Below are 52,772 nucleotides of genomic sequence, written 5' to 3'. Positions count from 1 at the left end.
TTTACCGGACATTAGTGACGCTCTGCGTGGGAACGGTCACACCCCCTGTAACCAAGTACTCCCGCTGCCCCAGCGCCGCCTGATCGGCTCGGCGGCGGACCGGCATTATTTCCCAGGTGTCAACGTCAACCGCTGCTTGCCGTACACCTTCTCGAAATTCGCAGGCTGCATCGGCATCGACATGTAAAGCCCCTTCATCCAAGGGTCGATACCATCGGCGAAATGCGGGCTCGCCGGGTTACCCGACTGTCCCGCCGCATTCTGCGCCATCATCGGCTCCTGCTGCGCGAAGTCGACGATCATGCGCATCGCTGGAATCACCGCTGCATTGAAATCCTGTCCCCAGTGGAAGCCCGACGCATTGAGCGTCGTATGATCGCCTCCTGCCGCCATCGGCCCTTTGACCACACTCGCGCTGCTGCCTCCGGTCGCAGCCGTCAATCGAGCACTCTGCGACGTCCACGTGTACTGGTGCAATTTGCCCCATTGCCAGGCCTTATGATCGCCACCCAATTGGCTCTCCCCGGCACTGATGGCCGCTGCAAGGCTGCGGGCCAGAATCGTCGGCTTGTCCTCTTTCTGCGGGGTTTTCACGTCGTCCCAATACGGACTGTCGTCCCGCCCAAGCAGGTGATCGGCCTGCGGCGAGTAGGAAAGGGCGGCACTGCGTACCAGTGCTTTCCAGCCAGGGCTGCTTTCCGGACCCAATTCGTCGAGGAAGATCTGCTTGGCACTTTCTTGCAGGAACAGCTCATAAATCGCCGCGTCGGTCGACGTAGGCGACAGGCGACCGTCGAAGGCCATCAAGCGGCTCAGTGCCTCGCGTGCCTTGTCTTTGTCTGCCGGCGCCAACGCGTCGATGGCCTGCTTCAGCGGTTTGGCCATGCCAGGGGCATCAAACATCTTCTTCAGCTTGGCAGCGAACGTGGTGGTCTGGTCATATTGCATGGCAATCGTGCTGCGCGTGTCCTGCTTGCCGGCATTGGCCAGTTCGGCGATGCGCTCGGCCCTCTCCGGGTAGCCCCACGAGTTGGACAGCTGCATCCCGTAGCCCTTGGGCACGGTGCGCTGGTTGGCCGTGCCGATCCAGCCTTGCTGCGGGTCTTGATCGTAAGGGTGAAGCATCGCGTCGGCGTAGCCGTCCCAATCGAATCGACCGTCCCAGCCCGGCGATGGAATCAGGCCCAGACCTTCCCGACGATTCGGATAGCGCCCGGTGACCTGCCAGCCGGTATTCGAGGCGTCGGCGAAGACCATGTTCAGGGTAATCGCGCGAATTTCCCGGGTTGTGTCGAACGCCCGCTGGACATTCTGCGCACGGGTCAGGTCGAACAGCGCATCAAGGGACTTGTCGTCCTTGACGCTCGGCGTCTGCAATGCGATCCCCACACCGTTACTCAACTGCGCTGAGCTGCCGTTGAGCAACGGGCCATGGCGGGTTTCGTAGGCGCGCTCGCGCACCGGGCTTTGGCCTTTGACGAAATAGGTTTCTTCATGGGCCCCGGCGGCGATCCATTTGCCATCGGCCATGACCATCAGGCGATTGTTTTCGCGCTTGAGCTTTTCCAGAAACAGGTCCTGATTGTCGCCCATCGCCGGGCCCATGCCCCAGGCCAGCGTGCCGTTGAAACCGGAGAGCACCAGCGGCAGACCGGCAACAGTGGCGCCCGCAGCCTGATACTTCGGTGAGCGGATCTGCACGAAATTCCACAGCGACGGCAGCGTCGCAGGCAGTTGGCTGTCGGTGGCCAGCAGGCTTTTGCCCGCCCGGGCGCGTTGCGCAGCGATGACCCAGTTGTTGGACGCCGACACCCCCAGCAGATTGAGATCGGAGAGCTGCAGCGCCGCCTTGTCCAGATCACTCAGGCCGGGCATCTGACTGCCCAGGTTCAGGCCCGTGAGCTTGTCCGCTTCGGCGAACGGCAATTCCTCGTCAGGGTAGGTCGGCAGGAGCCAGGCGAGTTTATCGGCCCCGACCTTCTGCGCCAGCACCAACGATGCAAGCTCTTCTTGCAGATTCACCGACAGGCTGAAGTTCAGCAGACTGAAGATCAATGCTGAATCTTCGGGCTTCCAGTATTCAGGCTTGTAGCCTGCGTCCGCCAGATCGGACGGCAACTTGTCGCGATAGCGGAACAGGTAGGCGTTGACGCCTCGGGAATAGACCTCGAAGAAGCGCTTCAGGCGCGGCGATGAGGCGTTGTATAAGTCGCCCGCAGTTTGCTTGAGATTGGCGGCGCGCATCATGCGGTCCAGGTCCAGTGCGCCGGGACCTGCAATTTCCGACAGGCGGCCCTGGGCCAGGAGGCGCATTTGCACCATCTGCGATATGCGATCGCTGGCATGGACGTAACCGAGGGTGAACAGCGCGTCGTGAAAGGTGCTGCTTTCAATCAACGGCATGCCGAGGTTATTGCGGCGTACTGACACGTTCTGCGCCAGCCCCTTGATGGCGTAGACGCCACTGGTGGGCGGGAGGTTGTCACGGTCTTCGCCGCCCAGCTGGCAGCCGGCGAGGCTCAATAGCCCCAATATGGCAGCGGTTGCGCTGAGTCGAGTCTTAAGGGGTGAGAGGGCTGGCGAGGCCATGATGTAGCTCCTGCGAGGGTAGGCGTTGCAAATGCGCTACGTTAGAGAGCAGGCAGTCGCTAAGCAAGCGGCGCAGAGGGGTTTATTCAAGGATTTTTCGGCCGGTGAATGTTGAAAATATTCTAAAGGTGTGACCGCGTGTTTGCGCGAATCGACTCAACGGCAGGGCTGGCCGACGATAGCGATATTAAGGTCGCTACCCAAGGCAAGCCATGCTGTTAAAAGAGGTGTCGACGTGTCAGGTCGGTCATCAAGCGCCGTGGCACTTTTTGAATTTCTTCTCGCTGCCGCACGGGCAGGGATCGTTGCGACCTACGTCTTTGAGTGCATTGCGCACCGGTTCCTGAGGCTCGTGGTTGCAGTGCGGGCCGTGGACATGGCCGTGGTGATGATGATGGTCGTGGTGGTCGTGATCGTGGTCGCAATCAGGGCCATGCACATGGGCTTGCTGGTTCATAGGCTACTCCGGGATCAAATTGCCGGGAATTATGTCGCCATCGCGGCCAATACGCACGCTGTGTCCGAATAAAAATCCGGTCTTGAGCTTGCCTTCCAGGCGGTAGTGAACAGGCTGATCCGATTTTCCGAGCATGCGTGTGACGTCCTTGAGGTGTTCCCAGAGGTTTGTGCGGACAGGCACCGAGAAATTCCGGTGGCTGTTGGCCTTGACCACGAACCAGTCGCTGTAGTCGCCATCTGCGATGAGGATGTCATCGAGCAACACCTTATAGCGCAGGCCCCGCACCAACACGCTGGAGTCGTTGGGGTTGTCCACCCGAAAGCGCAGCTTCAAGTCCTGTTTGAGCAGTCTGGCCTTGACTACATCGACCTTGAGCAGCTTCACCTCGGGATCCTCGGCGCCGCCTGTGAGCAGCGACGAACAACCGGATAATGCCAGCACCATTAATAGGCCTACGGCTCTGATTACGCTTGCCTGAAACACTGTGAGTTCACTCCCTGTCTTGCGTGAGTCTAGCAAGCGCCCGACGCGCGGCAATTCGCTGTTCCAGGGAGCCTGCGCCATACTCACGCGATGTGTCGAAGGAGTATTGACCCGTGAAGCGGTACGAAATTGTTTTTTCTGGCCAATTAATACCTGGTGCGCAACTCGACCGGGTCAAAGCCAACCTGGCAAAGTTGTTTCAAGCCGACGCCCCACGTCTCGCGTTGCTGTTCTCGGGACGACGACTGGTATTGAAGAATAACCTCGATCAGTCCGGTGCCGAGAAGTACCGCTCGACTCTGGAGCGCGCCGGTGCGCAGGTCGAAGTCGTGGCAATGCCGGGCGCCGTCGAAACCGAGCCAGCACCGCAAGAGGTCGAAATCGAAGAAGTCGAACTGGCGCCGCCGCCGGATGAACCGAGCTGGACACGCAGGCCGCCCCCTGCGCCGAAACCGGTTCAGGACGGCGGCGTGCGGGCTGGGCAAAGGTCGAAGCTTGAACCACGGGATGTCTACGTGGCCGCGTTCGTCGACGTCCAGGCGCCGGATTTTACGCTGTCTGACCCGGGCAGCGACGTGCAGGACCCAAAAGCGGAGCCGGTCGCGCCGATGCTGGACCTTTCGGGCCTGAGCCTGGCGCCGGAAGGCAGCGACATGGGGCAGGCCCGCGCGGTCGAGCATGTGCTGGTCCCGGACATCTCGCACCTCAAACTGGCTTGATGACGATCCTCACAGAAGCTTGGGAAGTCAGGGACCCGCTGTGCCAGTCCGTCCTGTCCGCGGCGGCTCGAAAGAAGCCGCCTCTGGCCAGTCATATGGCATTAGGTTCAGGGCTCAGGCCATGTAGGCCGAGCAGCATTTCTTGAACTTCTGCTCGCTGCCGCACGGGCAGGCGTCGTTACGTCCGGCCTTGAGTTGCACGGTGGGGTCGATGAAGTACCATCGGTCATTGTGCTGGACGAACGCCGAGCGCTCCCTGTGGCTGTGCTCTCCGGTCGTATCGTGCCAACGCGCAGTGAAGGTGACGAAGGCGTGTTCCGGCTTGCCGCCTAGCAGCTCGGCATTCTCCACTTCAAGCCCCAGCCAGGTGCTTTGCGCACTCCATTGGCTGATCGATTCGCGATCCAGGCTGTGCTTCTGCACCGGTAACGTGGTGTCGAGCAGATAATCCACCAGGCCCAATACATAGGCACTGTAACGCGAGCGCATTAACGCCTCTGCGCACGGTGCGGGCAGGCCTGCGTGATAACGACCACAGCAGCGGTCCAAAAGGTTGCCGCTGCCACAGGGACAAATTGCACTGCTCATGAGGCGGGTCTCACCACCAGTATTTGCCGAAATTCTCCGGGTTGGCCCAGAACTTCGCGTTCAGCCAATCCGGCACCTGTTTGTATTCGCGCAAGTCGTAAGTGAATAAGGTCAGCACCTGTTCGTTCCTTGCGAAGCGCTCACTGGCCTGCAACGCCAGTGAATAAAAATCCGTGGTCTGCCAGCCGCAGGCTTTTATGTCCGCGAGAACGGCAATACGGCTGGCGTTGAGGTTGCGAATACCGCCGAGCAATTCCAATCCCGCGCGTTTGGGGATGTGTTCCAGACAATCGACCACCAGCGCCATATCGAAACGCTGCGCAGCAATTTCGGCAGGCAGTGCACCGGGGGCTGCTTGCGCCAGCTCGGTATCCGGGTGGGCATCCTGAAAAGCTTGCAGGGCCGGAAAGCTGTCCGCGCCAATCAACAGTAGACGCTTGGGCGCATATCGCTCGAGCAGCGCCGCCAGTGCCTGTTGCGGCGTGCGGGTGGAAAAACTGTCGATCATCGAAATTCCTCAATAGGGCCGGCAAGGTTAACTTGCTCTATCCGGGCGGCATAGGGGGGCTTCCGCCACGCGGGTCCGTTTCTGTGATGGTGTTTCTCGACTCTGATTGGGAATAACAAAAGCGTATCGTTTCGCGCCCCATGCCTGTCTTCGCAGGAACGCGGCTCGCGTTGCGGACGCCCTGGCGCGCAACTGCGTCAGGCTTGAACTTTCAATCGGTCGCCATGACAAAGCGTACGGAGTGAAGGCAAAAGGCTATTCCTAAGCACTCGCCCGTCTGCGCACCCAAAATCCATCAACCGCCGCAATTAGGGTGGCAAGGGGCTCCAGCGCCGTCTTTACTCCATCTCAGTCGGTTTTAGCCGATACCAAAGGAGAAGAACTGTATGAGCATGATTCGGACAGCGTTACCTCTGATTTTGGTTACCAGTGTATTGACCGGTTGTGCCGGCTTGCAAAAGACCGACTGGCCTCTGTGCGCCGCGGGTGGTGTGCTGAGCGGGGCGGCGATTGGCGCGTTCCAGTCGGCTTCCGTCGCCGCTGGCTTGGGTGGCGCAGTTGGTGTCATGGCAGGCGCTTATTGCTGGGCTCATGGTGATGGCGACGACGACGGCGATGGTGTGCTGAACAGCGTCGACAAGTGCCCGAATACTCCGAAAGGCACACCGGTCGATGCGACGGGTTGCCCGATCGTAGCGCCTGCTCCTGAGCCGGTGGCTGCGGCTCCGGTTGCGCTACCCAAGGAAGAGGTGATCACCATCCGTGATGTGCATTTCGAGTTCAACAAGGCGACGCTGACGCCGGGTGACAAGCAGCAGCTGGATCTGGTGGCGAACAAGCTGAAAACCGAAGCGCCTAATGTTCAGTTGCACGTGAGTGGGCATACGGACAGCGTAGGCAGCGATGCTTATAACCAGAAGCTGTCGGCCAAGCGTGCGCATTCGGTGACTGATTATCTGGTTAGCGCGGGCATTGCGCGCAGTGCGTTTGTGTCGGTCGAAGGTGACGGTGAAAGCCGTCCGGTGGCGGATAACAAGACGGCCGAGGGGCGTGCGTTGAACCGTCGGGTCGAGATCAAAATCAATCGCTGATTGAGTTCCGTGCAGTCAGGAAACCCCCGGCCTTCGTGTCGGGGTTTTTCTTTTCAGTCGCTGGCAAAGCGGTTTCTGCAAATCCTGTTCGCTGCGTAGATGGAACCGAGCGCGTGTCCCCATCAAACCAGCGGTATTTGAAATCATCCTCTGGCATAGTCGCCTCCGTCGCCGTACTGTGCGCAAAGCATTTTTTGCAGCATGGAAATAAAAAAACAGCAGGGGCGTGTCATGAAGGTGGTTTGGGGGTTGGGAAAAGTGTTGACGTTAGGGTTCTGGGCAGTGGTGCTGGTCAACCAGGTGGCCGTCCTGCCGATTCCTTTCGATATGTTGATCACGCTGGCCGGCAGTCTGTTGCTGCTGACCCATCTAATGGAGTTGTTTCTCTTCAATGGCAGCCTGCGGGGGCGTCCACATCCTTGGCTTGACCGCGTACAGATTCTGATTTTCGGCATTTTCCACCTGCAGTCCTTCGGTCGCCACCAGGCGGAGGTTCACCATGCGTAATGCGTTATTGATGACGGCAGGCCTACTGTCGGCCCTGAGCAGTTCTATGGTGATCGCCCAAAGCATCTCGGTGCAAACCCATTCGTTGATGCGCCTGCCGAACAACGCCAGTGTCGTGCAACTGGACCGTCTGGAAGTGGCCGATTACGGTACCCTGCTGATCCCGCGCGGGTTGACTGAGGTGCGGGTCGGGCAGTTGGTCATGGGCCATGAATCGCGCATCGCTATCGTGCCAAGCGTCGACTCGTTCACGCTGCAGGTCAAACAGGGTGACCTGAGCAGTGGTGCCGAAATTACCGCTCGCGGCGCGCCCGGGACGTTCGAGAAAGCGCCGTCGCCAGGCCGTAATCTGAATCTGAGGATCGAGGCATTGAATGCCGACGAACTGTCCATTGATGCACGCGGCGGCGCAGGGTCGCCGGGTTATGCAGGCCTGGACGGCGGCAACGGTCAGGAGCCGGGCTGTACCTGGGGCGCGGCGAGCCGTGGTTTCGACGGCGACAACGGCGGCAATGGCCATGACGGTGCGCCCGGTGCAGTGGTGCGCCTGGAACTGCCCCAGGCTTTTGCGGATGAACGCGTGAAAGTCAACGTGCAGGGCGGGGCGGGCGGAATCGGTGGGGAGGGCGGTCGCGGCGGCAAGGGCGGTGCGTCCAAGGGCTGTCTGGTGTATCACACCGACGGCGCTAAATCCGGCAGGAACGGCGACAAAGGTCAATCTGGTGCCGTCGGGCCTGCGGGATCTGTAAATGTGCGCAAATTGTAACGCCACCTTCCTCGTAACAGGACCATTGCCCCACTGACAGCATGGCTTACCGGCGGTAGCGATTTCATCAAAGCCGCCGCCGACAAGCCGCGCAGGTACTGTATGGGGGCCTTGGTTTCAATCAAAACCCTGGGCGTGCCGCCGCGATCGCAATCACCACAATCCCCACCAGCAGGTTGATGCCAACCAGGCGCCGTATTCCCCCCAGCGCCACTGCACCCTCGGCCCACTGCCCGGCATCCACGGCCTTGCGCAGTTGCGGCAGGTTCAACGTCGAAATCCTCAGAAACAACGCCACCATCACCACATACAGCCCGATCATCACCTGTACGTAACGCGGTGCAGTCTGAAAGCCGCTGAAATTAATGCTGATCATGCCGATCCCGGTCACCGGCAGCATGATGATCGCGCACCATACCCAGACGAAAAAACGCGCGAACACCTGCACCCACAGTTTCAGCCGCGCCGGGCCCTCCAGTGCGGCGATGACCGCTGGTCGCAGAATCATCCAGGCGAAAAACATCCCGCCTACCCACAAAACAGCGGCTAGCACATGCAGGACGTAGACAAAGGCTACAAGTGGCATCGAGAACTCCGATCTGCGCAGAAAGAATTAGCGCGGTATGATAGCCGCCCGCTGCCACCACTGATAATTTATCCAGCGGTTTTTCTACCTGCAAATCCTGTAACGCCGAGCCAACGACCCTGCCCATGATCAGTACCGAACTCAAATCCCAGATTCAGGGCGCGTATTCGCGTTTCCTCGAAGCCAAGAGCCTCAAGCCTCGCTACGGCCAGCGCTTGATGATTGCCGAGGTGGCCAAGGTGCTGGGAGATATAGACACCGACGAGGAAGGCCGTCGTTCGGGCGACCCGGCGGTGGTCGCGGTGGAGGCGGGGACCGGCACCGGCAAGACCGTGGCTTACGCGATCGCCGCGATTCCCACGGCAAAGGCTGCGGGAAAGCGCCTGGTCATTGCCACGGCAACCGTCGCGCTGCAGGAGCAGATCGTCCACAAAGACCTGCCTGACCTGATGCGCAACAGCGGCTTGAGTTTCACCTTTTCTCTGGCCAAAGGGCGCGGCCGTTACATGTGCCTGTCCAAGCTCGACATGCTGCTGCAGGAAGGCAACGCACAGACTGCCACCGCTCAGCTTTTCGAGGAAGAAGGCTTCAAGATCGAGGTCGACGAGGCCAGCCAGAAGCTCTTCACCACCATGATCGAGAAACTCGCCGGTAACAAATGGGACGGCGACCGCGACAGTTGGCCTCAGGAGCTGGCCGACCAGGACTGGGCGCGGCTGACCACCGATCACAGCCAGTGCACCAACCGACATTGTCCGAATTTCCAGCAGTGCGCGTTTTATAAGGCTCGCGAAGGTATGGGGAAGGTCGACGTAATTGTCACCAACCACGATATGGTCCTCGCCGACCTGGCGCTGGGCGGTGGGGCGGTGCTGCCGGACCCTCGGGAGACGCTGTATGTGTTCGACGAAGGCCACCACCTGCCAGACAAGGCCATCGGCCACTTCGCGCATTTCAGTCGCCTGCGTTCGACCGCCGATTGGTTGGAGCAGACCGCCAAGAATCTCACCAAGTTACTGGCCCAGCACCCGCTGCCCGGTGATCTGGGCAAGCTGATCGAGCAGGTGCCGGAGCTGGCCCGCGAGATCAAGACCCAGCAGCAGTTCATGTTTACCGCGTGCGAGCAACTGGCCGATTTCAAGGCCGGCGAGGACATGGAGGGCCGTGAGCGCCCGCGTCATCGCTTTGTCGGGGGCGTGGTGCCCGAGCACATGCGCGAGATGGGCATCGAGCTGAAAAAGGGTTTTGCCCGGCTTGACGACCTGTTCACCCGGCTCACCGAACTGCTCAAGGAAGGCATGGATGGCGAGGTCAATATCGGCATCGCCAGCCATCAGGCCGAAGAGTGGTATCCGCTGTTCGGCAGCCTGCTGGCCCGAGCCCATGGCAACTGGGAACTGTGGACCGCGTTCACCGCTGAGGACCCGGAAAACAGCCCGCCCATGGCGCGCTGGCTGACCCTGGCCGACAGCGGTTCGCTGTTTGACATTGAAGTCAACGCCAGCCCGATCCTTGCGGCCGAGATGCTGCGCCGCAACCTGTGGAACGTGGCCTACGGCGCGTTGGTCACCTCCGCAACGCTCACCGCCCTTGGCAAGTTCGACCGTTTTCGCATGCGCGCCGGTCTGCCCAAGGACGCTGTGACTGCTGTGGTGCCAAGCCCCTTTCATCACGCCGACGCCGGTGTACTGCGGGTACCGGACCTCAAGGCCGATCCGCGCAATGCTGCCGAACACACGGCAGCGATCATTCGCGAACTGCCGGATCTGGTGGAAGGCTCCAAGGGCACGCTGGTGCTGTTTTCCTCACGCAAACAGATGCAGGAAGTGTTCGACGGACTGGAGCGTGACTGGCGCAAGCGGGTGTTCATTCAGGGCAACCTGTCCAAGCAGGAAACCCTCAACAAACACAAGGCGCGGGTCGATGGCGGTGATGAAAGCGTGCTGTTCGGTCTGGCCAGCTTCGCCGAAGGCGTCGACTTGCCAGGCGCGTACTGCGAGCACGTGGTCATCGCCAAGATTCCGTTTGCGGTGCCGGACGACCCGGTTGAAGCCGCACTGGCCGAATGGATCGAAGCTCGCGGCGGCAATCCGTTTATGGAAATCGCCGTGCCCGACGCGTCTTTGCGCCTGATCCAGGCCTGCGGTCGGCTGCTGCGGACCGAGCAGGACCGCGGCATCATCACCTTGCTGGATCGGCGCGTGGTTACCCAGCGTTACGGCAAGGCCATCCTTAATGCATTGCCGCCATTCCGCCGGGAAATTTCCTGAGCGTTGTCCGGGATAAAAGGCGCCCGAGCGGGTCTTATCCCGGTCTGCCCGATTGTCAGGGTGTCACCTGACGCGGCGGTTTCCGAGATCAAGGAGCACCCGATCACATGATTCGCCGTTCGTTGTCTGCCGTCCTCGCTTTTGCCTGCGCAGGCCCTGTATATGCCGCATCCGGCGGCCAGCAGACGCTGTTCAATTTCGTTCGTCCCGCCGATGTGGTGCAGGTCACGACCCAGGATGCAAGCCTGCCCCAGGCCAACGCCGAACAAACGGCGGAGGGCGAAGTGTTGCGGCGAGTGACGTTCAACCCGGTGGCCAAACCCAGCCTGCGCCTGGCACCGCAGGTGGGTGTTTGGGATTGGAGTGGCGACAGCGCCATGACGCTGCGCGTGCAAAGCGCGATGGATTGGGCGCTGACTCTGTATGTGCAAATCCAGAGCAGCGATGGCAAAACGCTTAACAGCCGCATTGACCTGCCCGCCGGCCCGGCGCAAACCCTGATCGTGCCGCTCAAAGCCAGCGCTGCACTGAGCCAGGGCATGCGCGCCGGACCACCAATGCCATGGAACTACCAGGGCCAGCGCGTGCTGCTGGCCAATACCGATGGGGAGTTGAATGCCAGCCAGGTGACATCGGTTTCGGTTTACATGTCGCAACCCAACGTCGCGCAGAGCGTCTTGATCGAGAAGTTTGGCGTCCAGGAGGACGACACGATTCAAAAGGCTGCCTACAGCAATCTGCTCGACGGTTATGGCCAGTACACGCGTGACAAATGGCCGGAAAAAATCAGCAACGACGATCAGCTAAAGAGTCTGGCCAGCAAGGAACAACAGCAACTCAAGGCTTGGCTCAAGGATCGTCCGGCACACGACAAATACGGCGGTTTGCTCAAGGGGCCGACATTCGAAGCCAAGGGGTTCTTCCGCACCGAAAAGCGCAACGAGCGGTGGTACCTGGTGACTCCCGAAGGCCATCCTTTTTATTCGCTGGGGGTCAATGCCATTACCCCAGACGACAGCCAGACCTATGTCGAAGGCCGTGAGTCGATGTTCGCCAGCCTGCCGGGGCACGACGATCCACTGTCCGCGTTCTACGGCACAGGTGACGACAATCGCAGTACGGGCGCCAACAAGGATCGGCAGTTCGACCAGGGTCGCTGGTTCGATTTCTACGGTGCCAACCTGCAGCGAACCTACGGCGTGCCCAAGTGCGTCGAGGTTGTCAGACCCGCACCCGCGGTCGATGAGGAGGACGAGACGGACTCATCGGCGAAGGATGCGCCTGACAATGAGCACCCCGCCCCCTCGGCCGAGAAGCCCGCGGCACCGCCGCCTGTGGTGGATTGCAAGCCGGTGAATGTGGACCGCAAGCGCTGGGTCGACCATACCCTGCAACGCATTCAGGCATGGGGCTTCAATACCGTCGGCAACTGGAGTGAACCCGCTCTGGAAAACAAGGACCGTGTGCCCTACACGCTGCCGCTGTCCATTGTCGGCGACTACGTCAGCATCAGCACAGGTCATGACTGGTGGGGCGGGATGCCCGATCCGTTTGACCCGCGCTTTGCCATGGCGACCGAGCGGGCGGTTGCCATCGCCGCCCGCGATCACCGTGACGACCCTTATCTGATTGGCTATTTCGCCGACAACGAGCTGGCGTGGGCGGCCCCTGGTGATGATCCCAAGGATCGCTATGCACTGGCCTACGGCACCTTGAAGCTGACCACTGATGTACCGGCCAAGCGTGCGTTTCTCAAGCAACTGCGCGACAAGTACCGCAATCAGGAAGGCTTGTCGAAAGCGTGGGGCATCGACCTGCCGGCGTGGGAATTGATGGAGGATCCAGGCTTCGAGCCGCCTTTGCCGAGCCCGCAGCATCCGGAAATCGAAAACGACCTCAAGTACTTCCAGCGCGTATTTGCCGAGACCTACTTCAAGACCATTTCCGATGCCTTGAAATGGCATGCGCCTAACCATCTGCTGCTGGGCGGACGCTTCAGCGTCAGCACGCCGGAAGCGGTTGAGGCCTGCGCCAGATATTGCGATGTCCTGAGTTTCAACCTCTATACGCTCAAGCCCCAGGACGGCATGGACTTCGCCAAGCTGCGTGTGCTTGACAAGCCGGTGCTGGTCAGTGAATTCCACTTCGGCTCCCGCGACCGCGGGCCATTCTGGGGAGGCGCCATAGAAGTGCCTCGGGAGGAAGATCGCGGTCCGGCTTACGCCAGGTTCCTGAAAAACGCCTTGTCCGAGCCCTCCATCGTTGGCGTGCATTGGTTCCAGTACCTGGATCAGCCCGTGACCGGGCGCAAGCTCGATGGCGAAAATGGCCATCTGGGTTTGGTCGGGATTACCGATGTGCCATGGCAGGGCTTCGTCGAGACCGTGCGCAAGGCCAATGGGTCGGTGGCAGATGCGTTTGGCAAGTTCGCCGTGGACGCTCCCTGATCAAACTCACTTGCTTGTAGGAACGCTTGCCCGCGATTGCGTCCGGTTGCCAAGACAGTGGCGTCCGGCACACCACAATCGCTGGCAAGCACGCTCCTACAGCATCTATGGCTGCGCGGGCGGTTCCCAAATTCGACAATCGCTGGAACAATGCACGGCATTTTGTGCAGCCCGAACCGGAGAGCCGAACGTGCAGATTCAAGGTCATTTCGAACTTCAATTCGAAGCGGTGCGCGAGGCATTCGCTGCGCTGTTCGACGATCCGCAAGAGCGTGGCGCGGCCTTGTGCGTGCAGGTCGGCGGACAGACCGTGGTGGATCTGTGGGCGGGCACTGCCGACAAGGACGGTGCAGAGGTTTGGCAGAGCGACACCATCGCCAACCTGTTCTCCTGTACCAAGACATTCACTGCCGTCACCGCTCTGCAAATGGTCGGCGAGGGCAAGCTGAAGCTGGATGAGCCGGTCTCACGGCTGTGGCCCGAATTCGCGGTCGCTGGCAAACAATCGATCACCTTGCGCCAATTGCTGTGTCATCAGGCTGGCTTGCCGGCGATTCGCGGCTTGCTGCCCGCAGAGGCGCTTTACGATTGGCAGGTCATGACCAACGCGCTGGCCGCCGAGGAGCCTTGGTGGACGCCGGGCCAAGGCCATGGATACGCCGCCATTACCTACGGCTGGCTGGTCGGTGAGGTTATTCGTCGTGCGGACGGGCGCGCGCCTGGTGAGTCCATTGCCGCGCGCATCTCGCGCCCGCTGGGCCTGGATTTCCATGTGGGCCTGGCCGACGAGGAATTTCACCGCGTCGCCCATATCGCCCGCAGCAAAGGCAATGTCGGTGATGAAGCTGCCCAGCGCCTGCTGCAGGCGACAATGCGCGAACCTGCCTCCATGACCGCACGAGCGTTCACCAATCCGCCGTCGATCATGACCAGCACTAACAAGCCGCAGTGGCGGCGGATGCAGCAACCCGCTGCCAATGGTCATGGCAATGCCCGCAGCCTTGCGGGGTTCTACAGTGCGCTGCTTGATGGCAGTCTGCTGGACGCCGAGCTGATGAACGAGCTGACCCGCGAACACAGCCTTGGTCAGGACAAGACCTTGCTGACCAAAACCCGTTTTGGCCTGGGCTGCATGCTTGACCAGCCGACGGTGCCGAACGCGACATTCGGTCTGGGCAAAAAAGCCTTCGGCCATCCGGGCGCCGGCGGTTCGGTAGGCTTTGCCGACCCCGAGCGTGATGTGGCATTTGGTTTTGTAACCAACACGCTGGGTCCGTATGTGTTGATGGATCCTCGAGCGCAGGGTCTGGTCCGCACGCTTGGTGAGTGTTTGCAGTAACTTTCGCTGATAAGTGCTTGTTCTACCGACTGTCAGTTAAATCGCCCAGATCGGAACCGTAGGGCGGTTTCTTTTTCCAAAACGGCGTTTATGCGTGTTATATGGGCGCTGCTTCGTTCATTTTCTGATCAATTATTCGTGTGAGTCACCCATGTCTGCCAATAAAAGCCTCGCATTTGCTCTCTGCCTCGCCGTCACCGGCTGCGCTCAGACCCCTCAAAACTCATCTGCAAGCAACGACCATTGGTGGTCGTTCGGTGCTGGCAAGAGCACTGATGCTGCGCCTGCAGCAGCGCCGGTAAAGCCTGCCAGCCCTGCTGCCGCGGAAGTTGCCAAGTCCGAAGCCGAGAGCGGTACGCACTGGTACTGGCCATTCGGCTCCGATCATGGTGGTACCGATAAAAAGCCTGAGCTGGCAGCTACCCAGCCAGCCGCTAAGCCAGAGGTCGCTACGGCCGAGGACGGCAATAAGTGGTGGTGGCCGTTCGGTAACAGCCAGGCCCGCAAAGACGCATCCCCTGCTGTACCCAAGGTTGACCCGAAACTCACGCAGGCGTGGCTCGATCAGTACGAGCCAAGAGTGCGAGAGGCGGTCAAGGACAGCAAATTCCAGTTCGAGCGTCGCGAAGACGTTCTGGTCGTGACGGCGCCGGTCGACAGTACTTTCAACCCAGACCGCCCGGAGATGCTCCTGCCGATCAATCTCGGCCCCATCACTCGCATGGCCAAGGTCGTGGAAGGCGATCAAAAAACAGCAATTCTGATTCTGGGCCACAGCGATGTAGCCAGCGATACCAATCTTAAGATCAGTCAACAACGCGCCCAGTCGGTGGCGGCTATCTTCCGTTTGAGCGGTCTGGAGCGCAATCGCCTGAACCTGCGTGGCATGGGTGCAGTCATGCCGCGCGCGGCTGACGACAGCGCGGCGGGTCGTGCTCTGAACCGTCGTGTGGAAATCATCATGACGCCGCAGGACACCATGGTTGCGCTGATGGCCAAGTACAACTTGCCGCCTTCGCCGACGTTGGTCGCCGTGCAGGAGGCCAAGCCCACTGTCGCGCCGACCGCTGCCGCGCCTGCCAAGTCTGCAGCGCCAGCGAAGAAAGCTGCTGCCGCCAAGGCGCCGGCTGCCAAGAAGGCTGCGGCGAAAAAAGCAGCACCCGCCAAGGCCAAGGTCGCTCCCGCCAAGGCTGCGGCCAAGAAACCGGCTGCCAACGCCCAAGCGAGCGCCAACTGAGGGTAATATCGGTTTCCCGTTCACGGATACCGATTAAGGAAGGCAGTGATGAGCCAGCGTCTGGCTGATATGCGTCGTAACTACGCTCGCGAAGGGTTGACTGAATCGCAGGCGCCGCAAGCACCGTTTGCGCTGTTCCACCAGTGGTTCGACGAGGCGGTGAAAACCGAGCAGGCGCCGGTCGAGGCCAATGCCATGACGCTGGCGACCGTTGATGATGATGGTCGCCCTCACTGCCGAGTCCTGTTGCTCAAAGGTCTCGACGCCCAGGGCTTTACCTTCTTCAGCAATTACCAGAGCGCCAAGGGGCAGCAGTTGAATGCCCGTCCGTTCGCAGCCATGACCTTCTTCTGGCCCACCCTGGAGCGTCAGGTGCGTATTGAAGGTAAGGTCGTCAAAGTTTCCCACCAGGAATCCGACGCCTACTTTCAGGTTCGTCCGCTGGGCAGCCGCCTGGGCGCTTGGGCATCGCCGCAAAGCCGCGTAATCGCCAATCGTGAAGAGCTCGAAGCGTTGCTCAAGGTCACCGAAGAGCGTTTCAGTGACACCCAGCCTGACTGCCCGGATCATTGGGGTGGCTATCGCCTGGTGCCGGACCGGATCGAGTTTTGGCAAGGGCGCCCAAGTCGTCTTCATGACCGGCTGAACTACCGCCTCATCGACGGACAGTGGACTCGCGAGCGTCTTGCGCCGTAACGATTCGGCAGTGTGAGCGGCGCTTTCTTTGAATCAATCTGTCAATCCGTCGTCCATACTTCTACATGTGGCGCATTCTGTATAGCGCCTGAATGAACGTAAATTATCGGTACAGGTCAGTGACACCGCTCGGTGACGCAGAGTCTAATGACTACCTGTTCCTCTGGAGGCAAATGTTATGCGTAAGTCTGTTCTGTTGGTTGCGTCGTTCACCGCCATGGCCCTGACGCTGGGTGGCTGTACTTCGAGCCTGACTGGCGACTCGTATTCCCGTGATGAAGCTCGCCAGGTGCAGACCGTGCGCCTGGGCACCATCGAGTCGTTGCGTCCGGTGAAAATCGAAGGCACGAAGACGCCGATCGGCGCCGGTGCAGGTGCGATCGTCGGCGGTGTGGGCGGTAGCGCCATCGGCGGTGGCCGCGGCAGTATCGTAACGGCAGTCATTGGTGCGGTAGCCGGTGGACTGCTGGGTTCGATGACCGAAGAAGGCCTGACACGTACGCAGGGCGTCGAAATCACCGTGCGTGAGGACGACGGCAGCATGCGTGCTTATGTGCAGCAGGTTCAGGAAAATGAAATCTTCCGGGTGGGTGACCGTGTACGCGTCATGACCGTCAACGGGACCAGCCGAGTCAGTCGCTGATTTCTGAAGGCACATTGGGTGGGTTGATGGACGACCCGCTTACACCGAAAACGCCCCGATCCCTCGGGGCGTTTTTATTTGCGGGATCCGATTTTCAAACCGATTTTCAGGGCGTGACCAATGTAGGCTTTCGGCTCGCCATAGCCGTGATCGCATAGCCGATCAGCGCGGCGAGAATAGAGCCTGTGAGTATGCCCATGCGGTCCATCCCGGCGAACGCGCTTTCTCCTGGCACGAACGCCAATGAGCCAACGAACAGGCTCATGGTGAAGCCGATGCCGCACAAAATCGACACGCCTATTACCTGACCCCAATTAGCGCCAGTCGGCAACGCTGCAAGCCCGGTGCGGATGGCCAGCCAGGTCAGGCCGCACACACCTATTGTCTTGCCAAATAGCAGCCCCATCGCGATGCCTAGCGGCACGGGGTGGGCAAAACTGTCCAGCGTCACGCCGCTCAGCGATACCCCTGCGTTGGCAAAGGCGAACAATGGCAGGATGCCGTACGCGACCCAAGGATGCAGGCCATGTTCCAGCTGCTGTAGAGGGGAGGGGAGGTCTTTGGCCGTCTTGAGCGGAATGCAAAACGCCAGAATTACACCCGCCAATGTCGCATGTACGCCACTCTTGAGGACGCAGACCCACAAAATCAGGCCCACTAGCACGTAGGGCACGAGCTTCACGACGCCCAGCCTGTTCAAGGCGATCAGCGTCGCGATTGAAGTGGCGGCCAGCGCCAACGAGAGGTTTGACAGCTCGCCCGAGTAGAACAGTGCGATAACGATGATCGCACCCAGATCATCGATGATCGCCAGGGTCATCAAGAACAGCTTGAGCGACACCGGAACGCGCTTGCCAAGCAGGGCCAGCACGCCAAGGGCAAAAGCAATATCGGTGGCCATGGGAATCGCCCAGCCGCTCATCGCAGCGGGGTTGTCCTTGTTCACAGCCCAGAAGAACAGTGCGGGAATCACCATGCCACCGATGGCTGCGGCGCCGGGCAAAACGATTTGTGAGGGACGCGACAGATGGCCCTGAATCACCTCACGTTTTACCTCCAGGCCGATCAGCAGGAAGAACAGTGCCATCAGGCCGTCGTTGATCCACAACAGCAGCGGCTTGGCGATTGTCAGGGCGCCGACCTGCGCGACTACTGGTATTTCAAGCAGACCACTGTAGAGCCACGAGAGAGGCGAGTTATTGACGATAAGCGCCAACGCGGCTGCCGCAATCAACAACAACCCGCCAGCGGCCTCCAGCTGAAAAAAACGTTTGAATGTGTTGCGTACAAGCAAGGTCAACTCTCCGACATGCGCTAGGGGAGCAACACCGTACCTTGTGTTTTTATTCCTGAAAACAAAATATATATTCGATTTGGCTATTAAAAAGCTCAGTTAAACCTGTATACAGAAGCTCAAAGATTTTAGTTACAAAATGCTGCGCAGCTTATCCTACTTGGCCTGTAGGGCATGTCTGAAAATGTTGTAGCAGCTGGCGGGCCGACAGTAGCCATCCCAGGTCGTCACCGTCAGCAAGCCTGGCTGCTACAGAACCAACATCACTCGACGATGCCTAGCATGCTTCTGGCCACCGCCTCGGCAATCCGAATCCCGTCGACACCCGCCGACATGATCCCGCCGGCATACCCCGCGCCTTCGCCGGCCGGGAACAAGCCCCGCACGTTAAGACTTTGCATGTCCGCACCGCGAGTGATGCGCAACGGCGAAGAGGTTCGGGTCTCGATGCCGGTAAGCACCGCATCGTGCTGCGAGAAGCCTCTGATCTGCTTGTCGAAGGCCGGCAATGCCTCTCGAATTGCCTCGATGGCGAAAGCCGGCAGGGCATCGGCGAGGTCGGTAAGTTTCACGCCGGGCTTGTAGGAAGGCTCCACCTCACCCAGTTGAGTCGAGGCCCGGCCTGCGATGAAGTCGCCCACCAGTTGCGCAGGTGCCTCATAGTTTTCACCCCCCATGATGTAGGCGTGGGACTCCAACCGCTCCTGCAGTTCGATACCGGCGAGCGGGCTGCCCGGATAATCCTCGTCTGGCGTGATGCCGACCACGATCCCCGAATTGGCATTGCGCTCGTTGCGCGAATACTGGCTCATGCCGTTGGTGACCACGCGATTGGGCTCTGAAGTGGCCGCCACCACCGTGCCGCCAGGGCACATGCAGAAGCTGTATACCGAGCGACCGTTTTTCGCGTGGTGCACCAGCTTGTAGTCGGCGGCACCGAGTTTAGGATGACCGGCATATTTACCCAGCCGCGCGCGGTCGATCAGCCCCTGAGGGTGCTCGATACGGAAGCCCACCGAAAACGGCTTGGCTTCCATGTAGACGCCGCGGCCGTGGAGCATGCGGAAGGTGTCGCGAGCGCTATGGCCCAGGGCCAGGATGACATGCCTGGACTCGATCCGCTCGCCGTTGTCGAGCATCACGCCGTGCAATTGGCTGTCCGCGATCAGCACATCAGTGACGCGCTGCTCAAAGCGCACCTGGCCCCCTAGCGCTTCGATCTGCTGACGCATGTTTTCGACCACGCCGGTCAGGCGGAACGTACCGATATGCGGCTTGCTGACGTAGAGAATTTCCTCCGGTGCGCCAGCCTTGACGAACTCATGCAGCACCTTTCGACCGTGGAACTTCGGGTCCTTGATCTGGCTGTACAGTTTGCCGTCGGAGAAAGTGCCTGCGCCGCCCTCGCCGAACTGCACGTTGGATTCGGGGTTGAGCACGTTCTTGCGCCACAGGCCCCAGGTGTCCTTGGTGCGCTGGCGCACTTCCTTGCCGCGTTCAAGGATGATTGGCTTGAAGCCCATCTGCGCCAGCAGCAGGCCGGCGAAAATGCCACATGGGCCGAAACCGACCACCAGCGGGCGTTCGGTCAGGTCGTCTGGAGCCTGGCCGACGACCTTGTAACTGACATCAGGCGCTGGGCCGATGTGCTTGTCGTGGCTCAGGCGCGAGAGCAGGGCGGCTTCGTCGCGCACCTGGAAGTCGATGGTGTAGATAAATTGCAGTTCGCTGGATTTCTTGCGAGCGTCATAGCTGCGCTTGAACAGGGTGAAGTCCAGCAGCTCGGCACTGTCGATGCCCAGGCGTTGCACGAGCGCCGGGCGCAGTGCTTCGTCCGCGTGGTCCAGCGGCAGTTTGAGTTCGGTGATTCGTAACATTGAGAGGTCCGGTTTCGGGCCGCAGGATCGGCCCGGCAGCGTTACTAGAGCCGGCGATTATAAGACACATCGGACCGCAAGCGGTGCCCAGCGGCTGAAACCTTGGCAGATGATCCGGTGGCAGCACGCCTTGCCCGGCTAACGTTATTGAAAGCGCTGCCCCGGGCAAGCCAGACTGCTTGAGAGGGGCCCGCGCAGTCGAGAAATGGCTCAATCGTTACGCATTGCCCCGAAATACGCGCAGCCTCGCTGCACCTGGCCATTGACGCGCAGTTCGGCGGTCAGATGCTGCACCGAGCCGCTGATCGGATCGACACAGCGCTGTGGGGCGACGTACAGCTCCACATGCTGGTCGTTGGCGTCGGTAATCAGGTCGAAGCGGCCTTCGGGCAACTGCTCTTCCAGGTACGGCACTGCAAACGGCTGCTGGCCTTCGCGCTCCAGCACCAGCCCCTTGCCGCTGGCATTGAGGCTCCATTTCGGGCCGCTGCCGCTGGCGTGGATGGTCAGGCGCTTGAAGTTGGGATCTTCACAGGCATTGCCTGGGCGCTCGACGCGATACAGCTGAAAGACATCAGCCTGGCCATCACTGCCCTGAGCCCTGCTCGCGACGAAATTGCCGCGCACGTCGGCAAACGCCTTGCCGCTGCTGTCCACGACCGACGCCGCTTCCTGCAGAATGCCTGTATTTCCCTTGTCAGCGACGGCATAGCGGCGCTGCTCGTTGCAGGGCTGGAAGAACAGCTTGCCACCATCACCGCTCAGGCTGCCCTGCATGCGGATCATGCCCGCGGTGGAAACCTTCGCATCGGCGGATTGCGAAGGCAGCAACTGGCAGCCGGCGAACAGGGGCAGCAAGACGACGATCAGGGCAGAGCGAGCAGCGAACATGGGGCGGTCTCCAGACAAGTGCCGCCACGTTACTCAGGCTGATCGTTCATCACAAGGGGTGATTAGCCGACGCGATAAGTCTGTCCGGTTTGCAAGCCCTCGACACTTTTGGCATAGGCCAGCGCGACCTCGGCTCCCGCAACCGGCTTGAAACCTCGGAAGTACGGCGCGTAGCTGTCCATCGCTTCGACCAGCACGTTAGGGCTCACCGAGTTGACGCGCACGCCCCGTGGCATCTCGATGGCCGCTGCACGAACGAATGCATCGATCGCCCCATTGACCAGACTGGCCGAGGCTCCGCTACGAATCGGATCATGACTGGTGATGCCGGTGGTGAACGTGAACGAGGCACCCTCATTGGCGAATTCGCGTCCGATCAGCAGCAGGTTGACCTGGCCCATCAACTTGTCACGCAGGCCCAGCGCGAACGTGTCCTCGGTCATTTCGCCCAGTGGCGCGAAGGTGACGTTGCCGGCGGCGCAGATCAAGGCATCGAAAGGACCTGTCCGTTCGAACAGTTTGCGGATCGAAGCGCTGTCACTAATATCGACATGCTCGTCGCCACTTTTGCGGCCAATGCGAACGATGTCATGGCGCGGCGCCAATTCCTTCTCGATCGCCGCGCCGATGATGCCGCCGGCGCCAATCAATAGAATCTTCACGATGCAGTCCTTCTGTTAATGGGTCAGCCCTCAGTGTGAGCCGTGTTTTGCCACAGATAAATGCGTCAAAGCGCAATCCCGGTTTCTCGATAAGGAAACAATCATGAGCGAGATGGATGATCTGGCCGCGTTTGCCATGCTGGTGGAAGCCAACAGCTTCACCTTGGCCGCGCAATGGCTGGACACCAGCACCAGTCAGCTGTCCAAGCGCATCAGCAAACTGGAGAAGAGTTTTGGCGTGATGCTGTTACATCGCACTACCCGCAGCCTTACGTTGACTTCAGCTGGGGCCATCCTGTTGCCCGAGGCGCGGGCTTTGCTGGCGCAGCGCGATCGGGTCCGAGATGCCATGGCCTGCCTGAGCGAGAGTCTGGTCGGCACGGTACGGCTGACGGTACCGGTGTCACTGGGTGAGACGTTCCTTGAGGGGGTGTTGACGGAGTTCGCCCGACAATATCCCGAGGTTCAGGTAGAGCTGGACCTGAACAACCACTTTCGTGACATGCGCCGCGACGGATTCGACCTGGGCATTCGCTCCAGTGTGGGGGTCGACGAGCGGCTGGTGGCCAAGCCGCTGTTGTCCTTGCAGGAGTTGACCTGCGCCAGTCCCGATTATCTCGCGCAACATGGCAAGCCGCAGACGCCGGAAGCCCTGCGGGTGCACAGTTGCCTGCTGAACAGTCACCACGCCGGGCGCGAAACCTGGGTCTATCACCAGCGTCATGAATTGAGCAGGGTCACTGTACGAGGTGCCTTTGCCAGCAATCACTACGGCTTGTTGAAACAGGCGGCATTGCTAGGAGCAGGCATTGCGCGGCTGCCTTCATACATGGTGCACAAGGAACTCAAAGACGGGCGGCTGCAATGGCTGTTGCGTGATTACCAGACGCCCGTGTCGTCGCTGTTTCTGGTGCACCCGTTCGAGGGCCATCTGCCGCGACGGATCCAAGTGATTGCCGACTACCTGACCCAGTGGTTCGAGCGCAGTGCGGCGGCGTTGGAGAAGCTTTGATGCCGGTGGTGAGTTCAAAAAGGGCGGCTTGGCAGACCCGCCGCATTGGCTGGCGTCGTAACCTCCGGCGGCTCCCACAAGCCTTATGTTAGAGCGAAGACGGGTGACCAACTCCTGCAATGCTGAGTCGATCAGAGCCCTTTGGAGCGCATCTAGCTGAGGGTGACGCCGGAGGTTACGACGGCAGCGATGGCAGTGGGTCAGCCAGAAATAATTTCACTGACCCACCGCTTTCGCGGGCAAGCGCGCCCCTGCAGGCGAGGGCGGTGTTATCCCCCCAGATACGCATCCCGTACTTTCGGATCAACCAGCAGGTCCGCCCCTGAACCTTGCATCACCACGCGACCGTTCTCAAGAACGTAGGCACGGTTGGCGATCTTCAGAGCCTGGTTGGCGTTCTGCTCGACCAAAAACACGGTTACGCCGTCACGACGCAGTTGTTCGACGATCTCGAAAATCTGCTGAATGATGATCGGCGCCAGCCCCAGGGAAGGCTCGTCAAGGAGCAACAGTTTGGGCTTGCTCATCAGCGCGCGACCAATGGCGAGCATTTGCTGTTCACCACCGGACATGGTGCCGCCGCGCTGGTGGAAGCGTTCCTTCAGGCGTGGAAATAACTCCAGGACCTTGTCCATCTGCGACTGATAATCACCCTTGTCGGTGAAGAATCCGCCCATGGCCAGGTTTTCTTCCACGGTCAGGCGGGCAAACACACGGCGACCTTCCGGCACCACCGCAATGCTCTTGCGCATGATCACCGAAGATTCCAGGCCCACCAGCTCCTCGCCCATGTAGCGAATACTGCCGCTGTGGGCGCGTGGTGACCCACACAGGGTCATCAGCAGAGTGGATTTGCCCGCTCCGTTGGCGCCGATCAGGGTCACGATCTCTCCCTGTTGCACATCGATGCTGACCCCATGCAACGCCTGGATCTTGCCGTAGAAGGTAGAAACGTTGTCGAACTGCAGCATTTACGCTTCCCCCAGGTAGGCTTTGATCACTTCAGGATTGTCGCGGATCTGCTCGGGCGTGCCATCAGCCAGAGGCGTACCTTGATTGATCACCACAACGTGGTCGGAGATGCTCATGACCAGTTTCATGTCGTGCTCGATCAGCAGCACTGTGGCGTTGTGTTCGTTACGCAGCACGCCGATCAGCGCCTTAAGGTCTTCGGTTTCCTTTGGGTTCAGCCCGGCGGCGGGTTCGTCGAGCATGAGAATGCGCGGGCGCGTCATCATGCAACGGGCGATTTCCAGACGGCGCTGCTGACCATAGGCCAGGGTGCCGGCGGGGCGGTTGGCGAAGGCTTTCAGGTCAACCGCTTCGAGCCAGTGTTCGGCGTATTCCATGGCCTCGCGCTCGCTTTTGCGATACGCCGGGGTCTTGAACAGACCGGACAGGAAATGGGTGTTGAGGTGACGATGCTGGGCCACCAACAGGTTTTCCATCGCCGTCATTTCCTTGAACAGACGCACATTCTGGAAGGTCCGCACCACGCCCTTACGGGCGATCTGATGGCCGGCCAAGCCCTGAATCGGTTCGCCATCCAACAGGATGGTGCCCGAGGTCGGCTTGTAAAAACCGGTGAGGCAGTTGAATACGGTGGTCTTGCCGGCGCCGTTGGGGCCGATCATCGACACCACCTGCTTCTCATTGACGGTCAGACCCACGCCATTGACCGCCAACAGGCCGCCAAAGCGCATGCACAAGCCCGAGGCTTGCAGAAGTGGACGGCTCATCAGCGCTCCCCCTTGAGTTTCATGACGGGACGCTGCATTGGCAGGAAGCCCTGAGGACGCCAGATCATCATCAGCACCATCAAGGCGCCGAAGCCCAGCATGCGGTATTCGCTGAATTCACGGAGCAATTCAGGCAGCAGGATCATCACGATCGCCGCGAGAATTACGCCCAACTGCGAACCCATGCCGCCCAATACCACGATGGCGAGAATGATCGCCGACTCCAGAAAGGTAAACGATTCCGGGGTGATCAGGCCTTGGCGCGCAGCGAAGAAGCTACCGGCGAACCCGGCGAACGCGGCGCCCAATGTAAAGGCCGAGAGTTTGATGATCGTCGGATTCAGGCCCAGCGCACGGCAGGCGATTTCATCTTCACGCAGTGCTTCCCACGCACGACCGATCGGCATGCGCAGCAGGCGGTTGATCACGAACAACGCCAGCAGCGCCAGCAGCAGGGCGATCAGGTAAAGGAAGATCACCTTATTGATGGAGTTGTATTGCAGGCCGAAATACTCGTGGAAAGTCTGCATACCTTCAGCCGCTTTACGTTCGAAGGACAGGCCGAACAGCGTCGGTTTTTCGATGTTGCTGATGCCGTTCGGACCGCCGGTGATGTCGGTCAGGTTGCGCAGGAACAGGCGAATGATTTCCCCGAAACCCAGGGTCACGATCGCCAGATAGTCACCGCGCAGGCGCAGTACCGGAAAGCCCAGCAGGAAACCGAACGTGGCGGACGCCAGCCCGGCCAGCGGCAGGCAAATCCAGAAACCGAAGCCAAAGTAGTGCTGTAACAGGGCATAGGTGTAGGCGCCGACGGCGTAGAAGCCCACATAACCCAGGTCCAGCAGGCCTGCCATGCCGACCACGATGTTCAAGCCCAGACCCAGCATCACGTAGATCAGGATCAGCGTGGCAATGTCCACCGCGCCGCGGGAACCGAAGAATGGCCACACCAGCGCGGCAATAACCAACGCACCCAGAAACCAGCGTTGAGTCGATGGCAGGGTCAAAAAATTGCTGGCCTTGTCCGACATCAGTCGCTTCTGCGGACGTGAGCGCCACATGGCGCTGAGATGCTCATTGAACAGGACCCGAAGGAACATCAGCAAAGCAGCGGCGAAAATCACCAGCACGGTGGTGGTGCTGGCACCGACGACCGCCAGGTTGACGCCGATGATGTCCAGTTTCAACCCGAGGATCGGGTAAGCGACAGCCAGCACCAGCACTGCGCTGAAGAGAGCCGATTTGAGATTTCTGTTCATACTTTTTCAACCTCCGGACGGCCAAGCAGGCCGGTTGGCCGGAACAGCAACACCAAGACGAGAAGACCGAACGCCACCACATCCTTGTACTGGTCGCCGAAGATGTCGGCGCCGAACGCTTCTGCCACACCCAGCACCAGACCGCCAAGCATCGCACCCGGGATACTGCCGATACCGCCCAAGACTGCGGCGGTGAAGGCCTTGATGCCGACCAGGAATCCCGCGTTGGGGTTGATCACGCCGTACTGCATGCTCAGCAGCACCGCAGCGACTGCAGCCAGCGCGGCACCGATGACGAAGGTCAGGGCAATGATGTTGTTGGTGTTGATGCCCAGCAGATTGGCCATCTTGATGTCTTCGGCGCAGGCGCGGCAGGCGCGGCCCAGGCGAGAGCGGGAGATGAACCAGGTCAGGCCGAGCATGGCCAGTACCGTGACGATGAAGATCAGGATCTGCATGTACGAGATCACCACTTCGTGAGTGCTGCCGGGGCCGAACACGAAGTTACCGGGGATCAGGTTGGGGATCGATTTGTCCTTGGAATCCTGCGACAACAGCACGGTGTTCTGCAGGAATATCGACATGCCGATGGCGGAAATCAGAGGGATCAGGCGATTGCTGCCGCGCAGCGGACGGTAGGCGACCCGTTCGATGGCGTAACCGTAGGCACTGGTTACCACGATACTGGCGATGAACGCTGCGGTGATCAGCAGGGGCAGATTGTCCAGCCCCAGCATGGTCAGCCCGGCCAGGGCGATGAACGCCACGTACGAACCGATCATGTACACCTCGCCATGAGCGAAGTTGATCATGCCGATGATGCCGTAGACCATTGTGTAGCCGATGGCAATCAGGGCATAAGTGCTGCCAATGGTCATGCCATTAACCAGCTGTTGGAAAAAATGATAGATGTCTATCTCAGGCATTGCCGCGCTCCTAAAAACCTGCTCGGTGGTTCACTGGTGAAGTCATTCCCGCTCGCGCGTCGTGATCTACGTCCGCGTCCGGCACGAGCCCAGCGATTCACTGGTGCGGTTTCAAGATGTTCAGGGATCGGGATTCTTGTGAAATCCGTCAGCCCAGCCAAAACAAAGCCCACTGCGGTTGCAGTGGGCTCCGGGTAAGCGTGAAGGCTGTGATTACTTCACAGGGGCTTCAGTCTTGGTGCCATCTTTGTGCCAGGTGTAAACGACGAATTTGAAGTCTTTCAGGTCACCCTTGGCGTCGAAAGACAGATCGCCCGTCGGGGTCTTGAAGGTCCCGGCGTGAATAGCGGCGGCCACCTTAGCGGTGTCTTCGGACTTGGCGGCAGCGATGCCACCGGCAATCACTTCAACCGCGGCGTAGGAAGGGAATACGAAGGGTCCGCTCGGGTCTTCTTTCTTCGCTTGGAACGCAGCAACCAGTTCCTTGTTTGCGGGATCCTGGTCAAATGATTTGGGCAGCGTCACCAGCAGGCCTTCGGAGGCGTCCTGGGCGATCTGCGAGATGGAAGCGTTGCCCACGCCTTCCGGACCCATGAAGCTGGCTTTCAGGCCTTTTTCCTGCGCCTGGCGCAGGATCAGGCCCAGCTCAGGGTGGTAGCCGCCGTAGTAGACGAAGTCCACGTTGGCCTGCTTGAGCTTGGCGATCAGCGAGGAGAAGTCCTTGTCGCCGGCATTGATGCCCTCGAACAGCGCGACTTTCACGCCGTCTTTTTCCAGGGTTTGCTTGACGGCGGTGGCAATGCCTTCACCGTATTGCTGTTTGTCATGGATGACTGCAACGATCTTCGGCTTGACCTGTTTGACGATGTATTCGCCAGCTGCCGGTCCTTGAGCGCTGTCCAGACCGATGGTGCGGAACACCATCTTGTAGCCACGGGCGGTGATTTCCGGGCTGGTAGCAGCCGGGGTAATCATGATGATGCCTTCGTCTTCGTAGATATCGGACGCTGGCTGAGTAGAGCTGGAGCAGAGGTGACCAACCACGAATTTCACGCCATCGTTGACCACTTTGTTGGCGACGGCGACCGCTTGTTTAGGGTCACAGGCGTCGTCGTACTCCACGGCTTCGAGCTTCTTGCCATCGACGCCGCCTTTGGCGTTGATTCGCTCGACGGCCATTTTGGCACCGCTAAACTGCATGTCACCGTATTGGGCAACCGCGCCTGTTTTAGGGCCGGCAATGCCGATCTTGATGGTGTCGGCTGCGAACGAATGGCTGGCAACGCCCGCCAGAACCAGTGCGGCAAACAGCTTGGAAATCTGATTAATACCCTTCGTCATGATGCTCCACTCTTGCGTTTGTAATTTTTATAATCCTGGCGGCCAAAGGCAGCAGGACCGGATTATTTATCCAGGCCACACCCCCGGCAACTGTACCGGAACAGTTTAGAGCGCCGGTTGAGCGCTTGAAAAGCTGACTACAGGGGGCAAAGCCTCTTCATGTCGCTTAATCGAAAGAAAGATACACATTCCTGCCAGTTGGTCCTCCGTGGAGTGGTCCAACCTGATGGCTTGAACGAAGTTCTCTGCAATCAATCACTTGAAACCGGGTTTGAGCGCAGGAGAGGCAGCGTTATCATTGCGCCGATTTTCCAAACGGTGAAACCCATGAACCAAGAACCTAGCACCCTCTATGCCAAACTCCTCGGCGAAACGGCATCGATCACCTGGAAGGAATTGGAACCGTTTTTTGCAAGGGGTGCCCTGTTGTGGGTCGAGCCTTCGCAGGATTTGATCGCCGTGGCGCAGGCGTTTGCCCAAAACGCCCAAGGCAAAGTGGCGCTATGGTTGGAAAGCGGGGAGGTCAGCAAGCTCTCTGAATCAAAGGCGTTGGACCTGATGGAGCGCGCGCCCGAGTTGTGGGCTGTGGTCGTGGCTCCCTGGGTGTTGATCCAGGAAAGGGCGTGAGGTAAGAGCTGGCTCCATTTTGGTGCGTCATATGATGGCAAAGTGGGTAGTGCGGTAACTGCTAGAGCGCCACAAGTAGCGAAAGATCACAGGATGATCACCCCAATTGCTGGTGTGGCCTGGCGGAAGAAACATTCACAACTGTTTTGCCGGCCAGCGAGTCCACTCAAGAGTACGGTCCGGACCGCATTCATATCGCAAATCGCCGTTTGGTTAACGCTGCGGGCGGGAGCGGAAACGGTCGGCCCGGGGTTGGTCCGTTTCTCGGCAATCCTGTCCCGTGAACGGCGCGCCCGCGCTTGATTGAGCGGCCTCCAGCACCTGAAGCGCAGGCTTGGGTTCGCACGGTTTGCTTTGATTGAGCCGCTGCACCAGCGGCCTCAGGGTTTCAAGCGCAGCAGGCTTGCTGAACAGATAGCCCTGCACATAATCGCAGCCATATTCACTCAGGAATTCCAGTTGCGCCGGGGTTTCCACGCCTTCGGTCACAACCTTAAGGTGCAGCGTGTGGGCCATGAGGATGATGGCGTGGACAATTTCCATGTCCTGTGGGGATTGTGGGGTGTCGACGATGAACGAGCGATCTATCTTCACCGTGTCCAGTGGCAGACGCTTGAGATAGGCCAGCGAGGAATAGCCGGTGCCGAAGTCGTCGATGGACAACGCCACCCCAAGCGTTCGAATCTCGTTAAGCAGCAGCACGGTGTTGCTGATGTTGCACATCAGCGCGTTTTCGGTGACCTCCAGTTCCAGCCTGTGAGGCGGCACGCCAGCTTCCTTAAGCGCCGCATCGATTTCCTGAACGAGGTCTTGCCGGGCCAGATTCAGCGCAGAACAGTTCACAGCGATCACCAGTTTTTCGAAGCCGTGATCGCACAGTTGCGCCAGATCCCTGCAAGCCCGACGCAATACCCAGTTGTCCAGTTCAGCGATCAGGCCGTTGGTCTCGGCGATGGTGATGAACCGGTCAGGCGTGAGCAGCCCGTGCACGGGATGTTGCCAGCGCACCAGCGCTTCCAGCTTGGCGACGTGACCGGTGCGAAGATCCACGATGGGTTGATAGAACAGCAGCAGGCCCTGCCCCTGGCTCAATGCGTCGCGCAGTTGCTCCTCCAGGTGCAGTTCCAGACTCGCCTTGTTTTTGAGTGCTTCATTGAAAAAATGCAGGGTATTGCGACCATTGTCTTTGGATTGATAAAGCGCAAGGTCAGCGCTTTTCAACAGCTCGTCACAGGTTTGGCCATCGTCGGGGTAAATACTGACGCCGATGCTGGTCGTCATCACCATGCTTCGGCCAGCGAGGGCGATCGGATCTTTCATCCTGATCATCACCCGCTGGGCCATATGGCGCGCCTCCGCGATGGTGTGCAAGGCGATCAGAATGCAGAATTCGTCGCCGCCAAAGCGCGCGACCACGTCGCTGCTGCGAGTGGCGCCGCGGATACGCTCGGCGATGACCTTTAGCAATTCATCGCCGGCGTCATGCCCAAGGCTGTCATTGATGCGCTTGAAGTAGTCCACGTCGAGGAACATCACGGCGAGTTTGCCACCGGCTTGATTCTGCTCCGTCAGGCGCTCGGCGAAAATCTGATTGAAGCCGCGGCGATTGATCAGGTTGGTGAGGGCGTCGAAGTTTGCCGCTTGCTGCAGCGAGAGTCGTGCCTGATCGAGTTGACTGAGCAGCGCATTGACCCGCTGCAGGTCATGTTCCTTGGCTTGCAGCTTTTTATCGGCCAATGCCGCGCTGATGCTACCGGCGATGATGAGCATGACGATCAGGGCAATGGTCAGGCTCAGTTGCAGGCTGTTGTCGGTGGTGGGCATGCGCATTTGGGTGCCGTCCGGCACCGTCAACTGCAAGGCCCACATGCCCATGAAGTGCGTGCCGACAATGCCGGCGCCCAGCATCAGGCTCGCCCCTGATTTGAGCACTTGATGAAGCCTGCCGCTGCCCTGGCGCAAATGCATGGCCAAAACCAGTGCGGCCAAGCTACTGGCGATGGCCACTATGATCGAACTGGCGAAACGCATCGGCTCGTAATACTGCATGGCGCTCGAACGCATGGCCGACATGCCAAGGTAATGCATCGCGGTGATGCCCAACCCGATGCACACCGATGCCGTCAGGTACTGCCTTGCGCGCAATTGTGGGTGGCCAAGCGCTTGCATCATCACCACGCCTGCTACCAACGCGACGGCCAACGAGGCAACGGTGGTGGGCAGGTTGTAGTGCATCTCCAAGGGGGGGCGGAACGACAGCATGCTAATGAAGTGCATGGCCCAGATGCCTACCGCCAGGCATAAGGCACCCACAATCCGCCAGCGCAGCCTGGCGCTCGCGTTATCAACGTGTCCCACCCGTTCGGCGATGTCCAGCGTCGCGAAACCGGCGGCGCACGCCACCAGGTAAGCCAGCAGAATGAGCGAAGGATTGTGGGTACAGTTGAGCAACATCCGGTCGTGAGCGGGCATCGACGGTAAAAAATGCAAACCCAGCCAATCCATAGCACGTTCCATATATTCATCGCTGGAGAGACCTCAGTCCGGGTAACTGATGGCACTTTGCGATGAGTATACGAACCCGCCGAAGTTAAATACCGGCAGGAAGACGGGCGTAGCAACTATTTCGCTATAAGGAAAATAGAAAAGGTTCTAAGCAGCGCTGACGTTTGCTGTGGTCGTGTCATCGCCGAGCACTTGGCGTTCAACGGGAAGCAGACCAAATGCTGCGCGCGCCGAATCGCAATCCGGGTTGTGCTCGCCATTGGCCCAGGAAGCCTCGAACTCACGGCAGGTGCTGGAGCGGTGCTCATAAATCGAGCAGCTGACTCGTGTTCCGACGTTGCCTACCAATGCGGTGCAGCGCGAAGGCTTGCACTCGGTGCCGAGCATGTCGACGCAGCTGGGGCTGATGCTGCTGACCTGTTCATCGGGCATCCCCTCCCGCCGACGTGCCATCTCTCCAATAAAAGGACACGCGAAAGTGTGAACAGCAGGCACCGCAATTCAGGCACGGACTGACGTCGGACATGGATATAAACCGGAAGAATGGACCTGGGGAGGGAAAGCGGTCCGCAGCTATCCTAGGCGCTGGCGTTCGCTTGGGAATTGGGTCTGGAAAATATATTTCAGCCGGTGAATGACCCGTCACCGCGCAGCGTTGATGGCGATGTCTGGACTGCCGCGCAATGGGAAGGTATCAATTCTGCGCTGAATCGACGCACAAGTTGCAGACTCCTGGCGCGCTGTTCGCCACGCTGCCATGTGTGGTGCGGGCATCGAACTGCTTCAGTCGCGCCGCTTCGCGGATGCGCGGGCGAGGGTGGCCGGTGAGGCCGTTGTGGCAGAGGATGAGCCGTCTGTGACGTGAGGTTTGAAGTGCCTTGGCCAGAAGTTGCGTTCAAACGCGGACGTCAGCTGATACATCGGCCCCCCGTATCAGACGGCTTGCCAGCGGCAGCGTTTACGATCGCCACCTCTGTAAAGCCGGGCTGCTACGAGTCACCACTGATTCTTGCGTAACGCGATTACCCCGCGACCAGCACCCGGATCGCCTCAAGGCGCAGCGCGGCCTTGTCCAGCATGGCCAGCCCTTGCTCGCGCAATTCGCGCAGGGCAGTGAGTTCGCTGTCGCGCACGGTCGGATTGACGGCTTGCAGGGCCGTCAGACGGGCCAGTTCTTCGTCGGTGTCCGCTGCCAGACGACGTTGCGCCTCGGCCACGCGCTCGGCATGCTTCGGCGCGATCTTGCTTTCGGCTGCGTTGATCTGCGGGTTCAGCACATCGCGTTGGGCCTGAATGAACTTGTTGGCGCTGGCACGGGGCACGCTTTCCAATTGGTCATTCAGCGTGGTGAAGGAGACGCGGCCCGACAGATCGTTGCCGTTGGCGTCCAGCAGGCAGCGCAGCGCGGCCGGTGGCAGGTAACGACCCAGCTGCAGCGAGCGTGGGGCGACCACTTCACTGACGTACAGCAGTTCGAGCAGCACGGTGCCCGGTTTCAGCGCCTTGTTCTTGATCAGTGCCACGGCGGTATTACCCATGGAACCGGACAGCACCAGATCCATGCCGCCCTGCACCATCGGATGCTCCCAGGTGATGAACTGCATGTCCTCGCGAGACAGCGCCTGGTTGCGGTCGTAGGTAATGGTCACCCCTTCGTCGTCGCCCAGCGGGAAGCTGGCGTCGAGCATCTTTTCGCTCGGCTTGAGGATCAGCGCGTTCTCGGAGTGATCTTCGCTGTCGATGCCGAATGCGTCGAACAGGGTTTCCATGTAGATCGGCAGGGTGAACTGATCGTCCTGCTCCAGGATCGCCTCGACCAGTGCGTCACCCTCGCCAGCGCCGCCGGAGTTGAGTTCCAGCAGGCGGTCGCGACCGGCATGCAGTTCGCTTTCCAAGCGCTCACGCTCGGCACGGGCTCCGCTGACCAAAACTTTCCAGTCGTCATCGTCGCCACCCTCAAGCATCGGCAGCAGGCGTGGACCGAACTGATGCTGCAGGGCGTTGCCGGTCGGACACGTGTTGAGGAAGGCGTTGAGGGCTTCGTGATACCACTGGAACAGGCGCTCTTGCGGGCTGGTTTCCAGATACGGCACATGCAGCTCGATGATGTGCTTCTGGCCGATGCGGTCCAGACGACCGATACGCTGTTCCAGCAGATCAGGGTGCGCTGGCAGGTCAAACAGCACCAGATGATGGGAAAACTGGAAGTTGCGGCCTTCACTGCCGATTTCCGAGCAGATCAGCACCTGAGCCCCGAACTCCTCATCGGCAAAATACGCGGCTGCGCGGTCACGCTCCAGGATATTCATGCCTTCATGGAACACGGTCGCCGGGATGCCGGAGCGCACACGCAGAGCGTCCTCCAGGTCCATTGCGGTTTCGGCGTGGGCGCAGATCACCAGCACCTTGACGCGCTTGAGCATCTTCAGCGTATCGATCAGCCAGTCGACGCGCGGGTCGAAGCGCCACCAACGCTCTTCCTCGCCGGTCTCGCCCTGCGCCTGGAAGCTGACTTCCGGGTACAGATCGGCATGCTCGCCAACGGGCAACTCCAGGTATTCGGCCGGGCAGGGCAGCGGGTATTGATGCAGCTTGCGCTCCGGGAACCCCTGTACGGCAGCACGGGTATTACGGAACAACACGCGACCGGTGCCATGTCGATCGAGCAGTTCGCGGATCAGCCGTGCACTGGCTTCGGTATCGCCCGCGGCCACTGCACTGAGCAGTGCTTCGCCCTCGGCACCGAGGAAGCCTTGAATGGTTGTGTGCGCCTCAGGGGAAAGGCGACCCTGGTCGAGCAGCTCCTGAACGGCTTCGGCCACCGGACGGTAGTTTTCGCTCTCGGCGCGGAAGGCGTGCAGGTCGTGGAAACGGTTCGGATCGAGCAGGCGCAAACGGGCAAAGTGGCTGTCCTGTCCCAGTTGCTCCGGCGTTGCGGTGAGTAGCAACACGCCCGGAATAACCTCGGCCAGTTGCTCGACCAGCGAGTACTGCGGGCTGGCTTTGTCTTCATGCCAGACCAGATGGTGAGCTTCGTCGACCACCAGCAGGTCCCAGCCGGCCGCGAACAGCGCGTCTTGCGCCTTTTCGTCGTCGACCAGCCACTCCAGCGAGACCAGCGCCAGTTGCGTGTCTTCGAACGGATTGCTGGCGTCGCTCTCGATGAAGCGCTCGGCATCGAACAGCGCAACCTGCAGGTTGAAGCGACGACGCATCTCGACCAGCCACTGATGCTGCAGGTTTTCCGGGACCAGGATCAACACGCGGCTGGCGCGGCCTGACAGCAACTGGCGATGGATCACAAGACCCGCTTCGATGGTCTTGCCCAGACCTACTTCGTCGGCCAGCAGCACGCGCGGGGCGATACGGTCAGCAACTTCACGGGCGATGTGCAATTGATGGGCGATAGGCTGCGCGCGAACGCCGCCCAGGCCCCACAGCGAGGATTGCAGCTGACGGCTGGTATGTTCAAGGGTGTGATAGCGCAGGGAGAACCAGGCCAGAGGGTCGATCTGCCCGGCGAACAGGCGGTCGCTGGCCAGACGGAACTGGATGAAGTTCGACAGTTGGGTTTCCGGCAGGGTGACCTGCTGGTTCTGCGCGTTCAGACCGTGATAGACCAGCAGCCCATCGACATCTTCGACTTCGCGGACGGTCATCTTCCAGTTTTCGAAATGGGTGATGGTGTCACCCGGCGAGAAGCGCACACGCGTGAGCGGGGCATTGCGCAATGCATACTGGCGGGTGTCGCCAGTGGCCGGATAGAGCACGGTCAACAAGCGGCCGTCCTGTGCCAGAACGGTGCCTAAACCCAGCTCGGCTTCGCTGTCGCTAATCCAGCGTTGCCCCGGTTGATACTGCTGCGCCATGCTGCCTGACTCCCGCCTTAAAAAGCCGACTATGGTAACGGAACAACCTGCTCAGGCCAAAGCTCTTGTGAAGCTGTTATGCGCGCTACGTTGTGAAATTGGCCGTATTTGTTGCGCCAGTGGTCTGGCGTTGGCACTGGAAGCGATAAACGGAGTCCAAACTTGCTCTTCATACGGCTCAAGTCGACGAAACGGCAGCCGACAGCTTGATAACAGGAGACCCATAACATGCTGCCACCGCTGATCCCCTTGAGTGCAGCCCCGATCACTGCCCAGCAGGACCCGGTCAAACCGACGCCCGACATACCTGCGGTCGCACCCGTGCAGCCTAGCTCCAGCGACAGCACGATCAACATGGGCGAGCGCGATCCCGAGCAAGCCCAGTTGCTGCTACGTGAAGAACAGCGCCGCCAGCAAAGGCGCCGCCGTGACCGCCGCACTGCCGATCGCCATCCCGATCTGGATGAGAGCGTCGAAGCGGATGCTCGGGAGTCTCTTCAGCAAGGCGCCTACGCCGGGCCGGCCATCCCTGGCGATTTCCTCAATGCCGACAACACTGTGCCAGTGGTGCCGATCATTGATGACGAACCGCGCCAGGGATTGTGGGTGGATTTGAAGGTTTGATGTGCTGGTCAGCGTCTGCGTGATTGCGCATTATTATCGCTATTGAGCATTTGAGAGCAGCGCGCGATGAGCGATGACGAAAAACTGGTAGACCTGAGCGCCGAGCGCGCCAAGCGTGTGCACGATCTTAACGACAAGCGGCTTAACGAAGTGCGTCAGGCTTTCGAGCAGGCGATGCCGCTGGGCAAGGCCAGGAAGAAAAGCAAGGGCAAGCCGAAGAAACGCTAGATTCCTTTGCTGCTGTGATCGGGCCGGGCAATCCGGCGGTGCCTTCGGTTGCAGCCATTGACTTGGGTCAAGACTCCCCCAACCCCCTATGGTTAATCTGCACCCATCGAACAGGGTCACAGCAGGAGGGACGCGCATGCTTCTCGATCAGGCGGTGATAGCGGGGGTCATGACGGTCATGCTGGTGCTGAGCATTTTTGCAGGGCTGGCGTTGTTTATCTGGAGAGACTCGCACAAGCGCGACAAGGATTGAGTCTCGAATAAAAAGAGCACGCAAGGCATTTTGGGCAACTTCGGTTGCCCATTTTTTTGCGCGCTCTTTTTTGAATTTCCTGGGGGGATTGGGGTTGGCACATACCCAATGTCGGGGTGCTGCGGACTTACCTTTGCGCCCCGCGAAAAGGTAAACTGGCGCCACCAGCGCAAATGGGTATATACGCAAAGCTCAACGCAAAAATCTGTCCTGGCGTGAAAGCGCAGCCATTCTTAGCCCACGGTGATAAGCGGCAATTGCGCCAGGCTCACCGTCTGTTCTTTACGCGGCGCCAGAATCTCAGCCTCGCCATCGACCACCAACTCATCGTTCTGATTGAACACCCGGGTCGCAATCCTCACCCGAAACTTCGGCAGTTTTTCCAGAATCTCCAAGCGCACCGTCAAGGTATCGCCAATCTTCACCGGCTTTTGAAAGCTCATCTGCTGACCCAGATAAATTGTCCCAGGCCCTGGCAATTCGCAGGCCACCGCGGCACTGATCAACGCACCGCTGAACATACCGTGAGCGATACGATCCTTGAACATGCTCTTGGCGGCAAACTCTGCATCCAGGTGCACCGGATTGCGGTCTCCGGACATTTCAGCGAACAGCTGGATATGCCGTTCTTCCACCGTTTTGCTGTAGCTGGCAGTCTGGCCGACTTCAAGGGCTTCATAGGGCGTGTTGGTAACTTGAGTCATGCTGCGTTCCTGTGACATGAAAAGTGATCGTGAATAAAGGGAAATCCCGAATGGCTACTCGCTGCGCCCAGGTCTGGGCGTGGCAAGCGCTTCTTCGAGCCAGGCGAGTAGATCACGAGTGACTTCATCGCGGTTGGTCTCGTTGAGAATTTCATGCCGCGCCTGCTGATAGAGCCTCAGCGTGACGAACGTGTGATCCGTACTCATCAGCGTGTCAGCGAGGTCCTTTAGACGCTTACCTTCGCTCACCGGATCACATTCGCCGCCAATGATCAGCAGCGGCAAGCTCCGATCGATCTGCGCAAGGTTGGACGCCTTGCTGATCTGCTGCAGCCCGCCGAGCAAGTCCAGCCAGAACTGATTGGTACAGCGAAAACCGCACAGCGGGTCTTGCACATATTTATCGACCTCCTGCGCGTCGCGGCTCAACCAGTCAAAAGGCGTGCGCACCGGCTTGAAAGTCCGATTGAACGAGCCAAACGACAAAAAATCGATCAAGGCGCTGCGCCCGGTCGGGCCCTGACGCCAACGCTCCACGCGCGCGATCGCGGCGGCGAGGCGGTAGAGCGATACGGGCTGGAAATTCGAACCGCTGAGCACCGCGCCCTGCAGGCTGGCGCCGTGGTGCAACAGGTACGCCTGGGCGATGTAGCTGCCCATGCTGTGACCCAGCAAAAACAACGGCGCGCCAGGATGACGTTGCGCAATCGACGCATTAAGGCTGGCCAGGTCACCCACCACCTTGTTCCAGCCATCCGCATCGGCGTAATGCCCAAGTACGCCGTGGGCGGCCGTCTGGCCGTGGCCGCGCTGGTCAGGGGAGTACAGGGCAAAACCCGCCCTTGTCAGCGCCGCGCCAAGGCGCTCATAACGGCCGCTGTGTTCGGCCATGCCATGGGACAACATCACCACAGCCCTCACCGGATCGGCATGGGAGCCGGTGTCAGTCATTGGCAGCCAGGCGTTGACGAATAGGCGCGTGTGATCGGCTGTGCCCAGCCAAAAAGCATCGTGTTTCATGGCATTTCCTTGGCCTTGTAAGAAATTGTCGTGAAAAAGCGCTATAGCCAGTGCTTTTCAGCAGTGTATAGCCGTTGCGGGATGACGGGCCGATCACCCGCAAGATTCAGCTCATTGATGACGCCCGGTGGCCTATTTGCCTTCCCGGCCTTAGCTGCTAACGTCCGGCCATTGCCCGCGCACAGACCGCGGGGCCGGCACTCTCAGGTAAGAGGATAAAAACAACATGCAACCTGAATTCTGGAACGACAAGCGCCCGGCGGGCGTGCTCTGTGAAGTGGATTTACAGGCGTACACGTCAGTGATCGAGGTGTTCGAGCGCAGCTGCAAGCAGTACGCGGACCGTCCCGCCTACAGCAACCTGGGCGTGACGCTGACGTACGCCGAGCTTGAGCGTTACTCCGCAGCGTTTGCCGGTTACCTGCAGCAGCAGACTGAACTCAAGCCCGGTGACCGCATTGCCGTGCAGATGCCCAACCTGATCCAGTACCCCATCGCCGTCTTCGGCGCCATGCGCGCCGGGCTGATCGTGGTCAATACCAACCCGCTCTACACTCCGCGCGAAATGCGCCATCAGTTCAGGGATTGCGGTGCCCGCGCGCTGGTGTATCTGAACGTGTTCGGCAAGAACGTCGAGGAGGTCCTGCCAGATACCGAGATTCAGTACCTGATCGAAGTGAAGATGGGCGACATGCAGTCCCCGGCCAAGGGGTGGCTGATCAATACCGTGGTCGACAAGGTCAAGAAGATGGTCCCCGAGTACCACCTGCCGCAGGCCGTCTCGTTCAAGGGCGTGCTCAAAAGAGGACGCGGCGATCAACTGCGCCGGGTGCAACTGGATCTGGACGACATCGCTGTCCTGCAATACACCGGCGGGACTACCGGCTCGCCGAAGGGCGCGATGCTCACCCACGGCAACCTGGTGGCGAACATGCAGCAGGTCTATGCCTGCATGTTGCAGCACGGCCCGGACGGGTTGCCGATTTTCAGGCAGGGCAACGAGATCATGATCGCGCCGTTGCCGCTATATCACATCTATGCGTTCACCTGTAACTGCATGTGCATGATGGTCAGCGGCAACCACAACGTACTGATCACCAACCCGCGGGACATCGGCGGCTTCATCAGGGAACTGAAAAAGTGGAAGTTCTCGGCGATGCTCGGCCTCAACACGCTGTTCGTTGCACTGATGGATCACCCGGGTTTCAAGCGCCTGGATTTCTCCAGCCTGCGCCTGACCAATTCGGGCGGCACGGCGCTGGTCAATGCCACTGCCGAGCGCTGGCTGCAGTTGACCGGCTGCCCGATCGTAGAGGGCTATGGACTGACCGAAACGTCGCCCGTCGCCACGGCCAACCCCTATGGCGACCAGTCGAAACCGGGTACCGTCGGCATGCCTGTGCCAGGCACGACCGCCAAGGTGATCAATGACGATGGCGTCGAATTGCCGGTCGGCGAACGTGGCGAACTGTGTCTGAAGGGGCCGCAGATCATGCTCGGTTACTGGCATAAGCCCGACGCTACTGCCGAGGTCCTTGACAGCGAAGGCTGGCTGAAGACCGGCGACATCGCGGTCATCGACCCTGACGGATTTATCCGTATCGTCGACCGCAAAAAGGATTTGATCATCGTCTCGGGTTTCAACGTCTATCCCAATGAACTCGAAGATGTGGTGTCGCGCCATCCGCAGGTGGCCAATTGTGCAGTCATCGGCGTGCCCGATGAGCGCTCGGGGGAGGCGGTGAAGCTGTTCGTGGTGCCGCGTGATGCGGATCTGACGACCGACGAGTTGAAGGTGTACTGCAAGCAAAACTTCACGGGTTACAAAATTCCAAAATACATCGTACTGCGCGACTCACTGCCCATGACGCCGGTAGGCAAGATCCTGCGACGGGAACTGCGCGATAGCGTCTGAGGGCGGCTATATAAAAGGAACGGCGTGGTAATCACGCCGTGTCTTTTGGAGCGTATGCCAGTGCCTTTAGGAGTGGTACGGCTTTGCCGGCAGTGGAGCGCTTGCAATCGCTGCCGTCAGTCGGGCTTGCCAGACAGGCAACGAGGTCCCAGAGCGGGCTGGACTGATCCGTTCGAATACCTCAACAGACATGAAACTTCGACATTTAGGTTCATTGCTCTAAACATGACCAATAAACATTCATGAGTCATGTTAGTGACTGTGGAGGCGGCTTTTGCCTCTGGTCGGGCTTTGGCAAAGCTGCTACGCTCGGCCCGCTTTTTATTCTGTCGATAAACAAAAAGCTGTGGCTACAAACATCCAAACACAAGAAATCATCGCATCGAGCGGTGTGTAGAAACGCTGTCGCTGAGGAGTCGGCTTCCATGATCGAAAACTTCTGGAAGGATAAATATCCGTCTGGTATCGCTGCCGATATCGATCCGGACGAGTATCCAAACGTCCAGGCGGTATTGAAACAGTCCTGCGAGCGTTTCGCCAACAAACCTGCGTTCAGTAACCTGGGCAAGACACTCACTTATGGCCAGATGTACGAGTTGTCCGGGGCGTTCGCTGCCTACCTGCAGCAGCACACCGACCTGCAACCGGGTGATCGCATCGCGGTGCAGTTGCCCAATGTGCTGCAATACCCGGTCGCCGTATTCGGTGCCATTCGGGCCGGGCTGATCGTGGTCAACACCAACCCGCTGTACACCGCGCGGGAAATGGAACACCAATTCAACGACTCCGGTGCCAAGGCGCTGGTGTGCCTGGCGAACATGGCACACCTGGCCGAGAAGGTCGTGCCCAAGACCGGCGTCAAGCACATCATCGTCACCGAAGTCGCTGACCTGTTGCCGCCACTCAAGCGCCTGCTGGTCAACAGCGTCATCAAGTACGTGAAGAAGATGGTCCCGCCGTTCCACCTGCCCACGGCCGTCAAGTTCAATGACGTGCTGGCCAAGGGGCACGGCCTGCCGGTCAATGATGCCGCGCCGCATAGCGAGGACGTCGCCGTACTGCAATACACCGGTGGCACCACGGGCGTGGCCAAGGGTGCGATGCTGACCCACCGCAACCTGATCGCCAATATGCTGCAATGCAAGGCGCTGATGGGCTCCAACCTTGATGAAGGCTGCGAGATCCTGATCACCCCACTGCCGCTGTATCACATCTATGCGTTCACCTTTCATTGCATGTCGATGATGCTGATCGGCAACCACAACATCCTGATCAGCAACCCGCGCGATCTGTCGGCGATGGTCAAGGAGTTGTCGAAATGGAAGTTCAGCGGTTTCGTCGGCCTGAACACCCTGTTCGTCGCGCTGTGCAATAACGCTGACTTCCGCAATCTGGATTTCTCCTCGCTGAAAGTCACCCTGTCCGGCGGCATGGCCCTGCAACAGGCCGCTGCCGAGCGCTGGAAAGAGGTTACCGGTTGCTCGATCTGCGAAGGCTACGGCATGACCGAAACCAGCCCGGTGGCCACCGTCAACCCGATCCAGAAGATTCAGATGGGCACCATCGGCATTCCGGTGCCCTCGACCCTGTGCAAAACCATCAACGACGCCGGTGAAGAGCTGCCCCTTGGCGAGGTCGGCGAGCTGTGCGTCAAAGGCCCGCAGGTAATGAAGGGCTATTGGCAGCGCCAGGAAGCCACCGATGAAATGCTCGACGCCGAAGGTTGGTTGAAAACCGGCGACATTGCGGTGATCCAGCCGGACGGCTATATGCGCATCGTCGATCGCAAGAAGGACATGATTCTGGTGTCGGGTTTTAATGTGTATCCCAATGAGCTGGAAGACGTGCTGGCGACCCTGCCGGGCGTGTTGCAGTGCGCGGCCATCGGTGTGCCGGATGAAAAATCGGGCGAGGCGATCAAGATTTTCGTGGTGGTCAAGCCGGGCACCACGCTAACCAGGGATCAGGTGATGGAGCATATGCGCGCTAACGTCACGGCCTACAAGGTGCCGCGCAGCGTGGAATTCCGCGACGCCCTGCCGACCACCAACGTTGGCAAGATCCTGCGCCGCGAACTGCGTGATGAAGAGCTGAAAAAGCTGGCGCTGAAAAAACCGGCCTGACCGTTTCACACATGACAAACCCCGCCCTTGCGCGGGGTTTGTTATTTTCACGCCGTGCTGTGATTGTCCCACGCTCCGCGTGGGAACGCCGCTCCCGACGCTCTGCGTCGGTTACTCATGATCAAGCGGGTCATGAAACGAGCAGCAAGCTCTTCTGCCGAAGGGCGTAGGAGCGCAGCTTGCTCGCGATCGGCTGCGCAGCAGGCGTAAACCCTGCCACCACGGCCTGCCTGGCACACCGCGCCGCCTGGCTTTGCTGCCGGTTCCCGGCAGATCGTCGGCAAGCCGGACTCCTACGCCTTCGGCAGAAGCGGGCCGGCGTTAATGCGCCTCTGCGGCAGAAAATTGAATGGCGCTACAGACACAACCGCTTTGATTCTGCCTGCGAGCACATAACCGAATGTCGCTAAAGACCTGCGGCTTTTGACTCTGCCCGAAGGGCGTAGGAGCGCAGCTTGCTCGCGATCGGCTGCGCAGCAGGCGTGAACCCTGCCACCATGGTTTGCCTGGCACACCGCGCCGCCTGGCTTTGCTGCCGGTTCCCGGCAGATCGTTGGCAAGCCGGACTTCGGTCCTGCGCGCAAAAGCAAATGCGATGCGCCAGTTGCACACATGCATCACCCCTACCAAATCTGCGACAATTCGCGCCCTGCATTCAGACAGAAAAGACTTCGCGCCCTGATGACCGACGAATCGCCCTCCATCGACCAACTGTTCAAGAACCTCGACCACGCGATGATCAGTGATCGTCATCGCCTGCGTCGCCAGTTGCATGAGCTGCGCAAGAAGCCCGACGAGGCGAAGCTGGCACAGTGGGTCGAGCGTGTACAGGCGTCGTGTACGCTGGTGACTGGCCGCAAGCAAAGCGTGCCGACCATTCGCTACGACGAGAACCTGCCGATCGCCGCCAAACGCGACGAGATCAAGGAGGCGCTGCTCAAGCATCAGGTGCTGATCATCGCCGGCGAAACGGGCTCGGGTAAAACCACGCAGTTGCCGAAGATCTGCCTGGAAATCGGTCGCGGGCAGCACGGACTGATTGGCCACACCCAACCGCGGCGGATTGCCGCGCGCAGTGTCGCCAGCCGCGTCGCCGAAGAAATCGGCACGCCTCTGGGCGCACTGGTCGGCTATCAAGTGCGCTTCGAAGACCAAAGCGATCAAAACACCCTGATCAAACTGATGACCGACGGCATCCTGCTGGCCGAAACCCAGCATGACCGCTTCCTTGAGCGCTATGACACGATCATCGTCGACGAAGCCCACGAACGCAGCCTGAACATCGACTTCCTGCTCGGCTACCTGAAAACCCTGCTGCCGCGTCGCCCGGATCTGAAAGTCATCATCACCTCGGCAACCATCGATCTTGAGCGATTTTCCGAGCACTTCGACAAGGCGCCGATCATCGAGGTCTCCGGTCGTACGTTCCCGGTTGACACCTGGTATCGCCCGCTGACCTCCGAGCAGGACGAGGAGGGCAACAGCGTCGAGGACGACTTGACCGTCGATCAGGCGATTCTCGCGACGCTGGATGAACTTGCTGATCTGGAACGCCGCGAACGCAAATCCCCCGGTGATGTGCTGGTGTTCCTGCCTGGCGAGCGCGAGATTCGCGACGCCGCGGAAATGCTGCGCAAGGCTCAGCTCAAGCACACTGAAATCCTACCGTTGTACGCGCGGCTGTCGCCTGCCGAACAGCAGCGGATCTTCCAGTCGCACCCAGGCCGGCGCGTGGTGCTGGCGACCAACGTTGCCGAGACCTCCCTGACTGTGCCGGGCATTCGCTACGTGATCGATACCGGCACCGCACGGATCAGCCGCTACAGCTATCGCGCCAAGGTCCAGCGCCTGCCCATCGAGGCGATTTCCCAGGCCAGCGCCAACCAGCGCAAGGGTCGTTGCGGAAGGGTCGAGCCGGGGCTGTGCGTGCGTCTGTACAGCGAGGAGGATTTTCTCTCCCGCCCTGAGTTCACCGATTCGGAAATCCTGCGCACCAACCTGGCGGCGGTCATCCTGCAGATGCTGCATCTGCGCTTGGGCGAGATTACCGATTTCCCGTTCATCGAGCCGCCAGATGGCAAGGCCATCAGCGACGGCTTCAACCTGCTGCAGGAGTTGTCGGCGGTCAATCGCGAGAACCAGCTGACCCCGCTTGGTCGTCAGTTGGCGCGCTTGCCGGTGGACCCGCGGATGGGCCGCATGCTGCTGGAGGCCGCGAAACAGGGCAGTCTGCAGGAAGTACTGATCGTCGCCAGCGCCATGTCGATTCAGGATCCGCGCGAGCGTCCACCGGAGCGGCAGCAGGCCGCCGACCAGGCCCACGCGCAATGGAAGGATCAGGATTCGGATTTCGCCGGGCTGGTCAACCTGTGGCGCGGGTTCGAGGAGCAGCGTCAGGCCCTCACGGCCAGTCCGCTACGCAACTGGTGTCGACGCAACTTCCTGAACTACCTGCGGCTGCGCGAATGGCGTGATTCCCATCGCCAACTGAGCCTGATCTGTCGCGACCTGCAACTGACGGTCAACAAGGACCCGGCCGATTTCCCGAAATTCCACAAGGCGGTGCTGTCGGGCTTGTTGAGCCAGATCGGACAAAAGACCGAAGAAGGCGACTACCTGGGCGCGCGGCAGCGGCGTTTCTGGGTGCACCCGTCCTCGGGTCTTGGCAGAAAGCGCCCGCAATGGATCATGGCCGCCGAACTGGTCGAAACCACCAAGCTGTATGCGCGCATGGTCGCCAAGATCGAGCCGGACTGGATCGAGCCGCTGGCGGGGCACCTGATCAAGAAAAACCACTTCGAACCGCATTGGGAGAAGAAGCGCGGTCAGGTCGTGGCATTTGAGCAGATCACCTTGTTTGGCTTGATCGTAGTAGGTCGCCGCCCGGTGCATTTCGGGCCGATCGATCCGGCGGTTTCCCGCGAGTTCTTCATTCGGGAAGGGCTGGTGCGCGGCGAGATCCAGTCCCGCGCCAAATGCCTGAGTGCCAACACCAGATTGCTTGAGCAACTGGACGAACTGGAAGCCAAGGCCCGGCGTCGGGACATTCTCGCCGACGAGGAAACGCTGTTCCGTTTCTACGACGAGCGCCTGCCTGCCGAGATTCACCAGACCGCGACCTTCGACGCCTGGTACCGAATGGAGAGCCAGAAGAACCCGCAGTTGCTGATCATGCGCGAAGAAGATGTGCTCGCCCGTGAAGCCAGTGAAGTGACGGCCAATCAATACCCCGACACCCTGCGTCTGGGCGAGTTGACCCTGCCGCTAACCTACCACTTCGAACCCAATCATCCGCGTGACGGCGTGACCTTGCGCGTGCCGGCGCCGTTGCTGCTGTCGCTGCCCGCCGAGCGTCTGGAATGGCTGGTGCCGGGGCTGCTGGAGAGCAAATGCGTGGCGCTCGTGCGTAACTTGCCCAAGGCGCTGCGCAAAAACTTCGTACCGGTGCCGGATTTCGTCAAGGCGGCGCTGCAGCGCATGGTATTCGCCGAAGGCTCGTTGCCACAGGCATTGGGTCGTGAACTGCTGCGCATGACGGGTGCCCGGGTTACCGACGAAGCCTGGGTCGAGGCGGCGCAGCAACTGGAAAACCACCTGAAAATGAATCTGGAGGTGGTTGACGCCAACGGCAAGTTCCTCGGTGAGGGCCGTGAGCTGGACGAATTGACTGCGCGGTTTGCCGAAGCCGGGCAGGCCGCGCTGGCGGTGCCGCAGTCGGCCAAGCATCAACAGCCGGTGGAAGCCAAGGGCTTCGCTGCTGTAGCACAAACGACCCAACAGACGATCGCCGGGCTGTCGATGACGGTGTACCCGGCGCTGGTGGAAGAGGGCGGCGCGGTCAAGGAAGGGCGTTTTTCAACGCAGACCGAAGCTGAGTATCAGCATCGCCGCGCCTTGCAGCGCCTGCTGCTGCAGCAACTGGCCGAGCCTGCGAAATTCCTGCGCAGCAAACTGCCTGGGCAGACCGAGCTGGCCTTGCTGTACCGCGACATGGGCCGAGTCGACGCCCTGATCGAGGACATTCTGCTGGCCAGTCTGGACAGTTGTATCCTGGACGGTGAAGTCACCTTGCCGCGCGACGGCGCGGGCCTCATGTCGCTGGCCGAACGCAAGCGTGGGAGTCTGACCGAGCAGGCAGAACGGCTGGCGAAGCTGACGCTGGAAATCCTCAAGCTATGGCACGGTCTGCAAAAACGCTTCAAGGGCAAGATTGACCTGGCTCAGGCCGTGGCCTTGAACGACATTAAAGGGCAACTGGGCAAGCTCGTGTACCCAGGCTTCGTCCGCGAAACGCCACTTATGTGGCTCAAGGAGTTCCCGCGCTACCTGAAAGCCATCGAACTGCGTCTCGAAAAACTGGGCAGCCAGGTGCAGAAGGACCGGGTCTGGAGCATCGAGTTGGGCAACCTTTGGGCGCAATACCAAACCCGTGCCGATAAACATGCGCAGGAAGGCAAGCGCGACCCGGAACTGGTGGTTTACCGCTGGTGGCTGGAGGAATATCGCGTGTCGCTGTTTGGCCAGCAGTTGGGGACCAAGGTGCCGATTTCCGACAAGCGTTTGAACAAACAGTGGAGTCAGGTCGAGGGGTGACTGCGTTTTGCCGGGTGCTATTGCATACCCGGCAAGGCTTTGCTTGAGCCGCCGACGAGGGCCGACGTATCGGGCTTTCAGACTCATCTCGATACAGGAGCGTGGCTTGGGCGGCCAGACGCAAAGCGGCAACAGATTCACGGAATGCGCTGCGTCATGCCCAGGCGCGTGGACCGGTTTACGACCATTTCCGGGCCAATCGTGGGTAAACCTCGCAGCCACGCAGTTGAAGCAGCATCAGCTAGCCATTCGTTTGCCCGATAGCGCCAAATCGCGGCCGTTATGGCAAACTTCTTCGCTAAAATCTCAATGCGTCACAAATACCAATCCCGTGTTCGGGAACGTTTATCGCTGCATTGGTACTGCCGTGCCAGAAAGTGGCCATGCCGATGCTTGAGCAGGTTCTTTGCCTGCTGCCAACACAATTAGAGAGGAACGACCGTGTACGACGTCGTGATCAGTGGCACAGGGCTCTATACCCCGCCCAACAGCATTTCCAACGATGAACTGGTGCAGTCTTTCAACACCTACGTCGCGCAGTTCAACGCTGAAAACGCTGCGGCCATCGAGGCTGGCGAGGTTCAGGCGCTGAGCGAGTCCAGCGCGGCCTTCATTGAAAAAGCCAGTGGCATCAAAAGCCGTTTCGTCATGGACAAGGCAGGCATCCTCGACCCGCAGCGCATGAAGCCGCACCTGCCCGAGCGCTCCAACGACGAGTGGTCGATCCTTTGCCAGATGGGCGTCGCCGCTGCCGAACAGGCTTTGCAGCGTGCGGGCAAGACCGCGGCCGACATCGACGGCGTGATCGTCGCCTGTTCCAACCTGCAACGTGCTTATCCAGCGATTTCCATCGAGATCCAGTCGGCGCTGGGCATTCAGGGCTTCGGTTTCGACATGAACGTTGCCTGCTCCTCTGCCACCTTCGGGATCCAGACTGCCAGCAACAGCGTCAAGCTCGGCCAGGCCCGTGCATTGTTGGTGATCAGTCCGGAAATCTGCACCGCACACCTGAACTTCCGAGACCGTGACAGCCATTTCATCTTCGGCGACGCAGCCACCGCATTGGTGGTCGAACGTGCCGACCTGGCAACGTCCGAGCACCAATTCGAGATCGTCAGCACCAAGCTATTGACCACCTTCTCCAACAACATTCGCAACAACTTCGGCTTTCTCAACCGCGCCGCCGAAGAAGGCGAAGGCACGCCAGACAAACTGTTCGTGCAGGAAGGTCGCAAGGTCTTCCGCGATGTTTGCCCGATGGTCGCTGAATTGGTGGGCGCGCACCTTGATGAAAACACCCTCAACGTCAGCGATGTGCAACGTTTCTGGCTGCATCAGGCCAACCTGAGCATGAATCACCTGATCGTGAAAAAATTGCTAGGCCGTGACGCGACGGTCGAAGAAGCCCCGGTGATTCTTGACAGCTATGCCAACACCAGTTCGGCGGGCTCCGTCATTGCCTTTCACACCTATCAGGACGATCTTCCAAAAGGCGCGTTGGGCGTACTCAGCTCGTTCGGGGCGGGGTATTCGATCGGTAGCGTGATCTTGCGCAAAAAGTGATCTAACGCCAGCGCCGGCGGTGGTTGGCGCTCAGCCCATGTCCAATGGCCAGCCCCCGCACAGGAGGCAGGCCATTGTGTAAACCCGTCAGGCGTATCTCTGTAATGCCGGGTTGAGCGTTACGGGCCCAAGCCCTGGATCAGACAGGCGTGCCGGGCTTGATGTCGAAGGCTTTCTGCACCAGCTCGGTTCGTTTTCCAAGCCCCTCATTGCTTTTACGTGTCCAGGCAGCATCCATCTGCTGACGTTGCTGGGCGATGATTTCCTTGGGTTCGACATTTCGATAGCTGTCGATTTCGCCGGTGATCACACCGATGGTGGTTTCGAAAACCGGCTCCGGATCGTACTGCTCATGGGGAAACGCCAGTTTGCTGTAGTCGAACAGACGCTGGGAGGGATCGTCCTGCCAGGTTTTCCAGGTCTCGAACATCCGGTCATTGAAGCCGGTGAGGAATGGCCCCGGGTTGACCGTGGCGACGTCGACACCAAACTCCTTGAGCTCCTGATTCATCGCGTCGGCGATGGCTTCGATGGCGTGCTTGGAGGACGCGTACGCGCCCGCGAACGGGTCAGTGGTCAGACCCGCCACAGAAGACATGAAGACGATCTTGCCTTTTTTATTCTGCACCATTTTCTTGGCAATCAGCTGGGTCAGCATCAACGGCCCCACGATGTTGACTTCATACTGACGGCGCAGGTTTTCTGCGGGAATGTCGACGGTCGATCCACCTTCGGAAATACCGGCATTGTTCAACAGCACGTCAACATCCCACTCGGCCGCCTTTAGACGGTCGCCTTCATGGGTAACGTCGAGCTTTTCAATGCGCAGTTTCACGCCACGGCGCGTCGCTTCCTGCTCCAGCGAATGCACCTGCGCCACGATTTCTACGCCAGCGATAACGTCCAGCCCTTTCGCCGCGAGCCGGAGAGCGACTTCGTGGCCGAACCCTGTGCCTGCGCCAGTTACGAGAATAGTCATGATTATTTCCTGTATGGAGGTGTGAAAGGGGTTAAAGCGCTGCGACCGCTGCTTCGGCCACGGCCTGGTCCTGGTCTGCGGTGCCGCCGCTGACGCCCACGGCGCCGACGAACGCGTCGCCGCTTTTAACGGGGATGCCGCCCGCGAAGGTGATGATGCGGCCATCCACCGAGTTGGCGATGCCATAGAGCGATGCGCCCGGTTGCGCATCGGCCGCCAGATCTTTGGTGGCTGTCTTGCAGGCAAGGCTAGTAAACGCCTTGTTGATCGAATGGGAGATGCTCGCCAGCTGTGCGCCATCCATGCGAACGTGGGCAACCAGGTTGCCGCCTGCGTCGACGACCGCCACGTTGCTGGGCGAATTAATCTGCGTGGCTTTGGCCTCGGCTGCATTGATGATGCGTTTGGCATCGGAAAGTGAGAGGGAGGCAAGGGTCAGCATTCAGGTACTCCTCTGTAGCGCGATTCTGATTCAGCTGAATCAATGTCTGCCTTTAAGGTGACCCCGTGAAAACCCACGTGTTCTGTTTTTTCTGCTATCGCGACCTTTTACCGCAGCCTGGCGGTGGCACCTTGGTCTGTATGAGCAGGCCTGATTCAAGCCCTTAACCAGTTCCCTGTGCCCGAAATACCAGGCCGCCGCAGACCTGTCGGAACGGATGCTGGGGATCCGACACAGCGCGGCGGGCGGGTATAGGCGCTTCAAACCCTTAGGGAGCGTTGAGGGCCTGACGCTTGAAGGTGAACCTTGTCACTTGAAGCGCTCATCTGTTGCTTTAGAACTTCGCCAGCACGTCGAGCTGCAAGGTGTTGGCATCGGCATCGCGCTGGGAGGCCACGGCAAAGTCGGCCTTGGTCAGGAAGTAGGTAGCGCCGATCGAGAAGTTCTTATCGATGTCGTAGGACACGCCCAGCTTGTGGCCGCGCGAGCCGGTGGTGCCGTTGGCGAAGTCGGAGTCGGTGAACGCGCCGACCACGGCGTTACGCTGAACATCGCGGTAGTTGTAGTCCAGCCCGAAGCCAAACACCTTGGTCTTCACGCCCGCCAGCCAGCCGGTGTCTTCGTCGCTGTCGGTGGCGTTGTTGGTCACGTACTGGCCGTACAGGGCCAGCGGCACGGCCAGACCGTTGAAGTCCACTTGACCGAAGCCTTCGAGCAGGCGGAAGCGGTTGGTGTTGTTGCCGTTGACTGCCAGCGCCGCCGAGTCCTTGTCGTTTTGGTACTGGTAGATACTGCCGCCAGCGGTGATCTTAAGCGCATCGATAGGGGTGAATTTGGCGCCCAGTTGCGCGGCGTTCAGGCGCAGGTCGTTCTTGAACTGGGTGCCGTCGCCGTCGATGTTGTCCTTGAGGGTATAGTTGCCGGCGCTGCCGAACAGCTCCAAAGCTTTGCTGATCGGCAGGCTGTAGGAGGCTGCGAGACCTTCAGGATTGATGTCGCTGTCCCAGATGATGTCGCCCATGCTCACCCATGGCTGAGCCATCTTGCCGCCGATGATGTGCAGGTTCGGCAGGGCAGTGGGGTGGTAGTCGATGTAACCCATGTCCAGCCACAGGTCTTTCTTGACGAAATAGCCGTCCAGGTCCTGGTTGGTCGAACGGGCGTCGTTGCTACCGCCGGTGGCGATGCGGATACCGGTGCTGACTTGCGGGTTGATCTCGGTGTAGGCGCCCAAGCGAGCACGAATGCGCTGCCGGTCTTTGTCCTGGCTGTTGTTCTGGCCATCGATCTTGATGGTTTCCTGACGAACGCGAACATCGCCCTTGAATTGGGTCTTGGCCGCCCATGCCACTTTTTGCTCGAATGCCGACAGGTCCGCCGACTTGGTCTGCGCAGCGGCGATCTGGTCGGCTGTCGCTTTCTGGGCTTGTTGCTGAGCCTGCTGATCCTTGGCCAGCTCGGATTGCAGCTCGGCGTACTGGGCTGGCGAAATCGAACCGTTGGCCTTGAGCATGTCGAGCAGTTTCGCGTCGACTGCGGCGCTGGCTGGAACGCTGATGGCCAGCAGCAGACCGCCACACAGGGCCGCCGCAGTTTTGGTGGAAGCAAGACGCATATCAATCTCCGTAGATGAGAGGGGATGACAAAGCCATCCAGGGAACGACCGACCGAGAGTGGGCGGAAAATGAATCAACGTTTTAAGAACCTGGGGCTCTAAAAACAGGCGCCAGTATTGCGGTCGTTTATGACGGAAAGATGGCTAAGTGATGGCATGTGCATGACGATTTATGTCAGCAAAGTCGCGAGCCAGAGCCTTCGTTGCATGCCGATCATGTGAAATGGTTTGCAATGGGCGATACTCAGCACGCTTGCGGGATTGAAGTGGGGATCGTGATGTCGTTACATCGTTTGGATTGTCTGGCGGACCTTGCGCCTGCGGAGTGGGACGCGCTGATACCCGGCGACTCGCCTTTTCTGCGTCATGCCTTCCTCAGTTCGCTGGAGGACAGTGGCAGTCTCGGGCCGCGCTCCGGATGGCGCGCCGAGCACCTGCTGCACTATGAGGACGACACACTCATCGCCGCGCTGCCGAGCTATCGCAAGTGGCATTCCTCTGGCGAATATGTGTTCGATCACGGTTGGGCCGACGCCTGCCGGCGCGCCGGGATCGACTACTATCCCAAGCTGCTGGTGGCGGTGCCGTTCAGTCCGGTAAGCGGGCCGCGTCTGCTGGCGAAAACACCAGAGGACGGTCGCCAGCTGATCGCCTGTCTGCCCGGCTATGCCGAAGCCGAAGCGCTTTCCAGCGTTCACGTCAACTTCACCGATCCTGGCACCGATGCGTTACTGGCCGAGCAGCCGGGCTGGCTGCAGCGCATTGGTTGTCAGTACCACTGGCAGAACCGCGGCTATCGCGATTTCCAGGATTTCCTCGACGCCCTGAGTTCGCGCAAGCGCAAGCAAATGCGCAAGGAGCGCGAGCAGGTGGCGGGTCAAGGCTTCGAATTCGAATGGCTGGAAGGTCAACAGTTAAGTCAGGCGCAGTGGGATTTTGTCTATGCCTGCTACTCCAACACCTATGAAGTTCGCGGCCAGGCGCCGTACCTGACGCGGGAGTTTTTCAGCCTGCTGGCCGAGCGCATGCCCGAGGCTATTCGCGTGGTCTTGGCCAGGCAGGGTGCGAGGCCTGTGGCGATGGCGTTCAGTCTGATCGGCGGCGATAGTTTCTACGGGCGCTATTGGGGATGTTTGGCCGAGTTTGATCGGCTGCATTTCGAGACCTGTTTCTATCAAGGCATGGACTATGCCATCGCCCACGGTTTCAAGCGTTTCGATGCTGGCGCCCAGGGCGAACACAAGTTGATTCGCGGCTTCGAACCGGTCATCACCCATTCCTGGCACTACCTGGCTCATCCCGGCCTGCGCGAGGCGGTGGCCGGGTTTCTGGAGCAGGAGAGGGCGGGAATTCTCGCGTATGCCGAACAAGCGCGCGCAGCGTTGCCCTATCGGCAGGTCTGATCGTGGAGCCTGAGGCGGTTCTCAAAATCACGTAAAAACCGCCTGTGCCCAAGGCACGCGAGCTGTCGGTGTGGAGGCTCGACTGTGCCTGTAACCTGATGGCGTCGGCAACGAAGTCAGATACCCCGTTTCGCCTGAGGTGTGCCGTTGACAGGATTTACTGTCGCTGCGCAACAGATCGTCGGCAAGCCGGACTCCTACGGCCTCCGGCCAGAATCAAAAGCTTGCAGCGCAGCGCTATCCCGCTTCTGCCAGCAGGGCGCAGGAGCCAGGCTTGCCCGCGATCTGCCGGCGACCGGCAGCGATGCTACAGGGCAACCCATTGTCTGCAAACCGGGCCCCCACGGCCTCCGGCCAGAATCAAAGCAAAACGTCG

General features: G+C 59.9%; 42 protein-coding genes and 1 pseudogene. 20 read left to right on the top strand and 23 right to left on the bottom strand.

Annotation, left to right across the window (positions count from 1 at the left end; genetic code table 11):
- Positions 1-105: 105 nt before the first annotated feature.
- The 3 genes from B3I26_RS05285 to B3I26_RS05275 form a co-directional block, all read right to left on the bottom strand.
- Entirely contained in the window at positions 106-2,589 is a 2,484-nt protein-coding gene (locus B3I26_RS05285; RefSeq protein WP_296255848.1) for a penicillin acylase family protein, read from the bottom strand.
- A gap of 250 nt (positions 2,590-2,839) precedes the next feature.
- Complete coding sequence (locus B3I26_RS05280) at positions 2,840-3,046, bottom strand: SEC-C metal-binding domain-containing protein (RefSeq protein WP_296255846.1); 207 nt, start codon at positions 3,044-3,046, stop codon at positions 2,840-2,842.
- 3 nt (positions 3,047-3,049) lie between these two features.
- A complete protein-coding gene (locus B3I26_RS05275; RefSeq protein ID WP_296255844.1) occupies positions 3,050-3,493 on the bottom strand; it encodes an LEA type 2 family protein in 444 nt (147 codons plus the stop codon).
- Positions 3,494-3,645: 152 nt separating this feature from the next.
- On the opposite strand from B3I26_RS05275, the gene B3I26_RS05270 reads away from it, so the two are divergent.
- Entirely contained in the window at positions 3,646-4,251 is a 606-nt protein-coding gene (locus tag B3I26_RS05270; protein WP_296255842.1) for a hypothetical protein, read from the top strand.
- Positions 4,252-4,365: 114 nt separating this feature from the next.
- On the opposite strand, the gene B3I26_RS05265 is transcribed toward B3I26_RS05270, so the two are convergent.
- Both B3I26_RS05265 and B3I26_RS05260 read right to left on the bottom strand, forming a co-directional pair.
- Complete coding sequence (locus tag B3I26_RS05265) at positions 4,366-4,839, bottom strand: YchJ family protein (RefSeq protein ID WP_296255841.1); 474 nt, start codon at positions 4,837-4,839, stop codon at positions 4,366-4,368.
- 10 nt (positions 4,840-4,849) lie between these two features.
- On the bottom strand, positions 4,850-5,347 hold the full coding sequence (locus B3I26_RS05260) for a DUF6231 family protein (RefSeq protein ID WP_296255839.1): 498 nt from the start codon (positions 5,345-5,347) through the stop codon (positions 4,850-4,852).
- Positions 5,348-5,733: 386 nt separating this feature from the next.
- Here B3I26_RS05260 and B3I26_RS05255 point away from each other — a divergent pair, with 386 nt between their 5' ends.
- The 3 genes from B3I26_RS05255 (at position 5,734) to B3I26_RS05245 (ending at position 7,711) form a co-directional block, all read left to right on the top strand.
- A complete protein-coding gene (locus B3I26_RS05255) occupies positions 5,734-6,438 on the top strand; it encodes an OmpA family protein (protein ID WP_296255837.1) in 705 nt (234 codons plus the stop codon).
- 231 nt (positions 6,439-6,669) lie between these two features.
- Positions 6,670-6,945 (top strand): DUF1145 domain-containing protein, encoded by a 276-nt coding sequence (locus B3I26_RS05250; protein WP_296255835.1) that lies wholly within the window; start codon positions 6,670-6,672, stop codon positions 6,943-6,945.
- Positions 6,938-7,711 (top strand): collagen-like protein, encoded by a 774-nt coding sequence (locus B3I26_RS05245; protein WP_296255833.1) that lies wholly within the window; start codon positions 6,938-6,940, stop codon positions 7,709-7,711. Before B3I26_RS05250 ends, B3I26_RS05245 begins: the two co-directional genes overlap by 8 nt.
- A 121-nt stretch (positions 7,712-7,832) precedes the next feature.
- On the opposite strand, the gene B3I26_RS05240 is transcribed toward B3I26_RS05245, so the two are convergent.
- Positions 7,833-8,297: a CopD family protein gene (locus tag B3I26_RS05240; protein WP_296255831.1), complete on the bottom strand. Its 465-nt coding sequence runs from the start codon at positions 8,295-8,297 to the stop codon at positions 7,833-7,835.
- 125 nt (positions 8,298-8,422) lie between these two features.
- On the opposite strand from B3I26_RS05240, the gene dinG reads away from it, so the two are divergent.
- The 6 genes from dinG to B3I26_RS05210 all read left to right on the top strand — a co-directional run bounded on the left by dinG (position 8,423) and on the right by B3I26_RS05210 (position 16,929).
- A complete protein-coding gene (dinG, locus tag B3I26_RS05235) occupies positions 8,423-10,567 on the top strand; it encodes an ATP-dependent DNA helicase DinG (protein ID WP_296255829.1) in 2,145 nt (714 codons plus the stop codon).
- A 107-nt stretch (positions 10,568-10,674) separates the two neighbouring features.
- Positions 10,675-13,014 (top strand): beta-agarase, encoded by a 2,340-nt coding sequence (locus B3I26_RS05230; RefSeq protein ID WP_296255827.1) that lies wholly within the window; start codon positions 10,675-10,677, stop codon positions 13,012-13,014.
- Positions 13,015-13,204: 190 nt separating this feature from the next.
- A complete protein-coding gene (locus B3I26_RS05225) occupies positions 13,205-14,353 on the top strand; it encodes a serine hydrolase domain-containing protein (protein WP_296255825.1) in 1,149 nt (382 codons plus the stop codon).
- A 151-nt stretch (positions 14,354-14,504) separates the two neighbouring features.
- Positions 14,505-15,590, top strand: coding sequence for an OmpA family protein (locus tag B3I26_RS05220; RefSeq protein ID WP_296255823.1), 1,086 nt, complete (start codon positions 14,505-14,507; stop codon positions 15,588-15,590).
- Between the two features lie 48 nt (positions 15,591-15,638).
- Positions 15,639-16,286: a pyridoxamine 5'-phosphate oxidase gene (gene pdxH, locus B3I26_RS05215; protein ID WP_296255820.1), complete on the top strand. Its 648-nt coding sequence runs from the start codon at positions 15,639-15,641 to the stop codon at positions 16,284-16,286.
- A gap of 178 nt (positions 16,287-16,464) precedes the next feature.
- Positions 16,465-16,929, top strand: coding sequence for a glycine zipper 2TM domain-containing protein (locus B3I26_RS05210; RefSeq protein ID WP_296255818.1), 465 nt, complete (start codon positions 16,465-16,467; stop codon positions 16,927-16,929).
- A gap of 106 nt (positions 16,930-17,035) precedes the next feature.
- Here B3I26_RS05210 and nhaA read toward each other — a convergent pair whose 3' ends face one another.
- The 4 genes from nhaA to B3I26_RS05190 form a co-directional block, all read right to left on the bottom strand.
- Positions 17,036-18,223 carry a Na+/H+ antiporter NhaA gene (gene nhaA / locus B3I26_RS05205; protein ID WP_296255815.1) on the bottom strand — a complete coding sequence of 396 codons (1,188 nt, stop codon included), beginning with the start codon at positions 18,221-18,223 and terminating at the stop codon, positions 17,036-17,038.
- Between the two features lie 263 nt (positions 18,224-18,486).
- Positions 18,487-20,100: an NAD(P)/FAD-dependent oxidoreductase gene (locus B3I26_RS05200; protein ID WP_296255813.1), complete on the bottom strand. Its 1,614-nt coding sequence runs from the start codon at positions 20,098-20,100 to the stop codon at positions 18,487-18,489.
- Positions 20,101-20,310: 210 nt separating this feature from the next.
- Positions 20,311-20,991 carry a COG3650 family protein gene (locus tag B3I26_RS05195; protein ID WP_296255810.1) on the bottom strand — a complete coding sequence of 227 codons (681 nt, stop codon included), beginning with the start codon at positions 20,989-20,991 and terminating at the stop codon, positions 20,311-20,313.
- Between the two features lie 62 nt (positions 20,992-21,053).
- Complete coding sequence (locus B3I26_RS05190; protein ID WP_296255808.1) at positions 21,054-21,653, bottom strand: short chain dehydrogenase; 600 nt, start codon at positions 21,651-21,653, stop codon at positions 21,054-21,056.
- A 103-nt stretch (positions 21,654-21,756) separates the two neighbouring features.
- Between B3I26_RS05190 and B3I26_RS05185 the strand changes: the two genes are divergently transcribed.
- Positions 21,757-22,665, top strand: coding sequence for a LysR family transcriptional regulator (locus B3I26_RS05185; RefSeq protein WP_296255806.1), 909 nt, complete (start codon positions 21,757-21,759; stop codon positions 22,663-22,665).
- Positions 22,666-22,934: 269 nt separating this feature from the next.
- Here the strand turns inward: B3I26_RS05185 and B3I26_RS05180 are convergent, their stop codons facing one another.
- The 5 genes from B3I26_RS05180 to B3I26_RS05160 form a co-directional block, all read right to left on the bottom strand.
- Positions 22,935-23,636, bottom strand: coding sequence for an ABC transporter ATP-binding protein (locus B3I26_RS05180; RefSeq protein ID WP_296255802.1), 702 nt, complete (start codon positions 23,634-23,636; stop codon positions 22,935-22,937).
- Positions 23,637-24,404, bottom strand: coding sequence for a high-affinity branched-chain amino acid ABC transporter ATP-binding protein LivG (gene livG, locus B3I26_RS05175; protein ID WP_296255800.1), 768 nt, complete (start codon positions 24,402-24,404; stop codon positions 23,637-23,639). It lies immediately after the preceding gene.
- Entirely contained in the window at positions 24,404-25,666 is a 1,263-nt protein-coding gene (locus B3I26_RS05170; RefSeq protein ID WP_296255797.1) for a high-affinity branched-chain amino acid ABC transporter permease LivM, read from the bottom strand. Before B3I26_RS05170 ends, livG begins: the two co-directional genes overlap by 1 nt.
- Positions 25,663-26,592, bottom strand: a complete 930-nt coding sequence (livH, locus tag B3I26_RS05165) for a high-affinity branched-chain amino acid ABC transporter permease LivH (RefSeq protein ID WP_110950032.1) — start codon at positions 26,590-26,592, stop codon at positions 25,663-25,665. The genes B3I26_RS05170 and livH overlap by 4 nt, the downstream gene beginning before the upstream one ends.
- Positions 26,593-26,805: 213 nt before the next feature.
- Positions 26,806-27,933 (bottom strand): branched-chain amino acid ABC transporter substrate-binding protein, encoded by a 1,128-nt coding sequence (locus B3I26_RS05160; RefSeq protein ID WP_296255795.1) that lies wholly within the window; start codon positions 27,931-27,933, stop codon positions 26,806-26,808.
- Between the two features lie 327 nt (positions 27,934-28,260).
- On the opposite strand from B3I26_RS05160, the gene B3I26_RS05155 reads away from it, so the two are divergent.
- Positions 28,261-28,560: a DUF2288 domain-containing protein gene (locus tag B3I26_RS05155; protein ID WP_296255793.1), complete on the top strand. Its 300-nt coding sequence runs from the start codon at positions 28,261-28,263 to the stop codon at positions 28,558-28,560.
- Positions 28,561-28,773: 213 nt separating this feature from the next.
- On the opposite strand, the gene B3I26_RS05150 is transcribed toward B3I26_RS05155, so the two are convergent.
- The 3 genes and pseudogenes from B3I26_RS05150 to rapA form a co-directional block, all read right to left on the bottom strand.
- The gene (locus B3I26_RS05150) at positions 28,774-31,065 is read right to left on the bottom strand and encodes a putative bifunctional diguanylate cyclase/phosphodiesterase (protein ID WP_296255791.1); all 2,292 of its coding nucleotides are present in this window, start codon (positions 31,063-31,065) and stop codon (positions 28,774-28,776) included.
- 147 nt (positions 31,066-31,212) lie between these two features.
- Positions 31,213-31,591 (bottom strand): annotated as a pseudogene (locus tag B3I26_RS05145) (YkgJ family cysteine cluster protein).
- Positions 31,592-32,087: 496 nt separating this feature from the next.
- A complete protein-coding gene (gene rapA, locus B3I26_RS05140) occupies positions 32,088-34,934 on the bottom strand; it encodes an RNA polymerase-associated protein RapA (RefSeq protein ID WP_296255788.1) in 2,847 nt (948 codons plus the stop codon).
- Between the two features lie 228 nt (positions 34,935-35,162).
- Here rapA and B3I26_RS05135 point away from each other — a divergent pair, with 228 nt between their 5' ends.
- The 3 genes from B3I26_RS05135 to ccoM all read left to right on the top strand — a co-directional run bounded on the left by B3I26_RS05135 (position 35,163) and on the right by ccoM (position 36,039).
- Positions 35,163-35,558 (top strand): aspartate-semialdehyde dehydrogenase, encoded by a 396-nt coding sequence (locus tag B3I26_RS05135; protein ID WP_296255785.1) that lies wholly within the window; start codon positions 35,163-35,165, stop codon positions 35,556-35,558.
- A gap of 66 nt (positions 35,559-35,624) precedes the next feature.
- Entirely contained in the window at positions 35,625-35,786 is a 162-nt protein-coding gene (locus B3I26_RS05130) for a hypothetical protein (RefSeq protein ID WP_296255782.1), read from the top strand.
- A gap of 136 nt (positions 35,787-35,922) precedes the next feature.
- Positions 35,923-36,039, top strand: coding sequence for a cytochrome c oxidase subunit CcoM (ccoM, locus tag B3I26_RS05125; RefSeq protein WP_296255780.1), 117 nt, complete (start codon positions 35,923-35,925; stop codon positions 36,037-36,039).
- A gap of 233 nt (positions 36,040-36,272) precedes the next feature.
- On the opposite strand, the gene B3I26_RS05120 is transcribed toward ccoM, so the two are convergent.
- Together B3I26_RS05120 and B3I26_RS05115 are read right to left on the bottom strand one after the other, a co-directional pair.
- Entirely contained in the window at positions 36,273-36,743 is a 471-nt protein-coding gene (locus tag B3I26_RS05120; protein ID WP_296255778.1) for a MaoC family dehydratase, read from the bottom strand.
- 54 nt (positions 36,744-36,797) lie between these two features.
- Positions 36,798-37,763: an alpha/beta hydrolase gene (locus tag B3I26_RS05115; protein ID WP_296255776.1), complete on the bottom strand. Its 966-nt coding sequence runs from the start codon at positions 37,761-37,763 to the stop codon at positions 36,798-36,800.
- Positions 37,764-37,989: 226 nt separating this feature from the next.
- Between B3I26_RS05115 and fadD2 the strand changes: the two genes are divergently transcribed.
- From fadD2 to B3I26_RS05095, 4 genes are all read left to right on the top strand, one after another.
- Positions 37,990-39,678 carry a long-chain-fatty-acid--CoA ligase FadD2 gene (fadD2, locus tag B3I26_RS05110; RefSeq protein WP_296255774.1) on the top strand — a complete coding sequence of 563 codons (1,689 nt, stop codon included), beginning with the start codon at positions 37,990-37,992 and terminating at the stop codon, positions 39,676-39,678.
- Between the two features lie 425 nt (positions 39,679-40,103).
- Positions 40,104-41,801, top strand: coding sequence for a long-chain-fatty-acid--CoA ligase FadD1 (gene fadD1, locus B3I26_RS05105; protein ID WP_296255771.1), 1,698 nt, complete (start codon positions 40,104-40,106; stop codon positions 41,799-41,801).
- Positions 41,802-42,482: 681 nt separating this feature from the next.
- Positions 42,483-46,394 carry an ATP-dependent RNA helicase HrpA gene (hrpA, locus tag B3I26_RS05100; RefSeq protein WP_296255769.1) on the top strand — a complete coding sequence of 1,304 codons (3,912 nt, stop codon included), beginning with the start codon at positions 42,483-42,485 and terminating at the stop codon, positions 46,392-46,394.
- Between the two features lie 441 nt (positions 46,395-46,835).
- Positions 46,836-47,957, top strand: coding sequence for a beta-ketoacyl-ACP synthase III (locus B3I26_RS05095; protein ID WP_296255768.1), 1,122 nt, complete (start codon positions 46,836-46,838; stop codon positions 47,955-47,957).
- A 139-nt stretch (positions 47,958-48,096) separates the two neighbouring features.
- Here the strand turns inward: B3I26_RS05095 and B3I26_RS05090 are convergent, their stop codons facing one another.
- From B3I26_RS05090 to B3I26_RS05080, 3 genes are all read right to left on the bottom strand, one after another.
- A complete protein-coding gene (locus B3I26_RS05090; protein WP_296255766.1) occupies positions 48,097-48,936 on the bottom strand; it encodes an SDR family oxidoreductase in 840 nt (279 codons plus the stop codon).
- A gap of 31 nt (positions 48,937-48,967) precedes the next feature.
- Positions 48,968-49,378, bottom strand: coding sequence for a GlcG/HbpS family heme-binding protein (locus tag B3I26_RS05085; protein ID WP_296255763.1), 411 nt, complete (start codon positions 49,376-49,378; stop codon positions 48,968-48,970).
- 334 nt (positions 49,379-49,712) lie between these two features.
- Positions 49,713-50,993 carry a putative porin gene (locus B3I26_RS05080; protein ID WP_296255760.1) on the bottom strand — a complete coding sequence of 427 codons (1,281 nt, stop codon included), beginning with the start codon at positions 50,991-50,993 and terminating at the stop codon, positions 49,713-49,715.
- Positions 50,994-51,271: 278 nt separating this feature from the next.
- Between B3I26_RS05080 and B3I26_RS05075 the strand changes: the two genes are divergently transcribed.
- Entirely contained in the window at positions 51,272-52,396 is a 1,125-nt protein-coding gene (locus B3I26_RS05075; protein WP_296255758.1) for a GNAT family N-acetyltransferase, read from the top strand.
- The last annotated feature ends 376 nt before the right edge of the window (positions 52,397-52,772 follow it).

This window comes from Pseudomonas sp. UBA5706 (assembly GCF_002419965.1).
In the GTDB taxonomy this organism is placed as follows: Bacteria; Pseudomonadota; Gammaproteobacteria; order Pseudomonadales; family Pseudomonadaceae; genus Aquipseudomonas.
Note: the sequence above shows the minus strand (reverse complement) of the source record. Positions and strands in the feature narration are given on the sequence as shown.

Bases quoted from the DNA above. Each gene is read 5' to 3' on its own strand.
- B3I26_RS05285 (WP_296255848.1), bottom strand. From the start codon at position 2,589: ATGGCCTCGCCAGCCCTCTCACCCCTTAAGACTCGACTCAGCGCAACC.
- B3I26_RS05280 (WP_296255846.1), bottom strand. From the start codon at position 3,046: ATGAACCAGCAAGCCCATGTGCATGGCCCTGATTGCGACCACGATCAC.
- B3I26_RS05275 (WP_296255844.1), bottom strand. From the start codon at position 3,493: ATGGTGCTGGCATTATCCGGTTGTTCGTCGCTGCTCACAGGCGGCGCC.
- B3I26_RS05265 (WP_296255841.1), bottom strand. From the start codon at position 4,839: ATGAGCAGTGCAATTTGTCCCTGTGGCAGCGGCAACCTTTTGGACCGC.
- B3I26_RS05260 (WP_296255839.1), bottom strand. From the start codon at position 5,347: ATGATCGACAGTTTTTCCACCCGCACGCCGCAACAGGCACTGGCGGCG.
- B3I26_RS05255 (WP_296255837.1), top strand. From the start codon at position 5,734: ATGAGCATGATTCGGACAGCGTTACCTCTGATTTTGGTTACCAGTGTA.
- B3I26_RS05250 (WP_296255835.1), top strand. From the start codon at position 6,670: ATGAAGGTGGTTTGGGGGTTGGGAAAAGTGTTGACGTTAGGGTTCTGG.
- B3I26_RS05245 (WP_296255833.1), top strand. From the start codon at position 6,938: ATGCGTAATGCGTTATTGATGACGGCAGGCCTACTGTCGGCCCTGAGC.
- B3I26_RS05240 (WP_296255831.1), bottom strand. From the start codon at position 8,297: ATGCCACTTGTAGCCTTTGTCTACGTCCTGCATGTGCTAGCCGCTGTT.
- dinG (WP_296255829.1), top strand. From the start codon at position 8,423: ATGATCAGTACCGAACTCAAATCCCAGATTCAGGGCGCGTATTCGCGT.
- B3I26_RS05230 (WP_296255827.1), top strand. From the start codon at position 10,675: ATGATTCGCCGTTCGTTGTCTGCCGTCCTCGCTTTTGCCTGCGCAGGC.
- B3I26_RS05220 (WP_296255823.1), top strand. From the start codon at position 14,505: ATGTCTGCCAATAAAAGCCTCGCATTTGCTCTCTGCCTCGCCGTCACC.
- pdxH (WP_296255820.1), top strand. From the start codon at position 15,639: ATGAGCCAGCGTCTGGCTGATATGCGTCGTAACTACGCTCGCGAAGGG.
- B3I26_RS05210 (WP_296255818.1), top strand. From the start codon at position 16,465: ATGCGTAAGTCTGTTCTGTTGGTTGCGTCGTTCACCGCCATGGCCCTG.
- B3I26_RS05200 (WP_296255813.1), bottom strand. From the start codon at position 20,100: ATGTTACGAATCACCGAACTCAAACTGCCGCTGGACCACGCGGACGAA.
- B3I26_RS05195 (WP_296255810.1), bottom strand. From the start codon at position 20,991: ATGTTCGCTGCTCGCTCTGCCCTGATCGTCGTCTTGCTGCCCCTGTTC.
- B3I26_RS05185 (WP_296255806.1), top strand. From the start codon at position 21,757: ATGAGCGAGATGGATGATCTGGCCGCGTTTGCCATGCTGGTGGAAGCC.
- B3I26_RS05180 (WP_296255802.1), bottom strand. From the start codon at position 23,636: ATGCTGCAGTTCGACAACGTTTCTACCTTCTACGGCAAGATCCAGGCG.
- livG (WP_296255800.1), bottom strand. From the start codon at position 24,404: ATGAGCCGTCCACTTCTGCAAGCCTCGGGCTTGTGCATGCGCTTTGGC.
- B3I26_RS05170 (WP_296255797.1), bottom strand. From the start codon at position 25,666: ATGAACAGAAATCTCAAATCGGCTCTCTTCAGCGCAGTGCTGGTGCTG.
- livH (WP_110950032.1), bottom strand. From the start codon at position 26,592: ATGCCTGAGATAGACATCTATCATTTTTTCCAACAGCTGGTTAATGGC.
- B3I26_RS05160 (WP_296255795.1), bottom strand. From the start codon at position 27,933: ATGACGAAGGGTATTAATCAGATTTCCAAGCTGTTTGCCGCACTGGTT.
- B3I26_RS05155 (WP_296255793.1), top strand. From the start codon at position 28,261: ATGAACCAAGAACCTAGCACCCTCTATGCCAAACTCCTCGGCGAAACG.
- B3I26_RS05150 (WP_296255791.1), bottom strand. From the start codon at position 31,065: ATGGATTGGCTGGGTTTGCATTTTTTACCGTCGATGCCCGCTCACGAC.
- rapA (WP_296255788.1), bottom strand. From the start codon at position 34,934: ATGGCGCAGCAGTATCAACCGGGGCAACGCTGGATTAGCGACAGCGAA.
- B3I26_RS05135 (WP_296255785.1), top strand. From the start codon at position 35,163: ATGCTGCCACCGCTGATCCCCTTGAGTGCAGCCCCGATCACTGCCCAG.
- B3I26_RS05130 (WP_296255782.1), top strand. From the start codon at position 35,625: ATGAGCGATGACGAAAAACTGGTAGACCTGAGCGCCGAGCGCGCCAAG.
- ccoM (WP_296255780.1), top strand. From the start codon at position 35,923: ATGCTTCTCGATCAGGCGGTGATAGCGGGGGTCATGACGGTCATGCTG.
- B3I26_RS05120 (WP_296255778.1), bottom strand. From the start codon at position 36,743: ATGACTCAAGTTACCAACACGCCCTATGAAGCCCTTGAAGTCGGCCAG.
- B3I26_RS05115 (WP_296255776.1), bottom strand. From the start codon at position 37,763: ATGAAACACGATGCTTTTTGGCTGGGCACAGCCGATCACACGCGCCTA.
- fadD2 (WP_296255774.1), top strand. From the start codon at position 37,990: ATGCAACCTGAATTCTGGAACGACAAGCGCCCGGCGGGCGTGCTCTGT.
- fadD1 (WP_296255771.1), top strand. From the start codon at position 40,104: ATGATCGAAAACTTCTGGAAGGATAAATATCCGTCTGGTATCGCTGCC.
- hrpA (WP_296255769.1), top strand. From the start codon at position 42,483: ATGACCGACGAATCGCCCTCCATCGACCAACTGTTCAAGAACCTCGAC.
- B3I26_RS05090 (WP_296255766.1), bottom strand. From the start codon at position 48,936: ATGACTATTCTCGTAACTGGCGCAGGCACAGGGTTCGGCCACGAAGTC.
- B3I26_RS05085 (WP_296255763.1), bottom strand. From the start codon at position 49,378: ATGCTGACCCTTGCCTCCCTCTCACTTTCCGATGCCAAACGCATCATC.
- B3I26_RS05080 (WP_296255760.1), bottom strand. From the start codon at position 50,993: ATGCGTCTTGCTTCCACCAAAACTGCGGCGGCCCTGTGTGGCGGTCTG.
- B3I26_RS05075 (WP_296255758.1), top strand. From the start codon at position 51,272: ATGTCGTTACATCGTTTGGATTGTCTGGCGGACCTTGCGCCTGCGGAG.